Source organism: Acidocella aluminiidurans, assembly GCF_055383125.1.
The window spans coordinates 2,403,319-2,460,557 of the sequence record NZ_AP031589.1; the positions used below are offsets into that span (position 1 = coordinate 2,403,319).

The 57,239-nt window shown below is 64.5% G+C and carries 50 protein-coding genes (2 of these 50 only partly in view); 16 read left to right on the forward strand and 34 right to left on the reverse strand.

The window, feature by feature from the left end; translation table 11 throughout:
- Together gloB and ACZ46S_RS11980 are read left to right on the forward strand one after the other, a co-directional pair.
- Positions 1–92 carry the final stretch of a hydroxyacylglutathione hydrolase gene (gene gloB / locus ACZ46S_RS11975; RefSeq protein WP_464061902.1) on the forward strand. The gene continues 634 nt to the left of window position 1, outside the view, so the window shows 92 of its 726 coding nt (coding positions 635–726); its start codon lies off the left edge, out of view; the stop codon is at positions 90–92.
- A 173-nt stretch (positions 93–265) separates the two neighbouring features.
- Positions 266–727: a DUF2147 domain-containing protein gene (locus tag ACZ46S_RS11980; RefSeq protein ID WP_464061903.1), complete on the forward strand. Its 462-nt coding sequence runs from the start codon at positions 266–268 to the stop codon at positions 725–727.
- Positions 728–784: 57 nt separating this feature from the next.
- Here the strand turns inward: ACZ46S_RS11980 and ppdK are convergent, their stop codons facing one another.
- The 3 genes from ppdK to ACZ46S_RS11995 are packed head-to-tail and all read right to left on the reverse strand — an operon-like array spanning position 785 to position 6,387.
- Positions 785–3,457: a pyruvate, phosphate dikinase gene (gene ppdK / locus ACZ46S_RS11985; RefSeq protein WP_464061904.1), complete on the reverse strand. Its 2,673-nt coding sequence runs from the start codon at positions 3,455–3,457 to the stop codon at positions 785–787.
- Positions 3,458–3,470: 13 nt separating this feature from the next.
- Complete coding sequence (gene glyS, locus ACZ46S_RS11990) at positions 3,471–5,513, reverse strand: glycine--tRNA ligase subunit beta (RefSeq protein WP_464061905.1); 2,043 nt, start codon at positions 5,511–5,513, stop codon at positions 3,471–3,473.
- The gene (locus ACZ46S_RS11995; RefSeq protein WP_295743574.1) at positions 5,506–6,387 is read right to left on the reverse strand and encodes a glycine--tRNA ligase subunit alpha; all 882 of its coding nucleotides are present in this window, start codon (positions 6,385–6,387) and stop codon (positions 5,506–5,508) included. Before ACZ46S_RS11995 ends, glyS begins: the two co-directional genes overlap by 8 nt.
- 75 nt (positions 6,388–6,462) lie before the next feature.
- On the opposite strand from ACZ46S_RS11995, the gene ACZ46S_RS12000 reads away from it, so the two are divergent.
- Entirely contained in the window at positions 6,463–6,852 is a 390-nt protein-coding gene (locus ACZ46S_RS12000; RefSeq protein ID WP_464061906.1) for a hypothetical protein, read from the forward strand.
- A 12-nt stretch (positions 6,853–6,864) separates the two neighbouring features.
- Here the strand turns inward: ACZ46S_RS12000 and ACZ46S_RS12005 are convergent, their stop codons facing one another.
- On the reverse strand, positions 6,865–7,821 hold the full coding sequence (locus ACZ46S_RS12005; protein ID WP_295743580.1) for an acetyl-CoA carboxylase carboxyltransferase subunit alpha: 957 nt from the start codon (positions 7,819–7,821) through the stop codon (positions 6,865–6,867).
- 94 nt (positions 7,822–7,915) lie between these two features.
- Positions 7,916–8,383, reverse strand: coding sequence for a large conductance mechanosensitive channel protein MscL (gene mscL, locus ACZ46S_RS12010; protein WP_295743588.1), 468 nt, complete (start codon positions 8,381–8,383; stop codon positions 7,916–7,918).
- A gap of 237 nt (positions 8,384–8,620) precedes the next feature.
- Here mscL and ACZ46S_RS12015 point away from each other — a divergent pair, with 237 nt between their 5' ends.
- A complete protein-coding gene (locus ACZ46S_RS12015) occupies positions 8,621–8,869 on the forward strand; it encodes a hypothetical protein (RefSeq protein WP_295743591.1) in 249 nt (82 codons plus the stop codon).
- Positions 8,870–9,091: 222 nt separating this feature from the next.
- Here ACZ46S_RS12015 and ACZ46S_RS12020 read toward each other — a convergent pair whose 3' ends face one another.
- From ACZ46S_RS12020 to hemW, 4 genes are read right to left on the reverse strand one after another with little or no spacing between them, the layout of a single operon-like run.
- A complete protein-coding gene (locus ACZ46S_RS12020; RefSeq protein ID WP_464061907.1) occupies positions 9,092–10,396 on the reverse strand; it encodes a TldD/PmbA family protein in 1,305 nt (434 codons plus the stop codon).
- Positions 10,393–11,658, reverse strand: coding sequence for a M16 family metallopeptidase (locus ACZ46S_RS12025; RefSeq protein ID WP_295744874.1), 1,266 nt, complete (start codon positions 11,656–11,658; stop codon positions 10,393–10,395). Before ACZ46S_RS12025 ends, ACZ46S_RS12020 begins: the two co-directional genes overlap by 4 nt.
- 1 nt (position 11,659) lies before the next feature.
- Positions 11,660–13,054 carry a threonine synthase gene (gene thrC / locus ACZ46S_RS12030; RefSeq protein ID WP_464061908.1) on the reverse strand — a complete coding sequence of 465 codons (1,395 nt, stop codon included), beginning with the start codon at positions 13,052–13,054 and terminating at the stop codon, positions 11,660–11,662.
- Positions 13,055–13,084: 30 nt separating this feature from the next.
- Positions 13,085–14,233, reverse strand: a complete 1,149-nt coding sequence (gene hemW, locus ACZ46S_RS12035; protein ID WP_464061909.1) for a radical SAM family heme chaperone HemW — start codon at positions 14,231–14,233, stop codon at positions 13,085–13,087.
- A 114-nt stretch (positions 14,234–14,347) separates the two neighbouring features.
- Here hemW and ACZ46S_RS12040 point away from each other — a divergent pair, with 114 nt between their 5' ends.
- The 3 genes from ACZ46S_RS12040 to ACZ46S_RS12050 all read left to right on the forward strand — a co-directional run bounded on the left by ACZ46S_RS12040 (position 14,348) and on the right by ACZ46S_RS12050 (position 16,258).
- Positions 14,348–14,698 carry a carboxymuconolactone decarboxylase family protein gene (locus ACZ46S_RS12040; protein WP_295744897.1) on the forward strand — a complete coding sequence of 117 codons (351 nt, stop codon included), beginning with the start codon at positions 14,348–14,350 and terminating at the stop codon, positions 14,696–14,698.
- Between the two features lie 205 nt (positions 14,699–14,903).
- A complete protein-coding gene (locus tag ACZ46S_RS12045) occupies positions 14,904–15,596 on the forward strand; it encodes a histidine phosphatase family protein (RefSeq protein ID WP_464061910.1) in 693 nt (230 codons plus the stop codon).
- Positions 15,593–16,258 (forward strand): lipid-binding SYLF domain-containing protein, encoded by a 666-nt coding sequence (locus tag ACZ46S_RS12050; protein WP_295744881.1) that lies wholly within the window; start codon positions 15,593–15,595, stop codon positions 16,256–16,258. The genes ACZ46S_RS12045 and ACZ46S_RS12050 overlap by 4 nt, the downstream gene beginning before the upstream one ends.
- A gap of 56 nt (positions 16,259–16,314) precedes the next feature.
- Here the strand turns inward: ACZ46S_RS12050 and ACZ46S_RS12055 are convergent, their stop codons facing one another.
- The 17 genes from ACZ46S_RS12055 to glpD form a co-directional block, all read right to left on the reverse strand.
- Complete coding sequence (locus tag ACZ46S_RS12055; protein ID WP_464061911.1) at positions 16,315–17,616, reverse strand: Glu/Leu/Phe/Val family dehydrogenase; 1,302 nt, start codon at positions 17,614–17,616, stop codon at positions 16,315–16,317.
- A 227-nt stretch (positions 17,617–17,843) separates the two neighbouring features.
- Entirely contained in the window at positions 17,844–18,656 is an 813-nt protein-coding gene (locus tag ACZ46S_RS12060) for a transporter (protein WP_464061912.1), read from the reverse strand.
- 249 nt (positions 18,657–18,905) lie between these two features.
- Positions 18,906–21,278 (reverse strand): TonB-dependent receptor, encoded by a 2,373-nt coding sequence (locus tag ACZ46S_RS12065; protein WP_464061913.1) that lies wholly within the window; start codon positions 21,276–21,278, stop codon positions 18,906–18,908.
- On the reverse strand, positions 21,260–22,345 hold the full coding sequence (pqqE, locus tag ACZ46S_RS12070; protein WP_464061914.1) for a pyrroloquinoline quinone biosynthesis protein PqqE: 1,086 nt from the start codon (positions 22,343–22,345) through the stop codon (positions 21,260–21,262). Before pqqE ends, ACZ46S_RS12065 begins: the two co-directional genes overlap by 19 nt.
- Positions 22,342–22,617 carry a pyrroloquinoline quinone biosynthesis peptide chaperone PqqD gene (gene pqqD, locus ACZ46S_RS12075; RefSeq protein ID WP_008494861.1) on the reverse strand — a complete coding sequence of 92 codons (276 nt, stop codon included), beginning with the start codon at positions 22,615–22,617 and terminating at the stop codon, positions 22,342–22,344. The genes pqqE and pqqD overlap by 4 nt, the downstream gene beginning before the upstream one ends.
- Positions 22,608–23,357: a pyrroloquinoline-quinone synthase PqqC gene (gene pqqC, locus ACZ46S_RS12080; RefSeq protein WP_295744893.1), complete on the reverse strand. Its 750-nt coding sequence runs from the start codon at positions 23,355–23,357 to the stop codon at positions 22,608–22,610. The genes pqqD and pqqC overlap by 10 nt, the downstream gene beginning before the upstream one ends.
- Positions 23,354–24,283 carry a pyrroloquinoline quinone biosynthesis protein PqqB gene (pqqB, locus tag ACZ46S_RS12085; protein WP_464061915.1) on the reverse strand — a complete coding sequence of 310 codons (930 nt, stop codon included), beginning with the start codon at positions 24,281–24,283 and terminating at the stop codon, positions 23,354–23,356. The genes pqqC and pqqB overlap by 4 nt, the downstream gene beginning before the upstream one ends.
- A gap of 38 nt (positions 24,284–24,321) precedes the next feature.
- A complete protein-coding gene (gene pqqA, locus ACZ46S_RS12090; RefSeq protein WP_008494857.1) occupies positions 24,322–24,399 on the reverse strand; it encodes a pyrroloquinoline quinone precursor peptide PqqA in 78 nt (25 codons plus the stop codon).
- An 87-nt stretch (positions 24,400–24,486) separates the two neighbouring features.
- Positions 24,487–24,888: a c-type cytochrome gene (locus ACZ46S_RS12095; RefSeq protein WP_464061916.1), complete on the reverse strand. Its 402-nt coding sequence runs from the start codon at positions 24,886–24,888 to the stop codon at positions 24,487–24,489.
- 16 nt (positions 24,889–24,904) lie between these two features.
- A complete protein-coding gene (locus ACZ46S_RS12100) occupies positions 24,905–25,669 on the reverse strand; it encodes a hypothetical protein (RefSeq protein WP_464061917.1) in 765 nt (254 codons plus the stop codon).
- Between the two features lie 52 nt (positions 25,670–25,721).
- The gene (locus ACZ46S_RS12105) at positions 25,722–27,449 is read right to left on the reverse strand and encodes a PQQ-dependent dehydrogenase, methanol/ethanol family (RefSeq protein ID WP_464061918.1); all 1,728 of its coding nucleotides are present in this window, start codon (positions 27,447–27,449) and stop codon (positions 25,722–25,724) included.
- Positions 27,450–27,592: 143 nt separating this feature from the next.
- Positions 27,593–27,964, reverse strand: coding sequence for a DUF779 domain-containing protein (locus ACZ46S_RS12110; RefSeq protein ID WP_464061919.1), 372 nt, complete (start codon positions 27,962–27,964; stop codon positions 27,593–27,595).
- Between the two features lie 12 nt (positions 27,965–27,976).
- Positions 27,977–29,509 carry an aldehyde dehydrogenase gene (adh, locus tag ACZ46S_RS12115; protein ID WP_464061920.1) on the reverse strand — a complete coding sequence of 511 codons (1,533 nt, stop codon included), beginning with the start codon at positions 29,507–29,509 and terminating at the stop codon, positions 27,977–27,979.
- 184 nt (positions 29,510–29,693) lie between these two features.
- Positions 29,694–30,554 carry an alpha/beta hydrolase gene (locus ACZ46S_RS12120; protein WP_464061921.1) on the reverse strand — a complete coding sequence of 287 codons (861 nt, stop codon included), beginning with the start codon at positions 30,552–30,554 and terminating at the stop codon, positions 29,694–29,696.
- A gap of 119 nt (positions 30,555–30,673) precedes the next feature.
- Positions 30,674–31,402 (reverse strand): MIP/aquaporin family protein, encoded by a 729-nt coding sequence (locus tag ACZ46S_RS12125; protein WP_295745345.1) that lies wholly within the window; start codon positions 31,400–31,402, stop codon positions 30,674–30,676.
- A 75-nt stretch (positions 31,403–31,477) separates the two neighbouring features.
- Positions 31,478–32,977, reverse strand: a complete 1,500-nt coding sequence (gene glpK, locus ACZ46S_RS12130; protein WP_295745348.1) for a glycerol kinase GlpK — start codon at positions 32,975–32,977, stop codon at positions 31,478–31,480.
- A 41-nt stretch (positions 32,978–33,018) separates the two neighbouring features.
- On the reverse strand, positions 33,019–34,494 hold the full coding sequence (glpD, locus tag ACZ46S_RS12135) for a glycerol-3-phosphate dehydrogenase (protein ID WP_464061922.1): 1,476 nt from the start codon (positions 34,492–34,494) through the stop codon (positions 33,019–33,021).
- 214 nt (positions 34,495–34,708) lie between these two features.
- On the opposite strand from glpD, the gene ACZ46S_RS12140 reads away from it, so the two are divergent.
- Positions 34,709–35,482: a DeoR/GlpR family DNA-binding transcription regulator gene (locus ACZ46S_RS12140; RefSeq protein ID WP_295745357.1), complete on the forward strand. Its 774-nt coding sequence runs from the start codon at positions 34,709–34,711 to the stop codon at positions 35,480–35,482.
- Between the two features lie 133 nt (positions 35,483–35,615).
- Here ACZ46S_RS12140 and urtE read toward each other — a convergent pair whose 3' ends face one another.
- From urtE to ACZ46S_RS12175, 7 genes are all read right to left on the reverse strand, one after another.
- Positions 35,616–36,329 carry an urea ABC transporter ATP-binding subunit UrtE gene (urtE, locus tag ACZ46S_RS12145; protein WP_464061923.1) on the reverse strand — a complete coding sequence of 238 codons (714 nt, stop codon included), beginning with the start codon at positions 36,327–36,329 and terminating at the stop codon, positions 35,616–35,618.
- On the reverse strand, positions 36,316–37,068 hold the full coding sequence (urtD, locus tag ACZ46S_RS12150) for an urea ABC transporter ATP-binding protein UrtD (RefSeq protein ID WP_295746297.1): 753 nt from the start codon (positions 37,066–37,068) through the stop codon (positions 36,316–36,318). The genes urtE and urtD overlap by 14 nt, the downstream gene beginning before the upstream one ends.
- Positions 37,065–38,117 carry an urea ABC transporter permease subunit UrtC gene (urtC, locus tag ACZ46S_RS12155; RefSeq protein WP_464061924.1) on the reverse strand — a complete coding sequence of 351 codons (1,053 nt, stop codon included), beginning with the start codon at positions 38,115–38,117 and terminating at the stop codon, positions 37,065–37,067. Before urtC ends, urtD begins: the two co-directional genes overlap by 4 nt.
- Before the next feature lies 1 nt (position 38,118).
- The gene (gene urtB / locus ACZ46S_RS12160) at positions 38,119–39,027 is read right to left on the reverse strand and encodes an urea ABC transporter permease subunit UrtB (protein ID WP_295746293.1); all 909 of its coding nucleotides are present in this window, start codon (positions 39,025–39,027) and stop codon (positions 38,119–38,121) included.
- Positions 39,028–39,308: 281 nt separating this feature from the next.
- Complete coding sequence (gene urtA / locus ACZ46S_RS12165; RefSeq protein WP_295742282.1) at positions 39,309–40,517, reverse strand: urea ABC transporter substrate-binding protein; 1,209 nt, start codon at positions 40,515–40,517, stop codon at positions 39,309–39,311.
- Between the two features lie 259 nt (positions 40,518–40,776).
- Positions 40,777–41,640 (reverse strand): response regulator, encoded by an 864-nt coding sequence (locus ACZ46S_RS12170; RefSeq protein ID WP_295742278.1) that lies wholly within the window; start codon positions 41,638–41,640, stop codon positions 40,777–40,779.
- Complete coding sequence (locus ACZ46S_RS12175; RefSeq protein ID WP_464061925.1) at positions 41,637–44,936, reverse strand: hybrid sensor histidine kinase/response regulator; 3,300 nt, start codon at positions 44,934–44,936, stop codon at positions 41,637–41,639. The genes ACZ46S_RS12170 and ACZ46S_RS12175 overlap by 4 nt, the downstream gene beginning before the upstream one ends.
- A 147-nt stretch (positions 44,937–45,083) precedes the next feature.
- Between ACZ46S_RS12175 and ACZ46S_RS12180 the strand changes: the two genes are divergently transcribed.
- The 5 genes from ACZ46S_RS12180 (at position 45,084) to cydC (ending at position 51,625) form a co-directional block, all read left to right on the forward strand.
- Positions 45,084–45,659, forward strand: coding sequence for a GbsR/MarR family transcriptional regulator (locus tag ACZ46S_RS12180; protein WP_464061926.1), 576 nt, complete (start codon positions 45,084–45,086; stop codon positions 45,657–45,659).
- 66 nt (positions 45,660–45,725) lie between these two features.
- Positions 45,726–47,168, forward strand: coding sequence for a cytochrome ubiquinol oxidase subunit I (locus ACZ46S_RS12185; RefSeq protein WP_464061927.1), 1,443 nt, complete (start codon positions 45,726–45,728; stop codon positions 47,166–47,168).
- A 15-nt stretch (positions 47,169–47,183) separates the two neighbouring features.
- Positions 47,184–48,227, forward strand: a complete 1,044-nt coding sequence (locus ACZ46S_RS12190; RefSeq protein WP_464061928.1) for a cytochrome d ubiquinol oxidase subunit II — start codon at positions 47,184–47,186, stop codon at positions 48,225–48,227.
- A 3-nt stretch (positions 48,228–48,230) separates the two neighbouring features.
- Entirely contained in the window at positions 48,231–49,997 is a 1,767-nt protein-coding gene (gene cydD, locus ACZ46S_RS12195; RefSeq protein ID WP_464061929.1) for a thiol reductant ABC exporter subunit CydD, read from the forward strand.
- Positions 49,994–51,625 (forward strand): thiol reductant ABC exporter subunit CydC, encoded by a 1,632-nt coding sequence (cydC, locus tag ACZ46S_RS12200; RefSeq protein ID WP_464061930.1) that lies wholly within the window; start codon positions 49,994–49,996, stop codon positions 51,623–51,625. The genes cydD and cydC overlap by 4 nt, the downstream gene beginning before the upstream one ends.
- A gap of 7 nt (positions 51,626–51,632) precedes the next feature.
- Here cydC and ACZ46S_RS12205 read toward each other — a convergent pair whose 3' ends face one another.
- Positions 51,633–51,827 carry a YqaE/Pmp3 family membrane protein gene (locus ACZ46S_RS12205; protein WP_464061931.1) on the reverse strand — a complete coding sequence of 65 codons (195 nt, stop codon included), beginning with the start codon at positions 51,825–51,827 and terminating at the stop codon, positions 51,633–51,635.
- Positions 51,828–52,010: 183 nt separating this feature from the next.
- On the opposite strand from ACZ46S_RS12205, the gene ACZ46S_RS12210 reads away from it, so the two are divergent.
- From ACZ46S_RS12210 to ACZ46S_RS12220, 3 genes are all read left to right on the forward strand, one after another.
- Positions 52,011–55,463, forward strand: coding sequence for a hybrid sensor histidine kinase/response regulator (locus tag ACZ46S_RS12210; protein WP_464061932.1), 3,453 nt, complete (start codon positions 52,011–52,013; stop codon positions 55,461–55,463).
- The gene (locus ACZ46S_RS12215; protein ID WP_464061933.1) at positions 55,453–56,376 is read left to right on the forward strand and encodes a response regulator; all 924 of its coding nucleotides are present in this window, start codon (positions 55,453–55,455) and stop codon (positions 56,374–56,376) included. The genes ACZ46S_RS12210 and ACZ46S_RS12215 overlap by 11 nt, the downstream gene beginning before the upstream one ends.
- A gap of 208 nt (positions 56,377–56,584) precedes the next feature.
- Positions 56,585–57,239, forward strand: the 5' portion of a protein-coding gene (locus tag ACZ46S_RS12220) for a hypothetical protein (RefSeq protein WP_464061934.1). 308 nt of this gene lie beyond the right edge of the window; only the first 655 of its 963 coding nucleotides appear in the window; the start codon lies at positions 56,585–56,587; its stop codon lies off the right edge, out of view.

Genomic DNA, 57,239 nt, shown 5'->3' on the forward strand with positions numbered 1-57,239 from the left:
AACTGGGCCAGGAGCGCGCCACCAACCCGTTCCTGCGCGCCACGGACGAGGAAAGCTTCGCGAAACTGCGCGCGGCGAAGGATAATTTTTGAAACCCTTGCTGACCAATGCAGCTTTCTTGCAACAGGTATCAAAAATGACAGCGCATTGGCGAGGAAACACTTTTCCCGGTGCCATCGGATTTGTTAGAAATTTCCTGTCGGCAAGCCTCAACAAGGGGCACCGTCTGGGAGCTTTTTCTTTCTGTCTTTCTTCCTGTCGCGGGATGCTGCTGGCGGGCGCAATGCTGGCCGGCAGCGCCCTGCCCGCCTGGGCGGCGGGTTTCACCCCTGGCTACTGGGTCTCCTCCGGGCACGAGATCGTGCTGGAAATCTCGCAATGTGGCGATGATCTGTGCGGCTTCATCGCCGGCATCGCGCTCGACCATCCGGGCGATGCGATGCCGACCGACTGGCGGGGCCGGCCGCAATGCGGCTTTCTGATGCTGCGGGTCGCCCCGGACGGCAAGACCGGAGACGGCACCCCGCGCTGGAAGGGCGTGCTGCAAGACCCGCGCAACGGCAATGTCTACCGTACCATGGTGAAGTTCGACGCCAAGGGCAATCTGGATCTGCATGGCTATATCGGCGTGCCGGTGCTGGGCGAAACGCAGCTCTGGCCGAAATTCACCGGCAAGGTGGAGCCAGGCTGCCATGTGCCGGAGCTGGACGGCAAGGCCTCCCAATAACCGCATAAAAAAGGCCGGGATCGCTCCCGGCCTTTTTCGTTGAAAGAATGTCCGCGCTTACTTGTCGCGGAAATGGGTCTCCTTGGACTCGATCGCCGCCTGGGCGGCGGCCAGGCGCGCCACTGGCACGCGGTAGGGCGAGCAGGAGACATAATCCAGCCCGACGCTTTCGCAGAAGGAGATGGAGGCCGGATCGCCGCCATGCTCGCCGCAAATGCCCAGCTTCAAGCCGGCCTTCTTGCCGCGGCCCTTCTCGGCGGCGATCTTCACCAGCCCGCCCACACCATCGACATCGATGGAGACGAACGGATCCTTCGGCAGAATGCCCTTCTCGACATAGAAGGGCAGGAACTTGCCGGCATCGTCGCGGGAGAGGCCGAACACGGTCTGGGTCAGATCGTTGGTGCCGAAGGAGAAGAAGTCGGCGGCCTCGGCGATCTGGTCGGCGGTCAGCGCCGCGCGCGGCAGCTCGATCATCGTGCCCACCGAATATTCGATGGTCTTGCCGGTTTCCTCGAACACCGCCTTGGCGGTGTTTTCCACCTGGGCGCGGGTGATATCCAGCTCCTTCTTGGTGCCGACCAGCGGGATCATGATCTCCGGCACCGGGGCGTTGGCGGTCTTCGCCACCTCCACCGCCGCCTCGAAAATCGCGCGGGCCTGCATCTCGTAGATTTCCGGATAGGTCACGCCCAGGCGGCAGCCGCGATGGCCGAGCATCGGGTTGGCTTCGGAGAGTTCCTCGCCACGCTCGCGGATCACCGAGATATCGACCCCCAGCGCATCCGCCACCTCCTGCATCTCCGCCTCGCCATGCGGCAGGAATTCATGCAAAGGCGGGTCGAGCAGGCGGATGGTGACCGGCAGCCCTTCCATGATCTTGAACAGCGAGACGAAATCCTCGCGCTGGAAGGGCAGCAGCTTGGCAATCGCGGTGCGACGGCCAGCCTCGTCCTTGGCCAGGATCATCTGGCGCACCGCGCCGATGCGCGCCGGGTCGAAGAACATATGCTCGGTGCGGCACAGCCCGATGCCCTCGGCGCCGAATTTGCGGGCGGTCTCGGCATCCAAAGGGGTTTCCGCGTTGGTGCGCACCTTCAGGCGGCGGGCGCCATCGGCCCACTCCATCAGCGTGCCGAAATCGCCGGAGAGCTGCGGCTCGATCATCTTCATCGCGCCGGCATAAACCTCGCCGGTGGAGCCATCGATGGTGATGATATCGCCCGCGCGCAGCACCACGCCATTGGCGGACAAGGTCTGCGCGCCATAATCGACGGAGATGCCGCCGGCACCGGCCACGCAAGGCCGGCCCATGCCGCGCGCCACCACGGCGGCGTGGCTGGTCATGCCGCCGCGGGTGGTGAGGATGCCCTGGGCGGCGTGCATGCCGTGAATATCTTCCGGGCTGGTCTCGATGCGCACCAGCACCACGGATTCACCCTTCTGCGCGCGCAGCTCGGCTTCGTCGGCCGAGAACACCACCGCGCCCGAAGCCGCGCCCGGGGAGGCCGGCAGGCCCTTGGAGAAAATCGTCTTCTCCGCCTTCGGGTCCAGCGTGGGGTGCAGCAGCTGATCCAGCGCCGAGGGGTTCACGCGCATGATCGCGGTGTTCTTGTCGATCAGCCCTTCATTCGCCATTTCCACGGCGATGCGCAAGCTGGCCGCGGCCGAGCGCTTGCCCGCGCGGGTCTGCAGCATATAGAGCTTGTTCTGCTGCACGGTGAACTCGATATCCTGCATATCCTTGTAGTGTTTCTCAAGGATTTCGCGGACCTTGTGCAGCTCCTTATAGGCTTCGGGAAGCGCCTCCTCCATCGAGATTTCGCCAGGCTTGGCATAGGCGTTGGAGAGCGGGCGCGGGGTGCGGATGCCCGCCACCACGTCCTCGCCCTGCGCATTCACCAGATACTCGCCGTAGAACTCGTTGAGGCCGGTGGAGGGGTCGCGGGTGAAGCAGACGCCGGTGGCGCAATCATTGCCCATATTGCCGAACACCATCGCCTGCACATTCACCGCCGTGCCCCAATCGGCCGGGATGTCATGCAAACGGCGATAGACATTGGCTCGCGGATTCATCCAGCTGCCGAACACAGCGGTGATCGCACCCCAGAGCTGGTCCTGCGGGTCCTGCGGGAAGGGCCGGTCCAGCTCTTCCTGCACCATCTTCTTGTAGCCCTCGACCACTTCCTGCCAATGGGCGGGGGTCAGGGCGGTGTCCTCGGTCACGTCCGCATCCAGCTTCACCTGCTCGATGATTTCCTCGAAGCGGTGATGATCGACGTTCAGCACGACGGAGCCGTACATCTGGATGAAGCGGCGATAGCTGTCCCAGGCGAAACGCTCATCGCCGGAGGCCTTCGCCAGCCCGAGCACGGTGTCGTCATTCAGGCCCAGATTCAGCACGGTATCCATCATGCCCGGCATGGAGACGCGCGCGCCGGAGCGCACGGAGACCAGCAGCGGCTTATCCTTATCGCCGAATTTGCGCTCCACCGCCTGCTCGATGCGGGCGAGAGCGGCATCCACCTGCGCCTTCAAATCGGCCGGGTAGTTGCGGTCATTCTCATAATAGGCGGTGCAGACTTCGGTGGTGATGGTGAAGCCAGGCGGCACCGGCAGGTCGATCGCGGCCATCTCCGCCAGGTTCGCCCCCTTGCCGCCCAGAAGGTTGCGGAGCGAAGCGTTGCCGTCATTCACGCCAGCGCCGAAATTATAAACCCATTTCGTCATTACCTGGTCTCCCTCACCCTTCAATCCGAGAAAAATCAGCCACTTGGTTAACCGCCCCGGTAAAGCGCGCGAGCAATCGCAAACGATTGCGGCGCAAATCAGGCGATTCCGCGTTGACCGTAACGTTTTCGAAAAAAGCGTCGATGGCGGGCCGCAAAGTTGCCAAAGCGCTCATTGCTTCCGTGTATCTTTCCGCTTTTAAAAGCGGTTCCGCATTGTCCTCAATCGGCGCAAATAGCTCCGCCCAGACGGCTCCCAATGCAATCCACAATTCATTTTCGGGGGGCGCGAACAAACTTACCTGCGGCTCGCCCTCATGCGGGCCGTCCTTGGCATTTTCGATGCGCAGAATATTCGCCGCCCGCTTATAAGCAGAGAGCAGATTCTTGCCGTCCTCGCTGTCGAGCATGATGGAGAGCGCCTCAACGCGCTTCATCAGCCGCACCAGATCGTCATCCTCACCGGCCGCCAGCACAGCATCCAGCACATCGAAGCGCTTGCCCTCGCCGCGCAGTTTCACCCGGAGCCGCTCGATGATGAAGCCGAACAGCTCGCCGCGCGCCGTGCCCAGCAGCGGCAGCAGATGCAGGCGCAGCTTATTCTCCAGCACGATGCGGATGACACCCAGCGCCGCCCGGCGCAGCGCGAACGGATCGCCCGAGCCGGTCGGCTTCTCACCGACAGCGAAGAATTCCCGCAGCGTATCCAGCTTATCCGCCAGCGCCACCGCCACCGCGACGATGCCGGTGGGCACCTCGTCGGACGGGCCTTTCGGCTGGTAATGGGTGCGGATGGCCTGGCCGACCATAGCCGCCTGCTGCTGCCCTGGATGCTGACGCGCCGCGTAATAGCCGCCCATGATGCCTTGTAGCTCAGGAAACTCACCCACCATGCCGGTCACAAGATCGGCCTTGCAAAGCAGCCCCGCCAGGCGCGCCTGATTTGCCTCGTCATCGCTGCCAGAAAGCGCAAGGGCGATCTCCCGCGCCAGATCCGCGATCCGGTCGGCGCGCTGGCGCTGTGTGCCGATCTTCGCGTGGAAGGTGATCTTCTCCAGCTTCGGCAGCAGGCTATCCAGCGGCGTCTTCAGATCCAGCGCCCAGAAATGCCGTGCATCGGACAGGCGCGCGCGCAGCACGCGCTCATTGCCCGCGATAATCGCCTTGCCATCATCATCCGCCGCCAGATTTGCCACAAAGGCGAAATACGGGGCCGGGGCGCCGGTTTCATCCCGCAGCGCAAAATACTTCTGGTTAATCTTCATCGAGAGTTCCCGCACTTCCGGCGGCAACTCCATGAATTCCTTGTCGATCTTCCCGATCAGCGGCACCGGCCACTCGGCCAGCCCGGTCACCTCGTCCAGCAGCCCCTCATCCGGGGCAACGCTGAGGCCCAGTTTCGCGGCAACCGCCGCAATCCCCTCCGCCACACGCGCCCGGCGCTCGGCCGGGCTGGCGATGACGTGATGCTCACGCAGTTTTTCCTCCCAGACCGCGGCCGAGGAGACCTCGAACGGGCCGGGTCCATGCACGCGGTGGCCTTCGGTGACGTTCCCCGTCTCCACCGGCCCGAGCTTGAACGGCACCACCGCGCCATCCAGCAGGCAGACGATGCGGCGCAGCGGGCGCACCCAGGTGAACTCCCCGCCCGAGCCCCAGCGCATGGATTTCGGCCAGGGCAGCCTGGCTAGCAGCTCCGGCAGCGTCGCGGCGATGAACGCGCAAGCCGGCTGCGCCGGGCTCTGCTTGTTCAGCACCCAGAACTCGCCCTCCTGGACCAGATCCTCCTTCGCCGCGCCATGCTTGCGCAGGAAGCCGGCCAGGGCCTGTTCCGGCGCGCTGGCGCGCGGCCCGCGCTCGGAAACCGAACTGGCCGCAACCTCGGTGGCCATCTCGGCGGCAAGCGCGATGCGGCGCGGCCCATAATAAGTCCGGCGCACCGTAATCGAGAGCGGCTTGAGGGCCTGGGCGCAGATCGCCTCCAGCGCCTCGCTCGCCGCCTTCTGCATGCGCGCGGGGATTTCCTCGGAGAAGAGTTCCAGAAAAAATTCAGCCATTGGACTCACCGGAAAGCCAGATTTCGGCGCAGGCCTTCGCCAGATTGCGCACCCGCGCGATATAGGCGGCGCGCTCGGCCACCGAGATCACGCCCCTTGCATCCAGCAGATTGAACAGATGGCTGGCCTTGATGCATTGGTCATAGGCCGGCTGCGCGACCAAGCCCCCGATCAGCGCCATGCATTCGCGCTCGGCATCCTCGAAATGCCGGGCCAGCATCTGCGTGTTCGCCAGCTCGAAATTATGCTTCGAATAATCCCGCTCGGCGCGCAGGAACACATCGCCATAGGTCACGCCCTGGCCGTTGAAATCCAGGTCGTAGACATTCTCCACGCCCTGCACATACATCGCCAGCCGCTCCAGCCCGTAGGTGATCTCCGAGGAGGGCGAGACGCAGGCAATGCCGCCGACCTGCTGGAAATAGGTGAACTGCGTCACCTCCATGCCGTCGCACCAGACCTCCCAGCCCAGGCCCCAGGCACCCAGGGTCGGGCTTTCCCAGTCATCCTCGACGAAGCGTATGTCATGCTTGCGCCGGTCGATGCCGATCGCGTCATAGCTCTCCAGCAGCAGCTGCTGGATATTGTCCGGGCTCGGCTTCAGCAGCGCCTGATACTGATAATAATGCTGCAGCCGGTTCGGATTCTCGCCATAGCGCCCGTCCGAGGGGCGGCGCGAGGGCTGCACATAGGCCGCCTTCCAGGGCTTCGGGCCCAGGGCGCGCAGCGTGGTGGCGGGATGGAACGTGCCCGCCCCCATCTCAACATCGTAAGGCTGCAAAATCACGCATCCCTGCTTCGCCCAGAAGGCGTGCAAGGTCAGGATGATGTCCTGGAAGCTCTTGGGCTTCCCATTCGGGCTATGGACTGTCATGGGCCTTTGGTTAAACTGACGCGCCGCAGCAATAGGGCGCCGGGGCGGTTAGAGCAACCGGCAAGGAGGGGGTTTATGCGCAAGATAATGCAGTGGGGCGTCAAGGATGCCGCAGGTCTGGCGCTGGCCGTGATTGTCGGCGGCGGCGCTTTCGCCTTCCGCGAATGGGCGATTGTTCCACGTGCAACCGTCGGCCTCTGCGCGGCCGGCAATGCGCCGGGCTGGTGCGTGCCGCGCGGCTGGGTGCTCAGCGGGCAATATTACGGCGCTTTCGGCTGGGCGGCGCTGCTCATCGGTCTGGCGGCGTTCTTCGCCGGCAAGCGCGTGCTGGCCGGGCTGGCGATCGGCCTCGGCATCGCCGCGGTGGTGAATTACAACGGCACCCAGGGCATCATCGGCGCGGCACTGGGGCTGGCAGCATGGCTCAGCCTGCTGAGTGGGCGAGTGGGCTGGCGCCGGGCGTAACCGACAGGGGCGTTACAGCCCCTGCTTGCCCATCGCCAGAAACTTCTCCCGGCGCTTGGCCTTCAACGCCTCCGGTGTCTGGCCCAGCAGCGCCAGCAGGGATTTCTCCACCGCATCGCCCAGCGTCGCCAGAGCCGCCGCGGGGTCGCGATGCGCGCCGCCCAGCGGCTCCGGCACGATCTCGTCGATCAGCCCCAGCTTCTTCAAATCCTGCGCGGTGATGCGCATCGCCTCGGCGGCGGTGGCGGCCTGGGCGGAATCACGCCAAAGGATCGAGGCGCAGCCCTCCGGCGAGATCACCGAATAGATCGCGTGCTCATACATCAGAACCGTGTTGCCCGCCGCCAGCGCGATGGCGCCGCCGGAGCCGCCCTCGCCGATGATGGTGGCCACCAGCGGCACCGGCGCATCCAGGCAGGCCTCAATCGAGCGGGCGATGGCTTCCGCCTGGCCGCGCGCCTCGGCCTCGATGCCGGGAAAGGCACCGGAGGTGTCGACGAAGCTCAGGATCGGCAAATTGAACTTGCCGGCCAGCTCGATCAGGCGCTTCGCCTTGCGATAGCCCTCGGGCTTGGCCATGCCGAAATTATGTTTCAGCCGGCTTTCAGTGTCGGTCCCCTTCTCGGTGCCGATCACCATCACCGCCTGGCCCCGGAAGCGGCCCATGCCGCCGACGATGGCGGCGTCATCCGCAAAGGCGCGGTCGCCGGCCAGCGGGGTGAAGTCTTCGATCAGCGCGGAAATCACCGCCAGCGCCTTCGGGCGCTCGGCATGGCGCGCCACTTGCGCCTTCTGCCAGGGGGTCAGCTTGGCGTAGGTGGCCTTGAGCTGCGCATCCGCCTTGGCGGAGAGCTTGGCGACCTCTTCGGCGATGTTGATCTCGCCGGGGGCCGCACTCATCCGCCGCAGCTCCTCGATCTTGCTCTCGAGCTCCGCGACCGGCTTTTCGAATTCCAGATACTGACGCATGGCCGTGGGGCTTAGCACATCTTCCGCGTAAAAAAAGCCTTAAGCGCGCGCGGGCAGGCCCGCCGCCGCATCGGCACGGCGCGCAGGCGGTGCGTCAGACCGTGCCCTTATCCTTCAGCAGGTCGCGGATTTCGGTCAGCAGGGTCTCGGTCGGGGTCGGCGCCGGGGCGGCGGCCGGCGGTGTCGGCTTCTTGTAAATCTTCTGCACCACCCGGACCATCCAGAAGATCGCCGCGGCGACGATCACGAAATTGATCACCGCATTGATGAACACGCCATAATTCAGCGTGACATCGCCGGCCTTCTGGGCGTCCGCCAGCGTGAGCGCCGGGGTGCCCTTGAGGATGATGAAATGGTTGGAGAAATCCACCCCGCCCGTGATCAGCCCGATGATCGGGTTGATCACATCCTTGACCAGCGAGCTGACAATGCCGGTGAAGGCGGCGCCGATGACGACACCAACCGCCAGATCGACGACATTGCCGCGCATGATGAAGGCCTTGAAGTCATCCACCCAGCTGGGGGCCTTCAGCTGCACCGGGAATTTGGACGTGTCGGACATCGGGCTCTCCGCGTTGGTTGCGCTTCACCATGTACGCGCCGGATCGTGCTTCGCAACCCTTTTTAAACCAATCCGTTCTCCACCAAGCCCCCGCACATTGCCGGAAATTTAGCGTAAGTCATTGAAAAGAAAACAGCCTGTCGGCGCATCCCGTCGCGCTGGCGGATCGATCGGCGGTTTGGCTTGCGCAACGCGGCGCGCCTTTGAGACAAGGGCAAGACGAAACAGGAGAGATGGATGCTCAAGAAATCCCTGATGCTGGCGATGGCGCTGGCACTCGCCGGCTGCGGCCATGGCACCGGGCGCACCACCGGGACGGCCGCGGGCGGTGCCGCCACGGGGGCGTTGATCGGCATTGTCGGCGGGCCGATCGGCGTGGTCGTCGGGGCGGGCATCGGCGCGGGCGCGGGGGCGCTGGCCGGGTCCAACACCACACCCAAGCAGGTCAATCTCGGCCAGGCGCCGTGGGATAAGAAGGGCAATTAACCCCGTCTTGCCGGGCGTCTGCTTTAAAATCCGAAACGAAATCAACGCGCCAGCTGCAACGACTGACAAAAAAATCAGGCTTTTTTAAGTCCCCATTCATCGCCGGCGGCTTAGCTATTCCGCGCAGTCTGCCCATGGCCCACCACCTCCATGTCCCAGCTGCCAGGTGATGGGCCGTGGTGGCCCATCACCTGCGTGCCGCGCGGGCGCGTAAAGCCGGGGTCAGGCGCCGGCCAGGGTCATGCCGTCCAGCCGCAGGGTCGGCGCATCGGTGCCGCGCTTGAATTCCAGATCGCTGGCGGGCGTCAGGTTCAGGAACATCTCCTTGAGATTGCCGGCGATGGTGATTTCCGCCACCGGCTCGGCGATCTGCCCGCCCCGGATCATGAACCCCGCCGCCCCGCGCGAATAATCGCCGGTCAGGCCGTTGATGCTGGAGCCCATCATCTCGGTCACGTACAGCCCTTCGGCGATGTCGGCCATCAGCTGCTCCGGGCTCAGCCGCCCCGGCGCCATGTAGAAATTGGAGAGCCCGCCGGCATGGGCGTTGGTCTTCAGCCCCAGCTGGTTGGCCGAGCGCGTATCCAGGATCCAGTCCGTCAGCACCCCATCCTCGATGAAGCTCATCTGCGCCACGCGCTGGCCCTCCCGGTCGAACGGGCGGGAGCGGCGGCCGCGCACTTTCAGCGGGTTGTCGATGATCTCCAGCCCGGCGGGGAAAATCCGCTGACCCAGCGCATCCTTCAGGAAGGAGGTGCCGCGCGCGATCGCGGCGCCGGAAATCGCCCCGGCGAGATGGCCGAGGATGGAGCCGGAAACCCGCGGATCGAACAGCACCGGCAGCCTGGCGGTGGCCGGGCGCTTCGGGTTCAGCCGGGCCAGAGCCCGGGCGGCGGCATTGCGGCCCAGCTGCGCCGGGTCGGCCAGATCCGCGCCATGGATCACGCTGTCATAATCATAATCGCGCTGCATCGCGGTGCCGGTGCCGGCAATGGCGGTGACGGAGACGCTGTGCGAGGTGCGGGCATATTCGCCCAGAAACCCATGGCTGGTGGCCAGCACCGAGACGGCGCGCGACCAGCTGGCGGAGCCGCCCTCGGAATTGGTGATGCCGGGCACGCCCATGGCGGCGTCCTCGGCCTGGGCCGCGCGCGCGATCAGCAGATCAGCGCTCGGCTCAACCGGGTCTTCCAGCTCCAAAAACCCGGCATCCAGAGCCGGCGGCGCCTCGGGGATTTCCGCATACGGGTCTTCCGGCACCACTTTCGCCATCGCCACCGCCTGCGCGGCCAGGCGGGTAAAGGCGCTGCGGTCGATGGAGCTGGCGGAGACGGAGGCCGAGCAGCGGCCCAGGAACACCCGCAGGCTCAGCTCGGTGGTCTCGGCGCGCTCGGTCTCCTCGGTCTTGCCCAGCCGGCGCTGCACACCGACGGAGGTGCCCTCATACAGCCCGACCTCGGCGACATCCGCCCCGGCCCGCTTGGCCGCCTCCAGCAGCGCAGCGGCGGCGTCCGAGAGCGCGCTCATGCCGCCAGCCGGTCGATGATGGCGGAGAATTTCGGCACCTGCGCCACCGGGCCGATGGTGGCCAGAGTGGGCTTCTGCCGGAAAATCTTGGCCGCCGAGGCGCGGATATCCTCCACGGTGACGGCGTTGATCTTGCCCACGGTCTCCTCAACCGGGATGATCCGCCCGAACACCTGCCATTGCCGGGCCAGCTGCTCGCAGCGGCTGCCGGTGGATTCCAGGCTCATCAGCAGCCCGGCCTTGAGCTGGGCGCGCGCCCGGTTCAGCTCCGCCTCGCTGACGGAACGCTGCACCTTCTCCAGCTCCTCCAGCGTCACCGGGATCAACTCCGCCGCCTCGGATTCGCCGGTGCCGGCATAGATGCCGAACAGCCCGCCATCCTGCGCCGGGGCGGTGAAGCTGTAGATGGAATAGACCAGCCCGCGCTTCTCGCGGATTTCCTGGAACAGGCGCGAGGACATGCCGCCGCCCAGCAGGGTGGAGAGCAGCATGGACGGGTAATAATCCGGCTGGCCGTAGCCCGGCGCATCGAAGCCCAGCACGATATGCGCCTGGTCGAGATCGCGCAGCTCGCGATACTCGCCGCCCATATAATCGGCTTCCATCGGCGCGGCGCGCTCGGCGCGCGGCAGATCGGCGAAATGGCGCTGTGCGAGCTCCACCACCTGCTCGTGATAGAGATTGCCGGAGGCGGCGATGACCATGTTCTCCGGCGTATAATGCTGGCGCATGAAGCCGGGCAGCGCCTCGCGCTTCATGCCGCGGATGATCTGCTCGGTGCCCAGCACCGGCCGTCCCATCGGCTGCGCCGGATAGGCGGCGGACTGGAAATGGTCGAAGATGATATCGTCCGGCGTGTCATTCGCCTGGCCGATCTCCTGCAGGATCACCCCGCGCTCGCGCTCCAGCTCCTCCGGCTCGAAGCTGGAATGGCAGAGAATATCGCCGATAATATCCGCCCCCAGCGCCAGATCCTCCTTCAGCAGCTTGACGTAATAGGCCGTCTGCTCGCGGGAGGTATAGGCGTTGATATGGCCGCCGACATTCTCGATCGCCTCGGCGATATCCGCCGCCGAACGCCGCTCGGTGCCCTTGAAGGCCATATGTTCGAGGAAATGCGCCACGCCGTTTTCAGCGGCGGTCTCGTGCCTTGTGCCGGCGCCGACATAGGCGCCGAAGGACACGGTCTCCACCCGCTCCATGCGCTCAGTGAGCACGGTGAGGCCGGAGGGCAGCGTGGTGATGGAAACCTGTTCAGGCATTTCAGTTCCTGTTCGCAAAATTCCGCACCAAGGTTTCGATCTGGTTGAGATCGGCGCCGGCGCGGGTGAATGTCTCTTTCCTGTCATATAGGTCGGAAAGATGGTTTGGGAGGGGCGGGCGGATGCCGACCGCCTTTTCGATGGCATCCGGGAACTTCGCCGGATGCGCGGTGGCGGCGCAGATCACCGGCAGACGCCCCGTGTCACAATCGCGCCCGGCGGCCAGGCCGATGACGCTATGCGGGTCCGCCAGATAGGTGCTCTCTTCGTAAAACCGGCGGATTTCCGCCAAAGTCGCCTCGTCCGAGAGCCGGTAGCCCTGGAATTCGTGAGAGATGGCACGCCAGACCGGCGCATCCACGGCCATTTTCCCGGAGCTGCGGAAATCCGCCATGGTCTTCGCCGTCAGCAGCGCATCCCGGCCCAGGAATTCGAATAGCAAACGTTCAAAATTTGAGCTGACACCGATATCCATGGAAGGCGACAGGCTGGGCTCGACCTGTTTCACGGACATGTCGTTCTCGGCCAGAAAGCGCGACAAAATATCGTTGCGGTTGGAGGCGACGATGAATTTGACGATCGGCAGGCCCATCTGCTTGGCCGCCCAGGCCGCTAGGATATTGCCGAAATTCCCGGTCGGCACGGACACCGCCACCTCACGCTCCGGCGCGCCGAGATTGAGCGCGGCATAGACGTAATAGGGGATCTGCGCGGCGATGCGCGCGAAATTGATCGAGTTCACGGCGGAGAGATTCATCTCGGCCCGGAAAGGCGCATCCGCGAACATCGCCTTCACCAGATCCTGGCAATCGTCGAAATTCCCATCGACGGCGATGTTGAGCACGTTATCGGCCTTCACCGTGGTCATCTGCCGGCGCTGCACCTCGGAGGTTTTGCCGTACGGGTGCAGGATGGTGATGTCGATATTCTTGCGGTTCGCGACAGCCTCGATGGCGGCTGAGCCGGTATCGCCGGAGGTGGCGCCGACGATACGCACCGTCTCGCCGCGCTTGGCCAGCACATGCTCGAACAGATGGCCGACCAGCTGCAGCGCCATGTCCTTGAAAGCCAGAGTGGGGCCGTGGAACAGCTCCAGCGCGTAGAGATTGGTGTCCAGCTGCACCAGCGGCACGATCGCCTTGCTGGCGAAATCCGCATAGGCGAGGCGGCACATGGAGAGCAGCTCCGCCTCGGAGACGCTGCCCGCCGCGAACGGGGCGATCACCTTGGCGGCGAGTTCGGGATAAGGCAGGCCACGCAGGGATTTCAGCTCATCGGCGGAGAAGCGCGGCCAGCTGGAGGGCATATAAAGCCCGCCATCGCTGGCGAGGCCGGCCAGCAGCACGCCGGCGAAATCCATCTCCGGGGCCTGACCCCGCGTCGAAACATAGCGCATCGAAAATCCCTTTATCCGCGCCTGCCTATACTATCGGCACAGAGCCGGCAGCAATGCGTCCAGCCGTTTGATGCCTTGCGCGGTGGCGGCGAGGCGGTCATCGGCGAAAGTCAGATACCCCTCGGCCAGGCATTCATCGAGGATCTCCGGCTCGATCGCATCCAGCAGGGCGATGCCGGTGCGGGCCTGGAAATGCGGCGCATCAATGCCTTCGCGCAGCCGCAGCCCCATGATCAGCGCCTCGCGGGCGCGGTCCTGGGCCGGGATTTCCTCCTCCAGCGTGGTGCCGTGGCCATGCGCGGCGACGCGCTCCATCCAAGGCTCCGGGGCGCGGTGGCGGGTGGTGGCCAGCAAGCGGCCCCCCAGAGAGAGCCGCCCATGCGCGCCGGGGCCGATGCCGGCATAATCGCCATAGCGCCAATAGGTGAGGTTATGCCGGCTCTCACCGCCGGGCTTGGCGTAGTTGGACACTTCGTAGCGCTGCAATCCGTAGCGCGCCGCCTCTTCGGCGGTGATGTCGTACAGCGCCTCCGCCTCTTCCTCATCCGGCAGGGTGAACTCACCTCGGGCGTGCAAAGTGGCGAATTTGGTGCCGTCCTCGATGGTGAGCTGGTAGAGGGAGAGATGATCCGCCGCCAGATCCAGCGCCTGGCGCAACTCCGCCCGCCAGGACGCCTGGCTCTGGCGGGGGCGGGCATAGATCAGGTCGAAGGAGATGCGGGGAAAGATTTTCGCGCCCAGCTCGATCGCGGCGATGGCCTGCTGGGCGCTATGCTGGCGGCCGAGAAATCGTAGCGCTTCGATGTCGAAACTCTGCACGCCGATGGAGACCCGGTTCACCCCGGCCTGGCGATAGGCCTGGAATTTCGCCGACTCAACACTGGTCGGGTTGGCTTCCAGCGTGATCTCGGCCTCCGGCGCCAGGCTGAACACCCGCCCGGCCTCCTCGATCAACGCCGCCACGCTCTCCGGGTCCATCAGGCTGGGCGTGCCGCCGCCAAAGAAGATCGAGCCAACCTCGCGCCGCCCCAGCCGCGCCGCCTCATAGCCCAGCTCCGCCTGCAGCGCCGCCAGCATCTCCGCCTGCGGCAGGCTCTCGCGCACATGGGAGTTGAAGTCGCAATAGGGGCATTTGGCCAGGCAGAAGGGCCAATGGAAATACAAAGCCAGCTGATCCATGGCGCCCGGCATAGACCGATGCGCCGCGCGGTGCGAGTCCGCGCCCGGTTTGCGCAAGGTCAAGGCCAGACGGCACAGGGCGATTATGCTGGCGGCATTTTCAGGAGACGGGACATGATCCAGGACTGGACGAAGCTGATCGAGGCCATGAATGGCGGGGTGAAGACGCTGCGCCAGGGCGCGCCGGAGGTGATGAAGGGCTTTGCCGCCCTGGCCCAGGGCGCCCATGCCGGCACCGCGCTGGACCAGAAAACCAAGGAGCTGATCGCGCTCGCCATCGGCGTGGCGACACGCTGCCAGCCTTGCATCGCCTATCACGCCCAGGCGGCCGGCACGCACGGGGCCAGCCGGGCGGAGCTGCTGGAGACGATGGGCATGGCCATCTATATGGGCGCTGGCCCCTCCGCGATGTACGCCGCCCAGGCGCTGGAAGCCTTCGACCAGCTCACCCCGCCCGCCGCATAGGCGCCCTTCGCCGGGGATGGTTGGCAAGACCGCGTCGCGCGCTTATCCCGAAGAGCATGGAGACGCGGTTTTTAGAAGTGCCGGCTGGCCCGGCCCCGATGCGGCCACGCATAAGCCGGTTTTGCGCCATAATCTTCGTCTTCATGGCTGACGCAGACGCAATCAGGCGCGGCGCGGCGGCGGCGCGCCCAACCGGAGACTGAGCATGCACCGCTTCTGGCTCATCCGCCACGCTTTGGTCCACCGGGACAATCTGGCCTTCCTCTACGGCACCGACGACGTGCCGGTATGCACCGACACGATGGCGGCGCAGGCGGCGGAGTATGCCGCCCTGGCCGCCCGGCTGCCGCGCCCGGCCAGGCTGGTCTGCACCCCCCTCACCCGCACCCAGCTCACCGCCGATGCGCTGCAGCGCGCCGGCTATCCGCAGGTGCCGCGGCTGATCGAGCCCGCCTTCATCGAACAGGATTTCGGCGATTGGCAGGGCGTGCCGATCTCCACCTTCGACGCCCGCGGCCATGATGAGCGGCATCCGTTCTGGCCGATCCATGCCGCCGAGACGCCACCGGGCGGCGAGAGCTTCGCGCATCTGATCGAGCGCGTCGGCGCCGGGCTGGAGGCGCTGCGGGAGAGTGCCGAGGGCACGGATACCATCATCGTCAGCCATGGCGGGGCCATCCGCGCCGCCTGCGCCTATGCGCTGGGGCTGACCCCGCACCAGGCGCTGTGCCTGCAGATCGACAATATCTCCCTCACCCGGCTTTCCCACGGCCCGCGCGGCTGGCGGGTTTTGTCGGTTAATGAACATTCATCCACCCAAGCTTGCCGCTTTGAGGCCGCCACCCCACCTGCTGCAACACGGCAAGACGCGCCCAAACCCGAAGGAGTTCTCTCATGAAGCGCCTGCTTCTCGCCGCGGCCCTCGCGGCCGGCACCGCCGCCCCGGCCCTGGCCGCCAATCCGCAGCATCTGGTCGATAGTTCCACCTTGGCGCTGGAAGATATGATGGGCGGCGCCCAGGGCTCCCAGGCGCAGGACTTCCTGCGCAAGGCCAAAGCCGTCGTGGTCTGCCCGAACGTGTTCAAGGCCGGCTTCTTCTTCGGCGGCGAAGGCGGCGGCTGCGTGATGAGTGCCCGCACCGCCGATGGCGGCTGGTCCAACCCGGCCATCTATTCCATGGGCGCGGGCAGTTTCGGCCTGCAGATCGGCGTGCAGAACGCCGAGGTGATGATGATCATCATGACCAATGGCGGGCTGAACGCGCTGCTGAACTCGCAGTTCAAGATCGGCGCGGATGCCGGGCTTTCGGTGGCGACATTGGGGGCCGGCGTGAACGGCGCCATGTCCACCGCCGCCAATGCCGATATCATCAGCTTCTCCAAGAGCCAGGGGCTCTATGGCGGCGTCTCGCTCTCCGGCACCGTGCTCTCCAACAATGCCGGCGCCGAGCAGCAATATTACGGACAGCAGCTGGATGCCCGGCAGATCGTCATCGATGGCCAGGGCAACAATCCCGGCGCCAACCCGCTGCGCCAGACCCTGCAGCGCTACGGCGGGTAAGCCCTGCCCCTCGCGTGAAACAGGCCTCCCTCCTGCCGGAGGGAGGCTTTTTCATCTCAGGGATACAGCCCGCGCTCGTTGCGCGCCTGCAGGATGCGCTCGCACGCCACCACGAAGGCGCCGGTGCGCAGGCTGAATTTATGCCGCTCGCAGGTGGCCCAGATATGCGCCAGCGCCCCGGTGATGATCTTGTCCAGCCGCATATTGATCTCCTCCTCGCTCCAGAAGAACGATGAGAAATCCTGCACCCACTCGAAATAGGAGACGATGACGCCACCGGCGTTGCAGATCACGTCCGGCAGCACCGTGACACCGCGCGCGGCGAGAATATCATCCGCCCCCGGCACTGTCGGCCCGTTGGCGGCTTCCAGCACCAGGCGGGCGCGCAGCCGCTCGGCGCGGGCCTCGGTGATCTGGCCTTCCAACGCGGCGGGGATGATCACATCCACCTTCGCGTCCCAGAATTCCTCCAGCCCCAGCACCTCGCCGCCGCGAAACCCGGCGACGCTGCCATTGGCCAGCACATGCGCGGTCAGCGCCGGCACATCCAAACCGTTATCATTATAGATGCCGCCGCCATGGTCCTGCACCGCCACCACCTTGGCGCCGGACTGCGCGAACAGCTCCGCCGCATTGGCGCCGACATTGCCGAAGCCTTGAATGGCGATGCGCGCGCCTTCCATCGGCAGCTTCAACCGGCGCATCGCCTCGCGCCCGGTGACGAAGACGCCGCGCCCGGTGGCCTTGATGCGCCCGAGCGAGCCGCCCAGGCTGATCGGCTTGCCGGTGACGACGCCAGTGGCCGTGGCGCCGACATTGGCGGAGTAGGTGTCCATCATCCAGGCCATGATCTGGCCGTTGGTATTCACATCAGGTGCGGGAATATCGCGCTGCGGCCCGATGATGATGCCGATTTCGCTGGTATAGCGGCGGGTGACCTTTTCCAGCTCCTTCTGCGAAAGCTGCTTCGGGTCCAGCCTGATGCCGCCCTTGGCGCCGCCAAAAGGCAGATTCACCGCGGCATTCTTGATCGTCATCCAGGCCGCCAGCGCCATCACCTCTTCCAGCGTCACGTCCGGATGGTAGCGCACGCCGCCCTTGCCGGGCCCGCGCGAGAGGCTGTGCTGCACCCGGTAGCCTTCGAAATGCGCGATGCTGCCGTCATCCATCTCGATCGGCACATCGACGATCAGCACCCGCTTCGGGCGCTGCAGCGTGCCGGACCAGCGGGCGAGATCGCCCATATAAGGCAGCACGCGGTCCACCTGCGCCAGATAGGTGCCCCAGGCGCTCTGGCGCGTCGGCGATACGTAAGACAGGCTGGCGCCCGGCAAGAAACTCTGCGGATGATCGGCCATTCCATACTCCTCTGCTGACGATTGCTTCGTCTTGCGCCCCCACGCGGCGAGGCATCTTGGCGGCGTATCCGCGCGCCACGATGGAATTGCTACACCCGAATGCAAGCTTCGTCAGGGGCTTGGCCGCGCCTTTCAAAGCAGCCTTGCCCTGGCCGGGACACTGAAGACGCGGAAACGGGCATGACGGAGCGCCTCCATCATGCCCTCTGACACAGAGTTAAGGCAGCTTAGCTGACGGGAATAATGAAGCGGAACCAGAAGCGCGTGTCGTTGCCGAGATAGCCGGTCTGGCTCAGGTCATGGGTAAGGTAGGATTGCAGGACCACCTTGCCGAAATTATAGCCGACCAAACCGCCCATCGCGAATTGATGCTGCTTCTGGTAGCCGGAATAGGGTGAGCTTGTGTCCGTTGAATAATAAGCGACAGGGCCGAAGCTCCAATTGCCGAAACTCTTGGTCGCGGTCAGGTCGAGGTTGAGATAATTCGGCACCTTGGACGCGTTGACCGAGGAATTATTCACCTCATTGCCGATGATCAAATTGGCGGAGAGGTTGAGGCCGTTGCCGGTATAGGACGCCGCGAAGCGCTGATTGATGGTGGTGGCGTCATTCGCGACCGGGCTGGAGAGCTTCGGGTAGGTGCCGAGCAGATAGGACACGCCGATATTGTTGCCGAGATCCCAGGCCAGCTGGCCGGCGAACCAGGGATTGTACCAGCCCTGCACATGCGCGCCGGGCACACTCGCCTCAGCCAGCGGGAGGGCGGCGTAAAGCTGCACGCGCGCCCCCAGCAGATGCACCGGGGTAGACCAGGCGACGACCGGAATGGTCACCCCCAACGCTTCCTTGCCGAGATTGCCGTAATCGGTGGTGTCCACCAGATACACGCCCTGCGGCAGCGGCGCGCCGGGCGCGAGGCCGATCGTCTCGCCAGGCTGGGTGACGGAGCCGGCGAGGGCCGGCATGGCAAAGCCGGCGAGAGCGGTCCCGGCGAGCAAGGCCAGCGCCCGGGCGGTATGGGTACGAGATTGGATCTTCATGAATCCCCCTGCATATCGAAGAAGCAGTCTGCGCCGCTTCGTCTCTTGGTTTTGACTTTGGACGTCCCGGTCTTGATTTTTTTGGACCAGGACGATGCGAGGCCCCCGGTGTTCCGAGCGGTCCGCATCGCACCAATGCCTCAGCAGGTTTCATGCCAAAGAAAAATTCCGCGGTTTTCCTTGCAGATTCATGACAGCGCGCGGCTCTGAGCTGTCATGTTTTTTATCACTGCGTCGAAACGTGACGGCTCAGAAGGTCAGTTTCATTCCCGCCGTCACCGCCACCGGCGCGCCGATGGAATAGCTGCGCGGGTTGCTGTAATTGGGCGCCTGCGCCACGTACACGCCGCCGACGCTGGTATAGGTGCCGTAAACATAGTAGCGCTGGTCTGTGATGTTATCGATATTGCCAAACAAGGTGAGATGCGGCGTGACGCTGTAGCGGGTGTTCAGATTGAGCAGCGCATAGCCGGGCAGCGGCTTGTCGAGATTGGCGGCGTCACCGTAAAGCGGGCTGCCGGTTTGCGCGGTGCCGGTGAAACCGATGGTCCAACGCGGGGTGATTTTATAATCCGCACCGAATTTGATGATGTTTTTCGGGACACCGGGAACGAAATTACCGCTCTGTACGGTGATGTTGCCGGCGGCGTCGGCATTCGGGCTATTGCTCTGCTCGATAAAGCTGGCGCCATAGGTCGCCTGCACGCGTGAATAGGAGGCGTAGAGATGCCATTTGGCGCTATCGAACTGCGCCGCGAGATCGCCGCCACGCCTATGCACGCTGCCGATATTCGAGAAATACCCGTTGCCTTGCGGATTATAGGGCGATTGCAGGAATTCGATGTCGTCGCGGGTTTCATCATCGTAAATATCCGCCTGGATGCTGAGGAAATTCAATCCGCCGACAACGAAGGTGCCGCGCATGCCGGCCTGGAAATTCTGCGAGACGATTTGTTTGAGCGCTGGATCGCCGGACATGAAATTCGCCAGGGCGCAGCTATCAAGCGGGCTGGCGCAGGAAAGTTCGGCCGGGGTGGGGGCGGCGTTCTGCACCGACCAGCTGCCATAGAGCGTCACCGAACGGGTGAGCGCGTAGGCCATGCCGACCGAGGGATTGAAATGCTGATAATAATGGCTGCCATTCAGCCCGCCAGGTGCGGCGTTGGGGTCGTAACCGCGCTCATTATGCAAGGCGATCTGCGCAATATTGAAACGCCCGCCCAAAGTGAGCGAGAGCTTCTTGGTAAGGTCGATCGTATCCGTCGCGTAGAACCCGTAATAGGCGTTGCGCAAGCCTACATTCACCGGCACGTTGCCGGGTTCATCGACAGGATAGCCGAGCCCGGTGCCGGGCAGCGCGTAATAATCGCGCGAGCCCAGCGACAAGGCGCCGTCATAAGCCGCGGCGCCGTAGGTGCTGTAGCCGCCATCATAGCTCAACCCGGCCACCAGCTGGCCCAGCGCGCCCTTATGGGTGATCTGCGCGGAGGCGCCATAGCCGTTGGTATTGGTGGTGTTGAGATTGAGCTGCCCGTAGGCGTTATTGCCATTCGGCAGATATTGCGGAATGACGCCACCGCCGACCAAGGTGGAATAATTCCCCCCTGCCCCGCCCTGGCAGAGATTTTGCCCATCGCCACAGGGAAGATCGTTCGGGCCGTTGCCGTTGAGCAGATGCTCCCAGATATTTTCGTAATAAAGCACGGCTTGCAGCGACGTGTCGCGGCCCAGTTTCATATCCAACGTGCTGCTGAGGCGCAGATATTTATCGTTGATGGCGTTGGGGCCGGTGAATTGCGCGTTGGGGTCGGCGTTTAAAACATCCACCGGCACCGTGCCGGGGCCGTGCAGCCCGGAATTGCCGGCGATGAGGTTGACATGCAGCTCCGCATCGCTGCCGCGCCAGCCGAGATCCGCGTAGGCACTCTTGATGTCGGAGCCTTGCGCGTCGCGCCAGCCGGTATTGCGGGCAGCGGCGATGTCAACATAAGCCGCGGTGTTGCCAACCTGCTTGCCATATTCAAGATGCCCTTCAACCGTGCCGAAGGAGCCGCCTTCCAGCTCCAGCGCGGCACCCGGGGCGGTGAAGCCGTTTTTCATCTTCACATCGATCGCACCGCCCAGCGCGTTGAGGCCAAAGACCGGGTTGCCATCGACGAGATCGAAGGAATCGATCGCGTCGTCAGGCAACACGCTCCAGAGCGCCAGATCGCCAAAGGGCGTGTTGAAACGCGCGCCATTCACATAGACCGAAAGCCCGGCCGGAGTACCCTGGATGGGGGAAAGCTCGTAGCCGTGATACAGCACGCTCGGCTGATACGGGTTGGCCTGGCTGTTCTGCAGATTGACGCCGGCGGCTTGTTGCGCCAGCGCGCCGGTGAAATCCGCCGCACCTTGTTTGGTCAGATCCTGCGTGGAGAAGGTCTGCACGGCGGTCGGCCATTTCTGCAACGCCACCCCGCCGCCCAAGGGCGAGACGCCGATGTGAACGTCAATCACCGGCGGCGCGGTGTCAGTTGCACTGTCGTTCGTCTGCGCCACCGCCAGTCCGGGGAACAGGGCCGCGCTGGCGAGAAGCAGGCGCCGTGTGCGGCCCGCCAAAATCATGAAACGCGCCGCCACTTGAATTCACCAGGCTCCTGCTGCGCTTCGGCCGCCGCCATCGCGTTCATGGCTGCGTGTCGTGGGGAGCGCGAACAGACCGGGTCGGTCGCCGTGGCATCGCCGGTGATGGCCATCGCCTGACAGCGGCAGCCACCCCAATCGATTTCCTTCAGCGCACAGCTGGAACAGGGCTCCTGCATCCAGCCCGTGCCGCGAAACTTGTTGAAGGCGTCGCTGCCTTCCCAGATGGCGCGCAGCGACAGATCGTCGGCGCGCGGGAAGATCAGGCCGGGGATCGTCTCCGCCGCATGGCAGGGCAGCACCCGCCCATCCGGGGCGATGTTGAGCATTTTCTGCCCCCAGCCACCCATGCAGGTTTTCGGCAGATCCGCGTAATAATCCGGCACCACGTAATCGATGACCATGCGCGCGCCGATCTCCTCACGCTTGGCGGCCACCAACGCATCCGCCGCCTCGAACTGGGCGCGGGTGGGGATCAAGGCGGCGCGGTTTTCCAGCGCCCAGCCATGATATTGCACATGCGCGATTTCCAGCCGGTCCGCATCCAACGCCAGCGCCAGCTCGATGATCGCTGGCAATTCCTCCAGATTCTGCCGATGCACCACCGCGTTGATGGTGAGCGACATGCCAAGCTGCGTCACCATCTTGGCGACTTCCAGCTTCTTCGCATGCGCGCCTTTATAATTGCCGATGCGGTCGGCATTCGCCGCCTGCGCGCCCTGCAGGCTCACCTGCACATGGCCCAACCCCGCCCGCGCGTAGGCGCTGAGCTTCTCCATGTTCAGCAGCACGGCGGAGGTGATCAGGTTGGCATACATGCCAGAATCGGTCGCATGCGCGATCAGCTCGACCAGGTCCGGCCGCAGGCTGGGCTCGCCGCCGGAGAAATGGATCTGCAGCACGCCCATCGCCGCCGCCTCGCTGATCACCCCGCGCCAGAACGTCGTATCGCGCTCCTTGTTCGCCTTCAGCATCTCCAGCGGGTTGGAGCAATAGGGGCATTGCAGCGGGCAGCGGTGGGTCAGTTCCGCCATCAAGGCGAAAGGCGGTGCAATAGAGCTCATAGCGTGACCAAGGCGGACTCCGCCAAGCCTTCCAGAAATTCCCTGACATCGCCGTCGATCTCCTCAACCGGCGCCTGATAGCGCGCGGCGAGCAATGCGACGATGTCAGCAATATTGCGTTGCCCGTCACAGGCGGTGACGATCGCATCGGCGATCTCGTCGAGCACGACGACACGCTCAGGCGCCATCAGCACGGCGGTGTCACGGGCCTTGTCGAACTGGCGGCGCACCCCGCGGCGCAGGCGGGGGACGGTCTCGCCGGTTACGCGCACCGCGCCAGCGCCGCCTCGGCGCCAAACGCATCGAGCGGAACATGGCCCGGCGTGATGTAGGCGGCATAGAGCGCGTCCAGCTGCGACCAGAGTACATCGCATTTGAAGCGCAGCGCGGCGATCACCTGGTCCTGTTCGGCGCGGGTGGTGGCGTGGCGCTTCACATAATCCAGGGCGAAATCCGCATCGCGCGGAGCCTGGGTGAGCCTCGCATTGAAATAGACCAACGTGTCCTTCGACACCCAGTCATAATTCGCCAACATGCCGGCGACACGCTCGGCAATGATGGTGGGCGAGAACAATTCCGTCAACGAGGACGCCACCGCTTCCAGCAGCGAGCGGTCGCGTACGAAATGCACATAGGCATCCACGGCAAAACGCGTCGCGGGCAGGATGCCCTGGGTCGATTCCACGTAGGCGGTCTCCAGCCCCACCCCTTCCGCCAGGCGCAGCCAGCGGGCGATGCCGCCATCGCCTTCGCGCTCGCCATCATGGTCGATGATGCGCTGGCGCCAGGCGCGGCGGGAGGCGGCATCCGGCAGGCGCGAGAGCACGATCGCGTCCTTGATGGGAATGCAGGCCTGGTAATAATAGCGGTTCAGCGCCCAGGCCTGCACCTGGGTCTGGCTCAGCTTGCCGCCATGCAGCAGCTTATGAAACGGGTGCAGATTATGGTAGCGTGTGGCGCCAACATTGCGCAGCGCCGCCTCAAGCTCGGCATGGGAAAGCATGTTTGTCATAACGTCACCTCCATTCCGTCATAAGCAACGTTCCAGCCATTTTCTTGGACTTTTTTGGCTTCGTCGGAATCGTCGCACAGGATCGGATTTGTATTGTTGATATGAATGAAGATCTTGCGAGTCCGCGTCAATGCGGAAAATGCGGCCATCGTGCCGCCTTCACCCGAAACGGAAATATGCCCCATGCGCGCGCCGGTTTTCTGGCTCAGCCCGGCATCGATCATCTCCCGATCCTGCCAGAGTGTACCATCGAAAAACAGAATATCCGCCTGTTCGGCACGCTTTATGATTGCCGGCGTCACATACGCGCAGCCGGGAATGAAAAGAATATTATGTCCAGCCTCATCCTTTACGGAAAGACCGATGACGCTGTCATCGCTCACCAGGGAAGCGATGTCCCGCCCCGCCTCCTGGTAGAGCGGCAATTTTCCAGGCACCGGAAACGCTTCCACGGCAAGCCCCAGCGCCTGCCCGGCCGCATCGCGCAAGGCCACCGCCTCGTTCACGCGCAGCGTCTCCTGGTGCACCAGCGCCGGGTTCATCACGCTGAAGACCTGGTTGCCGTTCAGGATCGCCTGCACGAAATCCTGCGCATAGAGCCGGAATTCATGCCCCTCGCGCAGCGTCAGCAGCCCGGCGATGCAATCAATATCCCCACCGGAAATGACGACAGCCGCCACCGGGTTATTCCGTGCCGGGCCTTCATGATCAGGATGCAGAATGACATGGTCGCGCAGCTGGGAGGGAAGATCCGGGCTGGCATTCAGCAAAACCCAACGCACCCCGTCCGCGCTCACGGCGAGCGAGGCCTGGGTTCTGGGCTTCACCGCCGGGTCTCCGGCGCGGGCCCGGCGGCAGCCCTGGCAATGGCAATTCCATTGCGGAAAGCCACCGCCCGCGGCCGATCCAAGCACAATGACACGCATGAGAGAGACGTGGCCTATGCCTGGATCGGTTGCCTCACTTACTTGCGGGTCGCGGAGACGTAAGAGTTGATCTCAGCGCCGATGCAGATCTGTTTCACGGTCGGTTTACGCCACATTGTCCATTCCTCCTTGGTTATGATCCGGCGCGACGTCGCGCCCTTATTTGCAAACCGCTTGCAAATTTCGCTCACCCTTGCCGGGTGTTATTTGACCTGAGAGACCAACGGGGTGCTGTCGCCCATCGCCTTGTCGTAATTGAGGGCGGTGCTGCCGGCGGGGTAGCCGTTGGTCTTCAGAATATAGGCGAAGATGTCCTCATACTGGGTATGGGTCAGGCTGCCCGGCTGGCCGGCGGGCATCTGCTGGGCCATCTCGGTGAAGAGCGCGCCCACGGTATAGTTGTTGCTGGGGGAAGCGAAAGCCTGGCCAACCAGGGCCGGGCCGGCGCCACCTTCCATCTTCGCGCCGTGGCACATGGCGCAATTCTGCGCGTAGGCATCGGCGCCGGCGCTGGCCTGGGCATCGGTATAGATCGCCGGCGGGGTTGCCGCCTGCGCCGCCGCCGCACCCAGGGACAAGACCAAACCGAGGGCCGCAATCTTCATGTTTTTCATACTCTTCTCACTCTTTCATGCCTGAGACGCCGCGAGCCGGGACGTCATAGGGTTTGACCAAAGCCGCCAGCTGCCGCGATGCAGCAAGCGCCTCGATCGCCTTATTGAACGCCCTGACCTCCGGCTTATTCTGCGCCGATTGCGGATACAGAGCAACAACGTTCCAGTTTGCGTAAGGCATGTTCAATTCCGCGACATGCAGGCTTTGCGGGTGCGCGGCCAGTTGCTGGTTCAGCCAGGGCCGCCAGATCAGCGCGGTGTTCACCTCGCCGTTCAGCACCGCGCCGAGCAGCTGATCGTTGGTGTAATAGACATGCTCATGCGTCATCGTCGCGGTGGTGAAATAGGTCTCCGCCGGCGACATGTTCAGCACCCCGATCGTGCCCTTATGCAGCAAGCCCTTGAAGCCGCCCGAGACATCCTGCTGCCCGACAGCGACAAAGCCGGTGCGGGCATAAGGGCGCGAGGCCGCCAGCCCGGCAGGGACATTGCCGCCGCCATCTTCCAGCGGAAAGCCCATCACCAGATCGCAATCATGCACCAGCGCCTTGATGGCCTTCAGGTTTTCGCCATGGCCGGCATCGTCATCGCCACCGGATTCGGATTTCAAAGAATCACGCTCGATGAAGACCGCAACCTCTCCCGCCTTTTGCGCCACGGCCCGCGCCACCGCCATGTCGGTCGGCAGCATCGGGTTGGCCTTGTCCACGCAGAATGTGATGCTGCCCGCGTGGGCGAGGCCGGGGCAAAGCAATGCCGCCGCGAGCAGCATTGCACCGGAGGCAAAAAGTCCCGACCGCTTGCGCGGCCGGGTCAGGTCACCTTCAGGAGCCAATTTTATAGACATGCAGCTGACCAAAGCGCGGGGTGTTCTTCAGCGGCTCGGCGAGCGCGCCGCCCCAGAGCGGCCACACACCGCCATAGCTCGCCCACACCGCGACATATTCGGTGCCGTTGACGCTATAGGCGACAGGGTCGGCGAGGATGGCGGTGCCCATCGCCGGGCTGGTCCAGAGCTCCTTGCCGGTCTTGGCATCGAAGGCGTGCAGCTTGCCATCGACGGTGCCGGAGAAGACAACGCCGCCAGCGGTGCTCAGCGCGCCCGCATCCCAGACCTGCTTGGTCTCGTGCTGCCACATCTGCTTGCCGGTGTTCAGGTTGATCGCCTGGAAGGAGCCGAGATTCGGGTCCTTCGGATCCGGCAGCATCTTGAAGGTCTCACCCAGGAAGGGCAGCCCGGCCGCGTAGGTCACCGGCACGCCGGTCATGCTCATGCAGGCATGCAGCGTGGTGATGTAGGCGGTGTGGTTCATCGGGTCCACCGCGATCGGCCACCAGTTCTTGCCGCCCAGGAAGGAGGGACAGGTGGTGATGGTCTTGCCCAGGGCCGGGCGCAGGGCCTGGCTGGTCTGGGTGACGCCGTTCTTGATGCCGGTGACGGAGGTGTCGTGCACGAAGGGCACGGCATAGATGAACTTGCCGGTGGTGCGATCCAGCGCATAGAGATAGCCGTTACGGTTCGGCTGGATCACCGCCTGGTACTGCTTGCCCTTATAGGTCAGGTCGGTCAGCACCGGGGTGTTGACGCCGTCATAATCCCAGGTGTCGTTCGGGGTGAACTGGTAGTACCATTTCAGCTTGCCGGTATTCGGGTCCAGCGCCACCAGGGAGTCGGTATAGAGATTGTCGCCGGGGCGCATCGTCGCCAGCCACGGGCCCGGATTGCCGACGCCCCAGAACAGCGTGTCGGTCGCGGGGTCGTAGGTGCCGGTCATCCAGGGCGAACCGCCGCCGGTCTTGTAGGCGCCGGCGGGCCAGGTCTTGCCGCCCGGCTCGTCCTCGGACGGGGTGGTGTAGAATTTCCACAGCTCATTGCCGGTATTCACGTCCAGCGCCACGATCCGCCCGCGCGCGCCATACTCGCCGCCGCCGGTGCCGATAATGACCTTGCCATTCACGATCAGCGGCGCCTCGGTGATGGAGTAGCCGGTGCCCGGCTCCTTCAGCGTGACATTCCATTTCACCGCGCCGGTGGCGGCATCCAGTGCCACCACATGATTATCCAGCGTGCCGAAGATCACCATGTCGCCGGACAGCGCGACGCCACGGTTATTGGTGTCGCAGCACAGCGTCTTGAAGGCGGCGGTGGGCAGCTGATAGTCATATTCCCAGAGCTTCTGGCCCGTCGTCGCGTTATAGGCGATGACATGGTCCTTGGCGGTGGTGACGAACATATAATCGCCATTGATCACCGGCGAGCCTTCGAACGCATCGGGAATATCGATCTTGTCGGAGGTCCAGGCCTCGGTCAGCTTGCCGGCGTTCTTGGTGTCGATCTGCTTGAGCTGAGAAAAATTCTGCCCGGTATAGTCATGATTGAACATCAGCCAGCCATCATTGCTGGCGGCGTTGGCCAGCATGTCGCTGGTCACCGGCTGATAGGCGGGCTGATCGGCGCGCGCCATCGGCGCGGCCAGCAGCCCCGCCGCCAGCGCGAAGCTGACCCCTGTCAGCAGACGCCGCGCCAGACGTGAATGTTTCGAAACGCTCATCCTGTTTCCCCTCTGTTCTTGAACCATTTTGCCCCGGACAGGGCTTGATGTTGGTGCTGACATTGTCACGGTTCAGGCATGCGCCCGCCCCGCCGCGCCCGCCAGCTGCTGGCGCGGATCTTGTTTTTGCTTGTGGCTTGGCTCTAGCCGGCCGCCTCGAGAGCGGCGAGCTCCGCATCCTCAAACACCCGCGAGCGGGTGAGGAAGCGCAACCCCGTCCCATTCTCCAGCGAGAACATGCCGCCCATGCCAGAGACAACGTCGATGATCAGCTGGGTGAATTTCCAATATTCAAACTGCGAGGCACTCATGAAAAATTCCGCCCCGCCAATTTTACCCAATTTCACATCGTCCGGCGCCACCAGATAATCGCCCACCGGATAGCACATCGGTGTCGAGCCATCGCAGCAGCCGCCGGATTGGTGGAACATGACAGGGCCATGTTCCGCCTGCAGTTTTCGGATCAGCCCCACCGCCGCTTCGGTTGCCAGAACGCGTGCCGGGAGCTCATCCATCGCTCTACCCTCTTAGAAGAAGCCCAGCGGCTTCGGGCTGTAGCTGACCAGCAGATTCTTCGTCTGCTGATAATGATCCAGCATCATCTTATGGGTTTCACGGCCGATGCCGGACTGCTTGTAGCCACCAAACGCGGCATGCGCCGGGTAGAGATGGTAGCAGTTCGTCCACACGCGCCCAGCCTTGATGCCACGGCCCATGCGATAGGCGCGGTTGCCATCGCGCGACCACACCCCAGCACCCAGGCCATAGAGCGTGTCATTCGCCGCGTGCAGCACCTCTTCCTCGGTCTTGAAGGTGGTGACAGAGAGCACCGGCCCGAAGATTTCCTCCTGGAAGATGCGCATCTTGTTATGGCCGTGGAAGACGGTCGGGTTGATGTAGAAGCCGTTGGAGAGGGCGCCGCCGAGATCGGCCTTGCCGCCGCCGATCAGCATCTTCGCCCCTTCCTGCTGGCCGATATCGATATAGGACATGATCTTCTGCATCTGCTCGGACGAAGCCTGCGCGCCGATCATGGTGGAAGGATCCAGCGGGCTGCCCTGCTTGATCGCGGCGACGCGCTTGAGCGCGCGCTCCATGAATTTATCGAAGATGTTCTCCTGGATGAAAGCGCGCGACGGGCAGGTGCAGACCTCGCCCTGATTCAGCGCGAACAACACCAGACCCTCGATCGCCTTGTCGAGGAAATCATCATCCTCGGCCATCACGTCCGAGAAGAAGATGTTGGGGGATTTGCCGCCCAGCTCCAGCGTCACCGGGATCAGGTTATGGCTGGCGTACTGCATGATCAGCCGGCCCGTCGTCGTCTCGCCGGTGAAGGCGATCTTGGCGATGCGGTTGGAGGAGGCCAGCGGCTTGCCGGCTTCCAGCCCGAAACCGTTGACGACGTTGACAACACCCGGCGGCAGCAGATCGCCGATGATTTCCATCAGCACCATGATCGAAATCGGGGTCTGCTCGGCCGGCTTCAACACCACGCAATTGCCGGCGGCCAAAGCCGGGGCCAGCTTCCACACCGCCATCAGCAGCGGGAAATTCCAGGGGATGATCTGCCCGACCACGCCCAGCGGCTCATGGAAATGATAGGCGATGGTGGTCTCGTCCACCTCGGAGAGCGCGCCTTCCTGGGCGCGCACACAGGAGGCGAAATAGCGCATATGGTCGATCGCCAGCGGCACGTCCGCCGCGGTGGTCTCGCGGATCGGCTTGCCGTTATCGACGGTTTCGACATAGGCCAGCAGATCGAGATTTTCCTCCATCCGGTCGGCGATCTTCAGCAGCGCCAGAGCGCGCTCGGCCGGGGCGCGCTTGCCCCAGGCATCGGCGGCGGCATGGGCGGCGTCGAGCGCCAGATTGATATCCGCCTCGTTCGAGCGCGCGGCCTGGGTGAAAACCTGGCCGGTGATCGGCGAGACATTATCGAAATACTGGCCGGAGAGCGGCGCCGTGAACTTGCCGTTAATGAAGTTGTCGTAGCGCGGCTTGAAGGAAAACCCGGAAAGGGCGCTTCCCGACAGAGGCGCGATGGCTGCGTCGAGCATTGAATGGTTCCTCGCTTTGTTGTGCGCGGTTAAGCCGCGTTTGGACGTATCCAGGTTCCAGCAAGGAGCATGCCAAGGCCGGAAACTGGCTGAGTTATTCAAACCACACTCGTGCCGCCCAGCAAAACAATTCGCGTTTAGCGTCCTGAAACCTCACACTGTCCCATAACAGAACAGTGAACACTCAAAGGGTCGAGGGCGCGACTTTGTTAATGAACGCGATGCAATCCCTCAGAACCGGCGCCAGGAAGGTCAAATATGGCGAGAGCGCGCCGACAAGTTTACGGTGGTCCAGCCCCGGATACAGAGCCAGCTCCACCGCATCCCCGCTGGCGCGCAGCTTCGCCGCCAGCCTCTTGCTGTTGCCGGGATCGACCGTGCGGTCCTCCAGCCCGGCGGCGAGGAAAGCCGGCGGTGCACCTTGGGTGACGAAATTGATCGGCTGGGTGCGCGGCCATTGCCCGCGCGGGCCGAACATAATCTGCAAGGCGGGGTCGGTGATCGGCAGGAAATCATAGGGCCCGGCCAGGCCCAGCCAGCCGGCGAGGTCACGCAGCGGGTCCAGCCCGTGCAGCGCCAGAAATTGCGCGTCCAGCGCCAGCATCGCGGCGTTATAGGCCCCGGCGGAATGGCCCATCAGCACCAGCGGCGCCGAGGGGGCGAGGCGGCGGGCAAAAGCGGTGGCGGCGGCGCAATCCTCCAGAAATTCCGGAAAGCGCACCTGCGGATAGAGCCGGTAATCCGGAATCGCCACCATGCAGCCGCGAGAGGCCAGCGCGGCGCCGACGAAGCGGTACATCGCCTTGTCCCCCTCCTGCCAGCTGCCGCCATAGAAGAAGACCACCAGCGGCGCGCCCTGCGCCTGGCGGGGCAGATAGAGATCCATCCGGCCGCGCGGGCCAGGGCGGTAGGCGAGGTTGCGCCGCACGGAAAAGCCGCCGGGGGCGAGCGCATTCAGCAGCGTCACCGGCGACCAGACGGCAAAGCCCAAGCCCCCCGCCAGGCCCAGCGCGGATCCGGCCAGCAGCAGCACGCGGCGCCTCACGCCCGCACGCGCCGGCTGGCTGACAAAAAAACACCCGGCACAAGGGCCGGGCGTTGCAACGGGCGCCAGGACTGCATGGGCTTTATACGCCCGCGCCCTGGCGCTGGATCACAGCAGGTTCAGATGCCGAAGGCCGACAACGCCATCCCCGCCAGCGCCGCGCCGATCAGCGGGCCGACCACCGGGATCGCCGCATAGCTCCAATCCGCGTCCCCCTTGCCGGCGATGGGCAGCACCGCATGGGCAATGCGCGGCCCAAGGTCACGCGCCGGGTTGATGGCGTAGCCGGTGGTCCCGCCGAGCGACAGGCCGATGCCCCAGACCAGGCAGCCGACCAGATAAGGCCCAAGCCCGCCGGCAACCCCGTTGGGCGAGGCCGTCTTGGAGAAAATCGCGCCGACGACGAACACCAGCACGAAGGTGCCGATGATCTCGCTGATCATATTGGCGGCGATGTTGCGAATGGCCGGGCCGGTGCAGAAGCAGGCGAGCTTCAGCCCCTTATCCTCGGTCTCGCGCCAATGTGGCAGGAAATGCAGCCAGACCAGCGACGCGCCGATGAAGGCGCCGACGAAATCCCCGGCGATGGCCGTGGGCAGCTTCGCCCAACCGCCATGGTCCACCGCCAGCCCCACCGCGACGGCGGGGTTGAGGTAGGCGGCCGGGCTGCCGGTGGCGGCGGCGACGAACACGCCGCACATCACCGCGAATGCCCAACCGGCGGTAATCACGATCCAGCCGCCATTCTGGCCTTTGGATTTATTGAGAAGGACGCAGGCGACCACGCCGTTGCCCAGGAGAATGAGTGTGGCGGTGCCAAGCAGCTCGCCCCAAAAGACCGAACCCATCTTGATGTTCCCTGATTAATTATTGCTTTGAGGTGTCCCCGGCAGATGCACGCGGCCGGGGGCGCGTCGGTCTGCTCAGTCCACCCAGTCGAACGAGCGCTGCACCGCCTTCTTCCAGGATTTGTAGTAATGCGCGCGCTTATCGGCGGCGAGCGCCGGGGTCCATTGCTTGTCCACCTGCCAGTTGGCACGCAGATCCTCGACATTGCTCCAATAGCCGGTCGCCAGCCCAGCCGCGTAGGCGGCCCCCAGCGCCGTCGTCTCCGTCACTTTCGGGCGGATCACCGGCACGTCGAGAATATCGGCCTGGAACTGCATCAAGAGCTCATTGGCAACCATGCCACCATCGGTCTTCAGGCTGGAGAGCTTGATGCCGCTATCGGTCTCCATCGCCTCGACCACGTCGCGGGTCTGGTAGGCGGTGGATTCCAGCGCGGCGCGGGCGAGATGCGCGCGGGTGGCAAAGCGCGTCAGCCCGGCAATCACGCCGCGCGCGCTCTCTTTCCAGTACGGCGCATACAGCCCCGAGAACGCCGGCACGATGTAAACATCGCCGTTATCCTCGACGGATTTCGCCAGCGGCTCGATCTGTGGCGCAACGTCGAACAGCTTCATATTGTCGCGCAGCCACTGCACCAGCGCGCCGGTGATGGCGATGGCACCTTCCAGCGCGTAGCGCGGCTTCTCGCCGTCGAACTGGTAGGCCAAAGTGGTCAGCAGCCCGGCCTTGGACTGCACCGGCTCGGTGCCGGTGTTCATCAGCATGAAGCAGCCAGTGCCGTAGGTGTTCTTGGCCTCGCCGGGGGCAAAGCAGGTCTGGCCGACAAGGGCGGCCTGCTGGTCGCCGAGAATGCCGGCGAGCTTGGCGCCGCGCAGGGTCGGCGTGGTAATCTCGCCATACACGGTCGAGGAGGGCAGGATTTTCGGCAGGCAGGCGCGCGGAATCTTGAATTCATTCAGCATGTCCTCGTCCCAGTCGCAGGTGGCGAGGTTCATCAGCTGGGTGCGGCTGGCATTGGTGACATCGGTGATGTGCACCCCGCCCTTCGCGCCGCCGGTGAGGTTCCAGGCGAGCCAGCTATCGATGGTGCCGAACAGCGCCTCGCCGGCTTCCGCCTTGGCGCGCGCACCCTCCACATTCTCCAGCAGCCAGCGCAGCTTCAGCCCGGAGAAATAGCTCGCCAGCGGCAGGCCGGTCTTGGCGCGGAACCTGTCCTGGCCACCGTTTTTCGCATATTCCGCGCAGAGCTGATCGACCCGCGTATCCTGCCAGACCAGCGCGTTATAGAGCGGCTTGCCGGTGGATTTGTCCCAGATCAGCGTGGTTTCGCGCTGGTTGGTGATGCCAACGGAAACCAGGTCGCTGGCGGAGAGATCCGCACGCGCCAGCGCCGCGCCGATGACTTCGTTGGTGTTGTGCAGAATTTCCAGCGGGTCATGCTCGACCCAGCCGGGCTTGGGATAGATCTGCTTATGCTCCTTCTGCGCGACCGAGACGATATTGCCCGCCTTGTCGAACACGATGAAGCGCGAACTGGTTGTGCCCTGATCGATGGCGCCGACATATTTTGTCATGTGTTGCCGTTTCCTCGTTGTCATTTTGAAATCGCAGTCCTTCAGCCGGCGCGTTGCATCCGGCTCAAATAGTCATCGATACGCGCTGCCGTGCCCGCTGACACATGCAACCCCAAACGCGAGCGGCGCCAGAGAATATCCTCCGCCGTTCGCGCCCATTCCTGCGCGGCCAGGTAGGCGATTTCCGCCGCGCTGATGCCGCCGCCAAAATCCTCACCCATATCCGCCGCGGCGAAACGTTCCGCGCGGCTGCCGTAATTGCGCACCAGGCGGTGCGCCAGAGCGGCGGGCAGCGCCGGAAAACGCTGACGGAACTGCGCCAGATAGGCGTCGAAATCCTCGAAATCTCCCCCCGGCAGCGGGGCCTTGCCGGTCCAGGAGGGCCCCACCTTGCGGCCCATCGCCGGCAGCAATTTCTCCAGCGCATGCTCGGCCAGCTTGCGCGAGGTGGTGATCTTGCCGCCGAACACCGAAAGCAGCGGCGGGGTGCTGGCATCGTGCTGCAGATCCAGCACATAATCGCGTGTCACCGCGCTGGCATTCTCGGATTTATCGTCGAAGAGCGGCCGCACCCCGGCATAGGACCAGACCACATCCGCCGGCGTGATCGGCTTGCGGAAATAGCGGCTGACGCATTCGCAAAGATAGCTGGTTTCCTCGGCCGAAATCTCAACCTTGTTGGCGTCCGCCTCGAACGGCACATCGGTGGTGCCGATCAGCGAAAACTCGTTTTCGTAGGGGACGACGAAGACGATGCGCCCGTCAGGGTTTTGCAGAATGAAGGCCTCGTCGCCCTCATAAAGCCGCCTGGTGACGATGTGGCTGCCCTTGATCAGCCGCACGCTGGCGGCGGTGTTGCGGCCGAGCTTGCTGTTCAGCACCTCCGCCACCCAGGGGCCGGCGGCGTTGATCATGGCGCGGGCGGCGATCGGCCCGGCCTCGGTCTGCGCCTGCCACACCCCGTTCTCAACCCGTGCGGAGAGCAGCTTGCAGCGTGTGGTGATCACCGCCCCGCGCTCGGCCGCATCCATGGCGTTGAGCACCACCAGCCGGGAATCCTGCACCCAGCAATCCGCGTAGGTGAAGCCGCGGCGGTAATCGCCCTTCAGCACCTGCCCGGCCGGGTGCTTCGCAAACGAAACCGCCTTGGAGGAGGGCAGTGTGCGGCGCTTGGCCAGATGGTCATACAGAAACAGCCCGGCGCGGATCATCCAGGCCGGGCGCAGATGCGCCTCGTGCGGGAGCACGAATTCCAGCGGCCAGATGATATGCGGGGCGATTTTGAGCAGCCGCTCGCGCTCCATCAGCGCCTCGCGCACCAGGCGGAATTCGTAATATTCCAGATAGCGCAAGCCACCATGGATCAGCTTGGTGCTGGCCGAGGAGGTGTGCTGGGCCAGATCATGCTGTTCAACCAGCCGCACGGAGAGCCCGCGCCCGGCCGCGTCCCGCGCGATGGCGGCGCCATTCACGCCCCCGCCCACGATCAACAGATCCACGATACCAGACTGATCCAAAACAGTACCTTCCTTGGGTTTCCTTGGCCTGCGCCACCGCAGATGCGTTTAAACCGAATTTTCGATGTTCGCAATCGAAAATTTAAATCGAAAATTAAGTTCGATTTCGCACATGCAGCATAAAACACGGTTCGCCCGCCAACATAGCGACCGTCCGGGGGCGCTGGCGGAGGCCGGGAAACCGGCCTAATATGGGGGCATAAGGAGTAGTGCACTGTCCGAGAAACAAGGCAATGAAGACCGGCAAAGCGAGATCGTCGAGCTGGTGGCGAAGCGGGGATTCCAGACCATCGAGGCGCTGGCTCAGCATTTCGGGGTGACGGTGCAGACCATCCGCCGCGATGTGAACATGCTGGACGCGGAAGGCCGGCTCTCGCGCTATCGCGGCGGCGCGGGTTTGCCCTCTTCCATCGAGAATATGGAGTATGAGCGCCGGCAGGTGATCAATCTCGCGCGCAAGCAGAGCATCGCCAGCGCGGTGGCGCGGGATGTGCCGCAGGGCGCATCCTTGTTCATCAATATCGGCACCACGACGGAGCAGGCGGCGCGGGCGCTGTTGGCGCATCGCAATCTGCGGGTGATCACCAACAACATCAATGTTGCGAAAATCCTCAGCGAAAACCAGGATTGTTCGATTGTGATGGCGGGCGGCAAGGTGCGCAACCGGGATGGCGCCATCACCGGCCAGCTCGCCGTGCAGATGTTCGAGCAGTTCCGCGCGGATATCGGGATCATCGGGGTCTCGGGCATCGACAAGGAGGGGGGCATGTTCGATTACGATCTGGACGAGGTGATGTGCACCCAGGCGATCATCCGCAATTCCAGACGGGTATTTCTACTCGCCGACCATTCCAAATTCGGCCGCCCGGCGATGGTAAGGATCGGGCATCTTTCGCAGATTTCCGCGCTCTACACGGACGCCCCGCCGCCGGAAGCGATCACCACGATGCTGAGGGAAACCGGGGTGACGCTGGAAATTTCAGGATAAACTTGCAAAAGTTTTTCGGGGTGTGGGGATTTTTTTCAAAAAGTCCCCACAAACGTTCGGGGTGTTGGCAACAATGGTGCCAACACCCCGAACGTTTTTCGCCGCTTTTTGAAAAAAGCGGCACCAAAAACTATTATATATTCACCAGATGCGAAATCTCGCTGGCGGATTCCATCGCCGTACTGCCAGAGCGGATGATCCGCCCGCGCTGCATCACATGATACGCCTCGGCAAAGGACCAGGCGAAATCCAGATATTGCTCGACAATCAAAATCGTCACCCCCAGCTCGGTGCGAATCCGCCGCAGCGCCGCCTCGATCTGCTGCACCACATTCGGCTGAATCCCCTCCGTCGGCTCATCCAGCAGCAACAGACGCGGCTGCCCGGCCAGTGCGCGGCCAATCGCCAGCTGCTGCTGCTCGCCGCCCGAAAGCAGCCCGGCCTTGCGGTTGCGAATCTGCGTCAGCTTCGGAAATAAATCGAAAATATGGCTGGCAATGCCAGACTCTTTCACTGCCTTGCGCCCCGCCAGCGCGGCCAGCCCAACGGTGAGATTCTCCATCACGGTGAGATGCGGAAACACATGCCGCCCCTGCGGCACGAAGCCGATCCCCGCCCGCGCGCGCCCATGCGCGGGTGCGGCGGTGAGGTCCTCACCACCAAATTTCAAATGCCCGCCTGTGAGTTTCTGCACCCCGGCGATGGCATTGAGCAGCGTGGTCTTGCCCACGCCATTGCGGCCGATCAGCGCCACCGCGGCGCCTTGCTCAACCTCCATATCGATGCTCCACAGCACCTGGCTCTGGCCATAGGCCGCGCAGGCGGCTTCGAGTTCAAGCAACTTCATCTTTGGCCCTCCCCAGATACACCGCTTCCACCGCGGCATCCGCGCGGATTTCCGCGACGCTGCCTTCCTTCAAAATCTGCCCCTGATGCAGCACAGTGGTAAAGCCGTTCAGCGCCTCCACGAAGGACATGTCATGGTCGATCACCAGCACCGCGTGCCGGCCGATCAGCGAGAGGATCAGCTCGGCGGTGCGCTGCGTATCCTGCGGGCCCATGCCGGCGGTGGGTTCATCCAGCAGCAGCAAATCCGCATCGGTTGCCACCACCATGCCAATCTCCAGCCATTGCTTCTCGCCATGGGCGAGGCTGGCGGCGGGAACGTCGCGCCGGTCCTGCAAGCCGATCGTCTCCAAAATCTCCTCCGCCCGCGCCTGCTCTTCCATCGGCGTGCGGGTGGTGAAGGCGCGCCACCAGGCGCGGTTTTTGCGGCCGCTGACCAGCAGATTTTCCATCACCGACAGGCTCGGCAAAATCCCCGGCGTCTGGAATTTCCGGCAGATGCCACGCTTGACGATCTCCTGCTCCGGCAGTGCCGTAATCGGCTCGCCTTTGAACAGGATGCGCCCTGCCGTTGGCCGCACCCTGCCGATGATGGTATCGCACAAGGTCGATTTTCCGGCGCCATTCGGGCCGATCAGGATGCGCAGCGCATTCGCCTCCAGAGTCAGCGAAACATCAGTGAGTGCCTTGAACCCGTCGAAATCGACGGTGACATTTTCGAGGGCGAGCAGCGGGCTCATTCCACAACCTCCTGGCGGCGGCGCAATAGACGGGGCGAGAGACGCGCATCGGTGAAGAGTCCGGCAATGCCGCCGGGCAGAAAGCTCACCACCAGCACGAACAGCGCCCCCAACCCGTAGAGCCAGAGCGAGGGCAACGCCGAGCTGATCTCATCCTTGGCGAAATTCACCAGCAGCGTGCCGGCAATCGCTCCCCAGAGCACGCCGCGCCCACCAACCGCGACCCACACCACCATCTCGATGGAGGGCACCACGCCGACCAACGCCGGCGAAATCACCCCGGCATGCAGGGTGAACAACGCCCCGCCAATGCCCGAGAGAATGCCCGCCAGGGTGAAGGCCACCACTTTGTAGGGCAGCGGGTTATGGCCGAGGAAGCGGATGCGGTTTTCGCCATCGCGGGTGGCGCGCAGCATGGTGCCAAAGCGCGTCGCCAGCAGCCAGCGCAGGAAGAAGTAAGCCAAAGCCACCAGCACGAAGGTGATCAGATAGATCACCCGCGCCGCGCCCTGGCTGGTAATGTCATAGCCGGCGAAGGTGGAGAAGTTGGTGAGGCCGTTAAAGCCGCCGGTGAGCGCCTGCTGGCTGACCAGCAGCGTCGCGAAGGCCAAAGCCAGCGCCTGGGTGATCAGCGCGAAATACACCCCGCCAATGCGCCGGCGAAACACCAGCCAGCCAAAGAAGGCGGCGAAAACCCCCGGCACCAGCACCACGTAAACCAGAGAGAGCCACGGATTGACGAAAAAGCGCCACAGCGCCGGCAAAGCGGAAACCCCGCTCCAGGTCATGAAGTCCGGCATGTCGCCATTGGCGAGGTCCAGCCCTTCGAGTTTCAGATGCATCGCCAGCGCGTAGCCGCCGAGGCCGAAAAACACACCCTGGCCGAGTGAGAGAATCCCGCCCTCGCCCCAGGTGAGCATGATGCCGAGTGCGACCAGCGAAAAGGCCAGAAAGCGGCCGAGCAGAGAAAGCTCGTAGGCGGAGATGATCCAGGGCGCGGCCGCACCCAGAACCAGAACGAGCAGCGTAATGGGACGTGCGGGTTTCATATCAACCCTCCAGCGCACGGGAGCGCACGGCGATGACGCCTTGCGGACGGATTTGGATGAACAGAATGACGAAGACCAGCAGCAGCACCTGGGCGACGCTGACATCGACATAAATCTCGATCAGCGCGGTAAACAGCCCGACCATCAGCGAGGCGATGGTGGTGCCAACCAGCGAGCCCAGCCCGCCGAGAATCACCACAAGGAAGGCCGGCACGATATAGCTCTGGCCAACAGTGGGCGTCACCGGCCCCAGCAGCGCCAGAATCACGCCCGCGAGCCCGGCCACGCCGGTGCCCAGCGCGAACACGGTCAGATCCACCAGCCTTGCATTCACGCCCAGCGCGGCGGCGGTCGGGCGGTCCTGGTTGACGGCACGGACATAGAGGCCAAGCCGGGTCTTGTTGATCAGCAGCGCCACGCCGCCGAGGATCAAGGCCGCGATCAGCAGGATGAATAGCCGCGTATCCGGCAGGGTCAGCCCGGCGAGGATGCCGCTGGAGAAGGAGATGGTATGGTTCAGCCAGGTCGGGGCCACCACCTGCACGCCGATGGCGCCGAACAGATTACGCGCCGCCTGCTGCAGAATCAGCGAAACGCCCCAGGTGGCCAGCAACGTATCCAGGGGACGCGTCGAGAGACGGTGAATGACGGTGAGTTCCAAGATGCCGCCCAGAAAGGCCGCCCCCAGAAACGCCACCGGCATGGCCACCAGAATACCGAGCGGGCCGGGCACGACCAGCAGCGTGAGATAGGCGAGATACCCGCCCAGCATCAGCATCTCGCCATGCGCCATATTGATGACCCGCATCAGGCCGAAAGAGAGCGCCAGGCCCAAGGCGGCCATGACGAACAAGGAGGCCACAGAAATGCCGTTGAAAACCTGGCCGATCAGAAACGCGCTTTCATGCATATTGGCCTCCTGGGTTTAAAAGTGGAACGCGGCCCCTAGAGCCTGATCGGTTCAGATTGCATCGCGAAGCGATCAAACTGAGCCGTGAATCAGCCTCTCAAAAAACGCTTAGAGCGCGTTCAGGTTGGCGCGACGCGCCAACCTGAACTTTCAGCGCTCTAGAGCATCAAGCTTTTAGCTTGATGCTCTAGATTTTGTTTTAGCGAGCAATTTCATGTGTTTATTTTGACGCTGGCGCGTCAACCTAAACACATATTGCTCTAAGGGCCGCCTCACAGGTTTTAGAAGTTGCTGTGCAGGCCGCAGCTCTTGCCGGGGAAGGTCAGCGGGTCATAGGGCACCGGCTTGATCGGCGACGGCGAGGACCAGATCACCTTGAACTGACCATCCGGCTGCAGCTCGCCGATATAGCCGGTCTGCACCATGGACTGGTTGGCATCGAACTTCACCTGGCCCAGCGGGCTGTCGACGAAGCCGAGCTTCACCGCCTCGTTACGCACCTTTTTCGGATCGAAACTGCCGGCCTTCTTGGCGGCATCGGCCCAGATCATCACATCCTCATAGCCATGCACCATCGGGTCGTCGACGACGGAGTCCGCACCATATTTCGCCTTATAAGCGGCGACGAAATCGGCATTGGCCGAGCCCGGCAGGCTCTGGAAATAGTTCCAGCTGGTATAGGAGCCGGCCAGCAGGCTCGGGCCCATCGCCTTGGCTTCCGGCTCGGCAATGGAGAAGCTCATCACCGGCAGCTTGTCCGGGGTCATGCCGGCGGCGGCCATCTGCTTGAAGAACGACACATTGGAATCGCCGTTCAGCGTGTTGATGATGATGTCCGGCTTGGCCTTCTGGATTTCCGCGATGATCGAGGAGAAATCCGTCCCGCCGAGCGGCACATAATCCTCGCCCGAGAGGGTCAGCCCGTCATGCGCGATATGCTTCTTCAGGATCAAATTGGCGGTGCGGGGATAGACGTAATCGGAGCCGACCAGAAAGATCTTCTTATAGCCCTGCTTCTCGGCCCATTCCAAAGCCGGGAGCGCCTGCTGGTTCGGCTGCGCGCCGGAATACATGATGTTGGGGGAGCATTCATTGCCCTCGAACTGCACCGGATACCAGAGCAGCCCGTGCAGGCGCTGGAACACCGGCAGCATCGCCTTGCGCGAGGCGGAGGTCCAGCCGCCGAACACCGTCACCACCTTGTCCTGCTGCAGCAGCTTGGTCGCCTTCTGCGCGAAAATCGCCGGGTCCGAGGCGCCATCCTCCACCACCGGCACGATCTTCTTGCCCAGCACACCGCCCTTGGCGTTGATCTGGTCGATCGCCAGCAGCTCGGCATTTTCCAGCGGCACTTCGGAGATCGCCATGGTGCCGGAAAGGGATTGCAGCACGCCCACCTTCACGGTGCCGTCGGCATGGGCGGGGGCGGCCAGCCCCAGCGCCGTGCTGGCGAGAAGGGCGGCGGCGAGGCCCAGTTTTTTCATCGTCATCAAAGTCTCCCACTTGTTGGCGGCAAGCCCGCGTTCGTGATGGGGGACTATGGGTTTGCCGCGCCGCCGCGCGCCATGGGCCATTTGACGTAGTGGGCCAGACTGGAAGGGAGCCACAGGGGTGAGGGCGTTTTCCCAAAGGCCCCAACGTCTTTCGCCGCTTTTTTGTAAAAAAACGGCCCCTCCGGCGGCTTTCCACCGCTGCTGCGCAGCGGCGGAACCTTGGCCGCCTTCGCCCAAAAACTTTTGCGCGTTTTCCTTACCCTCGGCGGGCCAGCGCCCCTACCGCGAGGGCGGCCGCCGAGGCGCGGTTTTCCACGCCCAGCTTGGTGAAAACCTGTTCCAGATGTTTGTTCACGGTGCGCGGCGAGATGCCGAGAATATCCGAGACATCCTTGTTCGGCTTGCCCCGGGCGACCCACAGCAGCACCTCCGCCTCACGCGCGCTCAAGCCGAACTGGGTTTGCAAAAACGCCTCCTCCTGGCCGCCGCCGCTCTCGGTCAGGCGGTAAAGCAGCTCCGCCGGGCCGGTGCGCCCCACCAGGGCAAAATGCAGCGTGCGCGGGCCCGCCTGCATCTCCAGCCCGGCCGGCAAGCGAAAGCCGGCGGCGGTAAAGTCCGGCAGCGCGTCGGCCAGGCGCTGCTCGGCCTGCGGGGTGCACCAGAGCAGCGCCCCCGCCTCATCCGCCGCCAGCAGAAACCCGCCCGCCGCATCCAACGCCGCCCGTGTGCGCAACGCCGCGCGGGCATTGCCCAGATGCACCCGGATGCGCGCCAGCATCTCATCGATGACAATCGGCTTGGTGACATAATCCACTCCGCCCGCCTCCAGCCCGCGCACCACATGCGCGGTGTCCGAAAGCCCGGTCATGAAAATCACCGGGATCGGGCTCAGCGCCGGCAGCGCCTTCAAGGCGCGGCAGGTCTCGAACCCGTCCAGCCCCGGCATCATCGCATCCAGCAGAATGAGGTCCGGCGTCACATGAAGCAGCGTCTCCAGCGCCGCCTCGCCGCTGGTCGCCACCAGAGCGGTCAGCCCGGCGGTTTCCAGCGCGTCGGTGAGCAGCCCCAGCGTCTCCGGCGTGTCATCCACCACCAGCACCAGGTCGCGGCGGGCACTCATGGCGTCTCATCCAGATAGGCCAGGATGCGTTTCAGCTCGAAGCCGCGCAGCCAGCCGAGCAGCTCGGCGCAGAACGGCGCCAGCGCCGCATCCTGCGCCTCCAGCGTCTTCAACCTTGCCTCCAGCCCGCGCGCATAGCCGATGCGGGCGAGCTGGCGCAGCTCCTCCACCACATCCTCATCCGGGCGGGCCAACGCGGCCTGGGGCGCGGGTGCTGGCGCCTCATACACCCAGTCCAGCCCCAGCAGCGTGCCGATCTTCTCCAGCAGGGCGCGGATATCGATCGGCTTGGCCAGGAACCCGTCATAATCCGCCTCACCGGGGCGGGTCACATCATGCAGATTGCCCGAGACCATCAAAATCCGCGCCCTCTCCCCCCGCGCCCGCAGCGCCCCCGCCACCTCCAGCCCGGACATGAAAGGCATGGAAATATCGAGAATGATCAGATCCGGCGCCGCATCCTGCGCCAGCGTCAAACAAGCCGGCCCATCCGCCACCGAGAGCACGACGAATCCCAGCGGCAGCAGCACATCGCTGACCAGCCGCACATGGTCCGGATCGTCATCGGCGATCAAAATCTTCCGCCTGGGCCCGGCATAGGCGGTCATCCGCCGCGGCGGCGCCACCGCCTCCGCCCCTTGCGCCTCGGAGAGCAGCAGCCGCACCTTGAAGGCGCTGCCCTGCCCTGGCGTGCTCTCCACCGCAATCTCGCCGCCCAATATCTCCGTCAGCAGCTTGGAGATGGTCAGCCCCAGCCCGGTTCCCGGCAGCGCGTTGGAGGCGGGCAGATGGCCGCGTTCGAACGGTTCGAAAATCTTCGCCAGATCCTCCGGCCGGATGCCGTTGCCGGTATCGGCGATGGTGAATTCCGTCACCAGCCCGCGCCGTTGCACGCTGAGCCGCACCTCGCCCCGGGGGGTGTATTTGATCGCGTTGGAGAGCAGATTGATCAAAATCTGCCGCAGCCGCTTCTCATCCGTGTGCACATGGCGCGGCAACATGCGAGCGCGCTCATCCTTGAACAATATCCCCTTTGCCTGCGCCTGCAGCCGGAACATATCGACGAGCTGATCCAGGAAATCCGGAAAATCCACCAGATCCCGGTGCAGATGCAGCGCCCCGCTCTCGATCTGGGAAATATCCAGCAACCCATCCACCAGATTGGAGAGATGCGCGGCGGAGCGGCGGATGGTGCGGATCGCCTCGTCCGGCCGCAACGTGCCGCCGGCTTCCAAGAGCTGGGCATAGCCGAAAATCGCGTTCAACGGCGCGCGGATTTCGTGGATGACGCCGACAATATAGCGGCTCTTCGCGGTATTGGCCGATTCCGCCGCCGCCTTGGCGGTTTGCAGCGCCGCATCGGTGCGCTCATGCGCGGCGATCTCATCCAGCAGCATCATTGTCTGATGCCCGGTCTCCGCCTCCGCCGCGCGGCTGCCGGCACGGGCCAGCACCAGCAGCCAGGCGGCCAGAGCGGCAAGGATGAAGAGGGCATAGAACGCCACCAGCAAGGTCTGGCGCACGGCGGCGCTGGCATTGGGCTCCAGCACCCCGAACTCATAGCCGATGACGCCGAGCAAGGCGGCGATGATGGCGGTGAACAGCAGCAACAGCCCGAGAAACGGCAATATCCGCGCATCCAGCCGCTTCGCCGACCAGTTCCGCAGCCGCGCCGGCAGGCTGCGCTCCAGGCTCTGCGCCAGCCGCCCCTGCGGTTTGCAGAGATCATGGCAGCGCGCCTCCAGCGTGCAGCAGAGCGAGCAGATCGGCCCGCCATAGGCCGGGCAGCCGGCCATGTCCGGCCCGTCGAAAACCCCTTCGCAGACGATGCAGCTTTGCGCGGCCACATCCTCCGGCGGCCGCGCCAGATAGAACCGCCCCTTGGTCGCCCAGGCGATCGCCGGCGCCGCGACGAAAGCGACGATCAGCCCGCCAAACGGCGCCACCGCCCGCGCCACCGGCCCGAACACGCCAAAGCTCATCAGCGTGGAAACCAGCACCGAAAGCCCCATCGCGCCGACGCCGACCGGGTTGATGTCGTACAAATAGGCCCGCTTGAACTCGATCCCCGGCGGGGAGAGGCCGAGGCGCTTATTGATCACCAGATCCGCCGCCAGCGCCCCCATCCAGCCCACCGCGAAATTCGCATACAGCCCGAGGATGTTCTGGATCACCCGGTAAATGCCCAGCTGCATCAGCAGCAGCGCCAGCGCCACGTTGAAGACCACCCACACCACCCGGCCCGGATGCGAATGGGTGAGCCGGGAGAAGAAATTCGACCAGGCGATGGAGCCGGCATAGGCGTTGGTGGTGTTGATCTTCATCTGGCAGGTGACGACAAAAACCAGCGTCAGCCCCGCCGCCAGCGCCGGGTTGTGGAACACTTCCAGGAAGGCGAAGCGGAACATGGTGGCGGGCTGCGCCGCATGCTCCCAATCCACCCCGCGCTCGATGGCGAGATAGGCCAGGAACGACCCCGCCGCGATTTTCGCGCAGCCGGTGAGCACCCAGCCCGGCCCGGTGAGCAGCAGCGCCGCCCAGCCCCCTGCCCCGCGTTTGGCCGGCAGGAAGCGCAGATAATCCACCTGCTCGCCGATCTGCGGCAGCAGCGAGAGCAGGATGGAGGTGGCCATGCCAAAGGGCAGCAGCGCCAGCCCATTGCTGCCGGTGACACCGGGAAACTGCGTCCAGGCGGCGATATCCGGCAGGCCCCGCGCGGCGAGATACAGCAGCGGCCCGAATTGCAGCACCAGCCAGAGCGGCTGGCTGAAGAGCTGCATGCGGCTGATGACGCGGATGCCCAGCGCCGCGATCGGCACCACCGCCAGCGCGCTGATGCAGTTGGCCAGCCAGAGCGGCAGATGCAGCACCATCACAATCGCCGCCGACATGATGCTGGCCTCGATGGCGAACAGTATGAACGTGAAGGTGGCGTAGATCAGCGAGGTGATGGTGGAGCCGATATAGCCGAACCCCGCCCCGCGGGTGAGCAGATCCACATCGATGCCATGCCTGGTCGCCGCCGCGCAGATCGGCAGCCCGACCAGGAACATGATCAGCCCCGCCGCGACAATCGCCGCCATCGCGTTGGTGAAGCCGAAGGTCAGGGTGATGGAGCCGCCAATCGCCTCGCAAGCCAGGAAGGAGACCGCGCCCAAGGCCGTGTTCGCCACCTGAAAGGCGCCGCGCCGCGCCCGGGTGGCGGTGAATCGCAACGCGAAATCCTCCAGCGTCTGGTTGCCGACCCATTGATTATATTGGCGGCGCTGGCGGATGACGCGTTGGGGAACCTGCATGGCTTTCTATCCGGCGCCATGCGCGGGCCGGTCAAGCAGAAAGGCATGACTGGGCTGCGCCGCCCAGGAACAGCTTGACAAAGGGGCGCCTGAAGTTCCAGTAATTTCAAAAATTACTGAAAGTTCGGAAGAGTGCCGCTTTCACCTTTGGTCGAAAATTTTGTGCTGCATTTCGGCGAGATGGGCAGCCGGTGGGGGATCAACCGCACCGTCGGTCAGGTCTATGCCCTGCTTTACGCCTCGCAGGCGCCGCTCTCCGCTGACGAGATCGTCGCGGCGCTGGGCGTCTCGCGCTCCAATGTCTCGATAAGCCTGAAGGAGCTGCAAAGCTGGGAGCTGGTGCGGCTGCAGCATCTGCCCGGGGACCGGCGGGATTATTTCTCCACCCCGGACGATATCTGGCAGATCGTCCGCACCTTGGCCGAGCAACGGCGCAAGCGCGAGATCGACCCGACCCTCTCGGTGCTGCGCGACCTCATCGTCACCAAACCAGGCAACGAGGCCGATGAATACGCCCAGAAGCGTTTGCAGCAGATGCACGATCTGATCGAGCTGCTGGTGCAATGGGCGGACGAGGTGCAGCGGCTGAACACCAAGGAGCTGGTGCAGCTTTTGCGGCTGGGCAGCAAGGTGGTCGGGCTGCTGGAGCTGAAAAACAAGCTGCCGGGTCTGGGCCGCGGCCTGCGCCGCCAACCCGCCGAGGCCGACGAGCAGCCGGACTGATTTGAATTTGCGTTAACGATTCCGAGGCCAGAACGGCCCGGTAAAAATGAAGCTGGAGTGTGTGCGATGCAGGATAGCCCTCTATCCGTCCTTCTGTCGCGGCTGGATTTCGCGTGGATCACCACCATGCATATCCTCTATCCGCCTTTGACCATCGGGCTGGCGGCGCTGCTGTTCCTGGCGGAATGGCATTGGGTGCGCAGCCAGAATGAGAGCTGGTACCGGCTGGTGCGCTTCTTCGAGAAGCTGTTCATCGTGAATTTCGCCGCCGGTGTGGCCACCGGAATCACCATGGAGATGGCCTTCGGCATTCTCTATGGCCGCTTCTCCGCCGCCGCCGGGCCCTTCTTCGGCCAGGTGCTGGGCTATGAGACGATCACCGCCTTCATGTACGAGGCCGGCTTTATCGGGCTGATGATCTTCGGCTGGGGCAAGATCTCGCGCAAGATGCATCTCTTCGCCACGTTCAACGTCGCCCTCTCCTCCACCCTCTCGGCGATGTGGATTCTGGATGCGAATAGCTGGATGCAGACGCCCGCCGGGGTGGAGCTGAAAAACGGGCTGTTCCAGGTGACGGATTGGGGCAAGGCGCTGCTGAACCCGGATGTTTGGCTGGGCTTTCCGCATATGTGGCTGGCGACAGTGGAGCTGGCGCTGGGCTTCGTCGCGGCGATTTCCGCCTGGTACTGTCTGAAGGAGCGCCATGTGGCGCTGTTCCAGAAGACGCTGCGGGCCTCCATCCTGGCGCTGGTCGTCGTCGCGCCCTTGCAGGTCTATCTCGGCGATGGTCTGGGCCGGGTGGTGGCGGACGACCAGCCGGCGGCGCTGGCCGCGATGGAAGGCCATTACCACACCTATAATCCGGACGGCTCGGTGAATACCGGCTGGCATGTGCTGGCTTGGCCGAATGCGCGCGGCGACGGCAATGCGTGGGCCATCACCATCCCGCATGTGCTGAGCCTGCTGGAGGACCACAGCTGGAACGGCAAGGTGCGGGGGCTGGATGAATTCCCGGCCGACCAACGCCCGCCGGTGCTGATCCCCTTCTACGCCTTCCGAGTGATGGCCGGGGCCGGCGCGGCGCTGGTGCTGCTGGCGCTCTGGGGTCTGGCCCTGGCGCTGCGCGGCAGGCTGGGCGTGGCCAATATCGCGCGGCAGCGCTGGTTCCTGCGCGCCGTCATCGCCGCCGGCTTCCTGCCCTATATCTCCATCTGGTGCGGCTGGTGGGTGCGCGAAATCTGCCGCCAGCCCTGGGTGGTGTACGGGATGATGCGCACCGCGGACGGGGTGAGCCTGATGGGGGTCGGCCAGGAGATCGTCTGGATGGTTGGCTATCTCGGCTTCGAGCTCGCGGTGTGGGGCAGCGTCTGGTACTTCCTGGCGAAGATCATCCGCACCGGACCCGATCTCACCAGCCCGGTCGCCGAGGATGGCCACCAGCCTCTGGGCGCGCTGGAGCCAGCGCCGCACGATAAGCATGCCGCCCCCTCTTATGTGCGCCCGGTCTGAGGCGGAGATCCGATCATGAATGAATTCACCCAAGTTCAGGACATCGTCACCTTCGCCTGGTGGATCGCCCTCGATGTCGCCGTGCTGCTTTATGTGGTGCTGGATGGCGCGGATCTGGGGGCGGGGATCTTCTCGCTCTTCGTCCGCTCAGAGCATGAGCGCGGCGCCATCATGTCCGCCATGGCCGGCACCTGGGATGCCAACGAAACCTGGCTGGTGGTCGCCGGCGGGGTTTTGTTCGGCACCTTCCCGCTGGTCTATGGCTCGGCCTTTTCCTATCTGATGATCCCGCTGATGATCGCGCTCTGGGGTATGATCACCCGGGCGGTGGCGCTGGAATTCCGGCATCTGGCCGCCGCGCGCTGGCAGCGTTTCTCGGATTACGCCTTCGGGTTTTCCAGCCTCATTGTCGCCTTCTTCGGCGGGCTGGCGGTGGGGGCAGTGCTGAACGGCTTTCCGATCACCCATGATCCGAACGCGCCCGGCGCCTATGTCGGCGGGGCGCTGCGCTGCTTCACCCCGTTCAGCATCTGGACCGGTGTCGCCGCCGTTATCGCCACCACCCTCTCCGGCGTGCTGTTCGTGCGCGCCCGGTTTGAGAAAGACGAGCCGATCCGCCAGCAGGCCGCGCACTGGACCAGCGCCGCCTTCTGGCTGGCGCTGGCGGTGGTCGCCATCACCGTGCTGCTCAGCGCCATCCTGTTCCCCTGGGCGCGCGGCAAATGGCTGGGGCCGGATATGGCGGTGTGGATCGTCGTGCTGCTGGTGGTGGTCTTCGCCGCCTGGCGGATGCGCCGCGCCGCCCAGCAGGACCGCGACATCGCCGCCATTCTCTGGCTGAATTTCGCCATCGCGGTGATGGCGCTGTCGATGATGGCGACGATCTATCCCTGGCTGATCCCCGGCACCTGGACGATCTATGACGGCGCCAGCCCGGCTGTCTCGCTGTTCACCTTCACCCTGGCGATGGGCGGCTTCATTCCGGTGATGCTGGCCTATAACGCCTATCAGATCTGGGTGTTCCGCGCCCGCATCTCGGCCCTGGCGGCCTATCACTGAGCCATGGCTACCCACAGCGCCCCGCTGCCCCGCGCCCAGGCCAAAGCCCTGAATGGCTGGCTGAAAGCGCGGGCGAAGCCCCTGCGCCGGCCGCTGGCGGGTGCGGTCGGGCTGGGGGCGCTGGGCGGGCTGCTGCTGGTCTGGCAATGCTGGCTGCTGGCCCGGATTGTCGATGCGGTGATGTTCCATGTGGAACATCCGCACGGGCTCTGGAAGCTGCTGCTGGGTCTGCTGGGGGTTTTCGCCCTGCGCGCCTTGGCCGGGTTCGGAGCGGATCGTCTGGCCTTCGAGGCGGCTGGCCAGGCCAAAACCAGCCTGCGCGCGACGTTGCATGAAAAGCTTGCGGCTTTGGGGCCGCGCTTCATCGCCGGCCAGCGCAGCGGCGAGCTGGCCGCCTTGTTTTCCACCGGGCTGGACAAGCTCGACCCCTATTACGCGGCCTATCTGCCGCAAACCGCCCTGGCCGCCTTCCTGCCGCTGGCCATCCTCGCCGTGGTGCTGCCGACGGACTGGGTCTCCTTCCTGATCATGCTGCTCAGCGCGCCTTTGATCCCGGTCTTCATGATCGTCATCGGCAAGGGCACGGCGGCGCTGAACCAGCGGCAATGGCGCAAGCTGGCGCAGCTCTCGGCGCATCTGTTCGATGTGATCGAGGGGCTGACGACGCTGAAGCTGTTCAATGTCAGCCGGGTGCAGGCGCGCATCGTCGGGCGGATGGCGGATGAGTACCGGCACGCGGTGATGGAGGTGCTGCGCGTCGCCTTTCTCTCCGCCCTGGTACTTGAGTTTCTGGCGACGATCAGCATCGCCATGGTCGCCGTCTATATCGGGTTTCGGCTCTATTACGGCGAGATGGCCTTTCTGCCCGGCTTCTTCGTGCTGCTGCTGGCGCCGGAATTCTACCGGCCGCTGCGCAATATGGGCACGCAATATCACGCCAGAATGGACGCGGTGGCGGCGGCCGAGCAGATTGTCGCGTTTCTGGAAACACCTTTGCCCGAGGCGCAAACCGGGACCATGGCGCTGCCCGCGCCGCGCATCGGCGAGATCCGGCTGGAGGGGGTGGGGTTTGCTTACGAGCCTGGCCATCCGACGCTGGAGGGGATCAATCTGAGCCTGGCGCGCGGCGAGATGCTGGCGCTGGTGGGGCCGAGCGGCGGCGGCAAGACCACGCTGGCCCGGCTGCTGCTGGGGCTGGAGCTGCCAAGCCAAGGGCGGATCATGGTCGATGGGCAGGATCTGCGCGGCATCGACCCGGCTTCATGGCTCCCGCGAATCGCCTGGATGAAGCAGCGCCCGACCTTGTTTCCGGTCAGCATCGCCGAGAATATCCGCCTCGCCCGGCCCGAAGCCAGCGATGCGGAGCTGCGCGCGGCGGCACGGGCAGCGCATGCGGACGGGTTCATCGAAGCTTTTCCGCAGCGCTACGAAACCCGGCTGGACGAAGCCGGCCAGAGCCTCTCCGGCGGCCAGCTGCGCCGCATCGCCCTCGCCCGTGCCATCCTGAAAAACGCCGATCTGCTGGTGCTGGACGAGCCGGATGCCAGCCTGGATGAAGAGAGCGCCGCGCAGATCCGCGCCTCCATCGCAGCGCTGCGAAAGGAGAAAGCTGTTCTGGTCATCGCGCATCGGCTGGAGAGTGTGCGCGCGGCGGACCGGATTGCGGTGATCGAGCACGGGCGGGTGGTGGAATACGGGCCGCCCGCCGCGCTGCTGGCGCAAGGCGGAGCCTATCGCGCCGCGCTGGCGGCCTATGAGGGGGCGGCATGAGGGATTTGCGCCGGCTTTTATCGCTGCTGGGGGCCGGCTGGGGCTGGGCGCTGGCGGGGGTGTTGCTCTCCGCCGGGGTGATCCTGGCGAATGTGGCCCTGCTTGCCCTTTCCGGCTGGTTCATCGCCGCCATGGCGCTGGCCGGGCATGGCGGGCCGATGATCGAATATTTCACCCCGGCCGCCGCCATACGCGGGCTGGCGGTGCTGCGCAGCGTCGGGCGCTATGGCGAGCGGCTGGTGACGCATGACGCCACCTTCCGGCAGCTGAGCGCCTTGCGCGTCTGGTTCTATGAGCGGCTGGAGCCGCTGGCCCCGGCGCGGCTGCAGGGCCAGCGCAGCGGCGATATGCTGAGCCGGATGCGCGCCGATATCGACAGTCTGGAGACCTTCTATCTGCGGGTGCTGGTGCCCAGCCTGGCGGCGTTGCTCTGCGTGCCGTTGCTGGTGGTCTTCCTGGCCCGGTTCAGCTTCGCGTCGGCGGCGGTGATGCTGGCCGGGCTGCTCTTGGCCGGGCTGGCGCTGCCGCTGCTCACCCAGCGCCTGGGAAGCGCGCCCGGGGCGGCGTTGGCGCAAGCGCGGGGGCAGCAGGCGGCGGCGCTGAGCGCGCTGCTGCGTGGCTATGATGAGCTGCTGCTGGATGGCGCCTTGCCGCGCCAGACCAGGCTGTGCCTGGAAGCCGGCCACACCGCCCTTGCAGCGCAGCGGCGCGGGGCGCGGCTGGCGGCCGCCGGCAATGAAGGGGGCGGGCTGGTCGCGAACCTGACCTTATGGGCGGTTCTGCTCGTGCTGCTGGCCGCTGGCCCCGCGCTCTCCGGCCCGGATTTTGCGATGCTGGGGCTGTTCGTGCTGGCCGGGTTCGAGGCGGTTGCCGCCCTGCCCGCCGCCTATCAGGCGTTGGGTGAAGGCCGGGCGGCGGCGCGGCGGATTTTCGAGATTGTCGATCTGCCCCCGGCCTTGGCCGAACCCGCGCGGCCCGCTTTGGCCCCGGCGCGGTTTGATCTGCGTTTGTCGCATCTGCGCATGGGCTATGGCGGAGGACCGGCCGTGCTGCGCGACCTCAGCCTGACCGTGCCCGAGGGGGCGTGCCTGGGTATCACCGGCGCCTCCGGGGCCGGCAAGACCAGCCTGTTCAACGTGCTGCTGCGTTTCTGGGACTATCAGTCCGGGCGGGTGGAGATTGGCGGGCAGGCGCTGCGCGGGCTGGATGGCGAGACGATGCGCGGCCTGTGCGCGGTGGTGGCGCAGCGCACGCATCTGTTCAACACCAGCATCCGGGAAAATCTGCTGATCGCACGGGCGGACGCGACCGATGCGCAGCTGCATGAGGCGCTGCGCGACGCGGCGTTGCTGGATGAGGTGCTGGCGATGCCGCGCGGGCTGGAGACGCTGGTGGGCGAGGCCGGGCAGCGCCTCTCCGGCGGCCAGGCGCGCCGGCTTTCCATGGCCCGGGCCTTCCTGAAGGATGCGCCGATTTTGCTGCTGGACGAGCCGACGGAAGGGCTGGACGCGCAAAGCGAGGCGGCGGTGCTGGGCGCGATGGCAAGGCTGATCAAAGGCCGGACCTGCCTGCTGATCAGCCACCGCCCGCAGGCGCTGCGCCTGGCGACGCAGCGTTTGGCGCTATAACCGCGTTTCAGCCTTCCCGCCCGAAGGCGCGGGAGAGCTTGCGGTCGGTATCATACTGGCTCAGCGCATAGACCGCCCAGATCGCCGCCGGCACCCAGCCGATGACGGTAAGTTGCAGGATCAGGCAGATGATCCCGGCGAAGGGCCGGCCGATGGTGAAGAACAGCAGCCAGGGAACCAGCAAGGCAAGCAAAAGACGCATGAAGGCCTCCATTTCCAGGGGCGAACCCGTCCCCGCACCCTGGCTGCATACGTAATTTGCCGAACATAACAGGGTCAAGCGCCTCATACCGCGGCGGCGTCCGGATCGTTGAAATATTGAAAACAGGGGACGCCAGCCCCGGCCTTGCCAACGATCCCGCAAAATCCTCCGCAGGAGATGCTTATGTCCGCTACCTCAGATCCTAGCGCCAAGCTGCCAAAACGTAAATTCAACAAGCTCGTCGCCAATCCGGTGTTCGAGGATTATTCGCTGCGCTACGCGCCGAAAAGCTTCCGTACCTGGTCGCAATATGCGGTGTTCTCGGCGGCACTCGGCGGCATCGCCTACCTGGCGGACCAGGCCATCGGCGGCTCGCTGGCGGTGCAGTTCGGCTTTGCCAATGCCTTTTGGGGCATCATCGCGGCGGCGGTGATCATCTTCCTCACCGGCATTCCCATCGCCACCATCACCTTGGCCTACGGGCCGGCGAATGCGGTGGCGGCGATTTTGAGCGTGGCGGTGCTGATCGCGCTGACCGCCGGGCCGATCGCCTATGTCGCGGCGCGCTACGGGGTGGATATCGATCTGCTCACCCGCGCCGCCGGCTTCGGTTATATCGGCTCCACCATCACCTCGCTGATCTACGCCTCCTTCACCTTCATCTTCTTCGCGCTGGAAGCCTCGATCTTCGCCAATATGCTGCATGAGCTGTTCGGCATTCCGCTGCATCTGGGCTATGTGCTCACCACGCTCGGCATCATTCCGCTGGCCGCCTACGGCATCACCTTCATCTCGCGCTTTCAGGCCTGGAGCCAGCCGCTCTGGCTGGCGCTGAATTTTCTGCCGCTGCTGTTTCTGGCCGTCCATCCCGGGCTGTTGCACGGCTGGGCGCATTTCCGCGGCGCCCAGGCGGCGGGATTCGCGCTGCTGTCCTTCGGGGCCTGCGCCTCGGTGATCGTCTCGCTGATCGCGCAGATCGGCGAGCAGGCGGATTATCTGCGGTTTCTGCCGCAGCCGAAGGGCCGGCCCGGCTGGCGCTGGTGGGCGGCGTTGCTGGCCGCCGGGCCGGGCTGGGTGCTGCCGGGGGCGATCAAGCTGCTGGCGGGCTCGGTTCTGGGGGTGCTCACGCTCGGGCTGGGCCATAATGCGGAGCAGGCGGCGCAGCCGATTTTGCTGTATCAGAGCGCTTACGGGCTGGTGCTGCCGCCGCGCGCTTCCTTGCTGGCGGCGTCCTGCCTGGTGGCGGTGGCGCAGACCAAGATCAACGTCACCAATGCCTATGCCGGCTCCATCGCCTGGTCCAATTTCTTCTCCCGCCTCACCCATCGCCATCCTGGCCGGGTGATCTGGCTGGTGTTCAACGCCGCGATCGGGCTGTTGCTGATGGAGCTGGATATTTACCGCTCCATCGCGCCGATATTGGCCTTCTATTCGGTGCTGGCCTGCGGCTGGATCGGCGCGATTTTCGCCGATCTGCTGCTGGTGAAGGGCTTGCGGCTGGGCCCGCGCATCATCGAGTTCAAGCGCGCGCATCTCTATGATCTCAACCCGGTCGGCACCGGGGCGATGGGGTTGGCGACACTGGTGGGGGCGCTGTGCGTCGCCGGGCTGCTGGGCACCTATGCCCATGCCTTCGCGCCGTTCATCGCGCTGCTCACCGCCATTGCCGCGGTGCCGGCCCTGGCCATCGCCACCAAGGGGCGCTTCTATCTGGCACGCAAGCCGCGCCGGAGCTGGGCGGGGCGGACGAGGCTGGTCTGCTCGGTCTGCGATAACGGGTTCGAGGCGCAGGATGTCGCTTACTGCCCCGCTTATGCGGCGCCGATCTGCTCGCTCTGCTGCACGCTGGATGCGCGCTGCCGGGATGCCTGCAAGCCGCATGGGCGCTATGGGGCGCAGCTGGCGACGCTGCTGCGCGCCCTTCTGCCCGCCCCGGCGCGGGCCAAGCTGGACCCGGTGCTGCTGCGCTTTCTGGGCGTGTTCAGCCTCACCGGGCTGGTGCTGGGGCTGATCTTCTCCGCCTTCTACTGGCAGGCCGCCAGCCAGAACCATGCGCTGGCCGGGCTGCTCGCCAGCGCCTTCTGGCGGGTATTCGTGTGCATTCTGCTGGTGGCCGGGGTGTTCGCCTGGCTGCAGGTGCTGGCGCGGGAGGCCTCGCTGGCGGCGGAGGAGGAGAGCCAGCGCCAGACCCAGGCGCTGCTCGCCGAGATCGACGCGCACCGCAAGACCGACGCCAAGCTGGCCCGCGCCCGCGAGGTGGCGGAGGCCGCCAATATCGCCAAGACGCGCTTTATCGTCGGGGTCAGCCATGAGCTGCGCACGCCGTTGAATGCGGTGCTGGGCTATGCGCAGCTTTTGGAGACCGACGAGACCATTCCGGCGCGCCGGCGCGAGACCATCGGCATCATCCGGCGCTCGGGCGAGCATCTGCACGGGCTGATCGAAGGGCTGATGGATATTTCCAAGATCGAGGCCGGGCGCATCGAGATCGAGCGCCGGGAGGTGAATTTCCCGGATTTCCTGGCGCAGATCACCGGCATGTTCCGGCTGCAGGCCGCCGCCAAAGGGTTGAGCTTCGCGTTCGAGGCACCATCGCGCCTGCCGGCTCTGGTGTTCACCGATGAGATCAGGCTGCGGCAGATTTTGATCAATCTGCTCTCCAACGCGCTGAAATATACCGAGCGCGGCTTCATCCGGCTGAGCCTGCGGATGCCTGGCGAGGTGATGGAGTTCGAGATCGCCGATACCGGCCCCGGCATCGCGGCGGCGGATCAGGCGCGGATTTTCGAGCCCTTCGAGCGCGCGGTGCCGAAGGAGGCCAGCAGCGCGCCGGGGATCGGGCTGGGGCTGACCATCACCAAGCTGCTGGTGGAAATTCTGGGCGGGAGGATTTCGGTGGAGAGCGCGCCGGGCCAGGGCAGCCGCTTCAAGGTGCAGCTGCTGATCCCGCGCGCCACCCACGCCGCCCTGCCCGCGCCGAAACCGGGGCGGATCACCGGCTATCGGGGGGCACGGCGCTGCATCATCGCGGCGGAGGACAATGCGGTGCATCGCAGCCTGTTGCAGGAGGCGCTGACACCTTTGGGCTTTACGCTGCTCACCGCGCCGGACGGGCCCTCCTGCCTGCGCCTGGCCGCCGAGAGCCAGGCGGATCTGTTCCTGCTGGATTATTCGATGCCGCAGAGCGAAGCGCCGGCGCTGAACGGGCTCGGGCTGGCGCGGCATCTGCGCCAGGCGCATCCAGGCACGCCGATTTTGATGCTGACCGCCCACGCCCCTGTGCTGCGCGGCGCCGGCGGGGTGTATGACGCCGCCCTGCCGAAGCCGCTGAATCTCGGCGCGCTGCTGGAGACGATCGGCCGGCTGCTGGGGCTGGACTGGGTCAAGGACGCGCCGCCGCCCGCCCCGGAGCTGCCCGCCGCCACGGCGCAAGCGGCCCTGCGCCCGCATATCGCGCAGCTGCGCTATCTGGCGCAGATCGGCTTCATTCGCGGGCTGGAGGAAAGCCTGGAACGGCTGGCGGCGGAGGCGCCGCAGGCGGCTCCCGTGCTGGCCACCCTCACCGCTCTGGCCGCCGCTCTGCGCCTGCCCGAATTCCTCTCAGCCTTGGAGGCGCTGGACCAAGATGCCGCATGATGTTGCGCCGCGCCCGACCATTCTGATCGTCGATGACGAGCCGACCATGCTGCGGCTGCTGATCGACGCGCTGGAGCCGGCCGGCTTCAATGTGCTGGTGGCGCTGCAAGGCGAGATGGCGCTGGTGCTGCTGGAGCAGGTGACGCCGGATGTGATCCTGCTGGATGCGCTGATGCCGGGGATCGACGGGTTCGAGACCTGCCGGCGGCTGAAGCGCAAACCGGGGCTGGCGCTGGTGCCGGTGATTTTCATGACCGGGCTGACCGATACGCAAAGCGTGGTGAACGGGCTGCAGGCCGGCGGGGTGGATTATGTGACCAAGCCGGTGGCGCCGGGCGAGCTGATCGCGCGGATCCGCGTGCATCTGGCCAATGCCCAGCTCACCCGCAGCGCCCAGCGCGCCATGGATGCCTCGGGCCGGTTTCTGCTGGCCGCGGATGCCAAGGGCAATCTGCGCTGGGCCACGCATCAGGCGGCACGGCTGCTGGGGCAGATCGCCCCGGGGGCGGCGCTGCCCGAGGAGGTGCGCGCCTGGCTGAGCGCCCGGCTGGCGGCGCCGCAGGAGGTGGCGGGCAGTTTCGCCACCGCCCTGCCCGCCCCGGACGCCCCGGCGCGGCGGGTGGAGTTCGCGCTGATCGGCCAGATGGCGGAGGAGGAGTTTCTGCTGCGCATCGTCGAGCAGGATACCGACCATGACGTGGATAGGCTGCAGGCGCGGGTGAAGCTGACCAGGCGCGAGACCGAGGTGCTGCTCTGGCTGGCGCGCGGCAAATCCAACCGCGACATCGCGCAGATTCTCAATGTCAGCTACCGGACGGTGAACAAGCATCTGGAGCAGATGTATCCGAAGCTGGGGGTGGAAACGCGCACCTCGGCGGTGGCGATCGCGATCCGGGCGCTGGAGGGGGCGTGAGGGGGATCGCCGTCTTCGAGCCATGACGGACACCTTACCTTGAAATTGGTGATTTCGAGAGCAGCCGTTCATTGCCAAGCACTTCGAGTACATTGTTTCGTTATCAACGGTATGTAAGATTGATCTTTGATAGAGTCGCCAGTACCCTGCAGGACGATGCCGCTATTCGCACAATTATTTTTTGAGGCTGTCTAAGGGAAGATAACCGATGTCGACGCAGCAAAAATGCCCAATATGGGGAACAGACGCGGAGTATCTAGTTCCCCTCAGCAGCAGCGGGACAAAGGTACGTTCTTGGCGTACAGATGGGCAATACCGGATTACGGGCGAAGCAATGGCTGCAGTCAACCAGATGCCGCCTAAAACTAAAGCACTACTAACAACCTGGATTGTAGATCAGCATAGATCTGGCGAAACTGCGCCTCTTATCAATGATGATGTCCTTGATCGCATATCGAGGTCACGTCCATTGAGAATTAGCCAAAAGAAGAACCGTTTCTTCTTGTTGGCACAATTACGTGATTTTCAACCTAGTAGCGTATTTAGAATTTCTGGTGTTATTGATGAGCAGATGAAGCGTGATACTGGCGCAATATCTGCTTGGACAGAGTGCCATACCGATCAAGACCAGAGCGCCTTACTTCGATTATTAAAAGAAGAGGGGTTGATCAACTTTGGCGGAAGCAATGATGTAACGCTGACAAGCAAAGGTTTCGAGTTCCTTGAAAGCCTTGAGTCCGGTAACGCCGCGACGACGCAAGCCTTTGTTGCGATGTGGTTTGACCAGTCAATGGACGAAGCATATCGATTAGGTTTTGACCCCGCTATTGAGGAAGCTGGATACAGACCTTTCCGCATCGACC

Bases quoted from the DNA above. Each gene is read 5' to 3' on its own strand.
- ACZ46S_RS11980 (WP_464061903.1), top strand. From the start codon at position 266: ATGCTGCTGGCGGGCGCAATGCTGGCCGGCAGCGCCCTGCCCGCCTGG.
- ppdK (WP_464061904.1), bottom strand. From the start codon at position 3,457: ATGACGAAATGGGTTTATAATTTCGGCGCTGGCGTGAATGACGGCAAC.
- glyS (WP_464061905.1), bottom strand. From the start codon at position 5,513: ATGGCTGAATTTTTTCTGGAACTCTTCTCCGAGGAAATCCCCGCGCGC.
- ACZ46S_RS11995 (WP_295743574.1), bottom strand. From the start codon at position 6,387: ATGACAGTCCATAGCCCGAATGGGAAGCCCAAGAGCTTCCAGGACATC.
- ACZ46S_RS12000 (WP_464061906.1), top strand. From the start codon at position 6,463: ATGCGCAAGATAATGCAGTGGGGCGTCAAGGATGCCGCAGGTCTGGCG.
- ACZ46S_RS12005 (WP_295743580.1), bottom strand. From the start codon at position 7,821: ATGCGTCAGTATCTGGAATTCGAAAAGCCGGTCGCGGAGCTCGAGAGC.
- mscL (WP_295743588.1), bottom strand. From the start codon at position 8,383: ATGTCCGACACGTCCAAATTCCCGGTGCAGCTGAAGGCCCCCAGCTGG.
- ACZ46S_RS12015 (WP_295743591.1), top strand. From the start codon at position 8,621: ATGCTCAAGAAATCCCTGATGCTGGCGATGGCGCTGGCACTCGCCGGC.
- ACZ46S_RS12020 (WP_464061907.1), bottom strand. From the start codon at position 10,396: ATGAGCGCGCTCTCGGACGCCGCCGCTGCGCTGCTGGAGGCGGCCAAG.
- ACZ46S_RS12025 (WP_295744874.1), bottom strand. From the start codon at position 11,658: ATGCCTGAACAGGTTTCCATCACCACGCTGCCCTCCGGCCTCACCGTG.
- thrC (WP_464061908.1), bottom strand. From the start codon at position 13,054: ATGCGCTATGTTTCGACGCGGGGTCAGGCCCCGGAGATGGATTTCGCC.
- hemW (WP_464061909.1), bottom strand. From the start codon at position 14,233: ATGGATCAGCTGGCTTTGTATTTCCATTGGCCCTTCTGCCTGGCCAAA.
- ACZ46S_RS12040 (WP_295744897.1), top strand. From the start codon at position 14,348: ATGATCCAGGACTGGACGAAGCTGATCGAGGCCATGAATGGCGGGGTG.
- ACZ46S_RS12045 (WP_464061910.1), top strand. From the start codon at position 14,904: ATGCACCGCTTCTGGCTCATCCGCCACGCTTTGGTCCACCGGGACAAT.
- ACZ46S_RS12050 (WP_295744881.1), top strand. From the start codon at position 15,593: ATGAAGCGCCTGCTTCTCGCCGCGGCCCTCGCGGCCGGCACCGCCGCC.
- ACZ46S_RS12055 (WP_464061911.1), bottom strand. From the start codon at position 17,616: ATGGCCGATCATCCGCAGAGTTTCTTGCCGGGCGCCAGCCTGTCTTAC.
- ACZ46S_RS12060 (WP_464061912.1), bottom strand. From the start codon at position 18,656: ATGAAGATCCAATCTCGTACCCATACCGCCCGGGCGCTGGCCTTGCTC.
- pqqE (WP_464061914.1), bottom strand. From the start codon at position 22,345: ATGAGCTCTATTGCACCGCCTTTCGCCTTGATGGCGGAACTGACCCAC.
- pqqC (WP_295744893.1), bottom strand. From the start codon at position 23,357: ATGACAAACATGCTTTCCCATGCCGAGCTTGAGGCGGCGCTGCGCAAT.
- pqqB (WP_464061915.1), bottom strand. From the start codon at position 24,283: ATGCGTGTCATTGTGCTTGGATCGGCCGCGGGCGGTGGCTTTCCGCAA.
- pqqA (WP_008494857.1), bottom strand. From the start codon at position 24,399: ATGTGGCGTAAACCGACCGTGAAACAGATCTGCATCGGCGCTGAGATC.
- ACZ46S_RS12095 (WP_464061916.1), bottom strand. From the start codon at position 24,888: ATGAAGATTGCGGCCCTCGGTTTGGTCTTGTCCCTGGGTGCGGCGGCG.
- ACZ46S_RS12100 (WP_464061917.1), bottom strand. From the start codon at position 25,669: ATGCTGCTCGCGGCGGCATTGCTTTGCCCCGGCCTCGCCCACGCGGGC.
- ACZ46S_RS12105 (WP_464061918.1), bottom strand. From the start codon at position 27,449: ATGAGCGTTTCGAAACATTCACGTCTGGCGCGGCGTCTGCTGACAGGG.
- ACZ46S_RS12110 (WP_464061919.1), bottom strand. From the start codon at position 27,964: ATGGATGAGCTCCCGGCACGCGTTCTGGCAACCGAAGCGGCGGTGGGG.
- adh (WP_464061920.1), bottom strand. From the start codon at position 29,509: ATGCTCGACGCAGCCATCGCGCCTCTGTCGGGAAGCGCCCTTTCCGGG.
- ACZ46S_RS12125 (WP_295745345.1), bottom strand. From the start codon at position 31,402: ATGGGTTCGGTCTTTTGGGGCGAGCTGCTTGGCACCGCCACACTCATT.
- glpK (WP_295745348.1), bottom strand. From the start codon at position 32,977: ATGACAAAATATGTCGGCGCCATCGATCAGGGCACAACCAGTTCGCGC.
- urtE (WP_464061923.1), bottom strand. From the start codon at position 36,329: ATGAAGTTGCTTGAACTCGAAGCCGCCTGCGCGGCCTATGGCCAGAGC.
- urtD (WP_295746297.1), bottom strand. From the start codon at position 37,068: ATGAGCCCGCTGCTCGCCCTCGAAAATGTCACCGTCGATTTCGACGGG.
- urtC (WP_464061924.1), bottom strand. From the start codon at position 38,117: ATGAAACCCGCACGTCCCATTACGCTGCTCGTTCTGGTTCTGGGTGCG.
- urtB (WP_295746293.1), bottom strand. From the start codon at position 39,027: ATGCATGAAAGCGCGTTTCTGATCGGCCAGGTTTTCAACGGCATTTCT.
- urtA (WP_295742282.1), bottom strand. From the start codon at position 40,517: ATGACGATGAAAAAACTGGGCCTCGCCGCCGCCCTTCTCGCCAGCACG.
- ACZ46S_RS12170 (WP_295742278.1), bottom strand. From the start codon at position 41,640: ATGAGTGCCCGCCGCGACCTGGTGCTGGTGGTGGATGACACGCCGGAG.
- ACZ46S_RS12175 (WP_464061925.1), bottom strand. From the start codon at position 44,936: ATGCAGGTTCCCCAACGCGTCATCCGCCAGCGCCGCCAATATAATCAA.
- ACZ46S_RS12185 (WP_464061927.1), top strand. From the start codon at position 45,726: ATGCAGGATAGCCCTCTATCCGTCCTTCTGTCGCGGCTGGATTTCGCG.
- ACZ46S_RS12190 (WP_464061928.1), top strand. From the start codon at position 47,184: ATGAATGAATTCACCCAAGTTCAGGACATCGTCACCTTCGCCTGGTGG.
- cydD (WP_464061929.1), top strand. From the start codon at position 48,231: ATGGCTACCCACAGCGCCCCGCTGCCCCGCGCCCAGGCCAAAGCCCTG.
- cydC (WP_464061930.1), top strand. From the start codon at position 49,994: ATGAGGGATTTGCGCCGGCTTTTATCGCTGCTGGGGGCCGGCTGGGGC.
- ACZ46S_RS12205 (WP_464061931.1), bottom strand. From the start codon at position 51,827: ATGCGTCTTTTGCTTGCCTTGCTGGTTCCCTGGCTGCTGTTCTTCACC.
- ACZ46S_RS12210 (WP_464061932.1), top strand. From the start codon at position 52,011: ATGTCCGCTACCTCAGATCCTAGCGCCAAGCTGCCAAAACGTAAATTC.
- ACZ46S_RS12215 (WP_464061933.1), top strand. From the start codon at position 55,453: ATGCCGCATGATGTTGCGCCGCGCCCGACCATTCTGATCGTCGATGAC.